This is a genomic window from Amorphoplanes digitatis (assembly GCF_014205335.1).
GTDB classification, from domain to species: Bacteria; Actinomycetota; Actinomycetes; order Mycobacteriales; family Micromonosporaceae; genus Actinoplanes; species Actinoplanes digitatus.
Genome location: NZ_JACHNH010000001.1, coordinates 6,218,687 through 6,276,357, shown reverse-complemented (window position 1 = coordinate 6,276,357; position 57,671 = coordinate 6,218,687). Strand labels below are relative to the sequence as shown.

The following is a 57,671-nucleotide window of genomic DNA, read 5'->3' as shown; positions in this document are numbered from 1 at the left end:
TTCGGCTGCGGGTGTACGACAGGGCCGGCAACGTGACCACCACGTCAACCCGTACCTGGTACCGCCGCTGACTGACGCGTGGATAGCGCACCCTCAGGGGCTGACCCGCCCGCAATACCGGAAGTCCGGCGGCGGGCCGACCGGCTGTCCGTCAGTAACCGGCAAAAGCGCTGAGGGCCCGGGATTACCGGAACGCGTCCGTCAGTAGCTCAGTGGAGCCGGAGTCCGGTTCCTGTCCGGCCGGTCCGTCGCCGTACATCTTTGCCGGAAGCACAGCGGCGGGCCGGTACTTACACAAAGTGCGAAGAGCACTACACATTGTTGTCTATGTATCGTCCGTGTCGGCTTATTGCCCACGCGGGCCTTTTGGTGTTCACTGTCCGCTTGACCGACGTCGCTGTGCTTCCGGCAAAGATGTGCGGGCGACGACCGTTATGGACAGGAATGGCAGGTGATCCGGGGTGCCCAAGCCACCTCGGGGAGAACAAGCGTGTGTCGACATCACCCTTGATTCTTCCCCGGCGACCCCACCCATCGGTGTCGTCATCATCGTGATCGTCTACTGGGCGATCGAGCTTCCCCAGCTCTCCGAGTGGCGGTCCGTACTGGAGTCTTTGCTCCATGCGGCGGTTGCCGCCGTGAGTCTCCAGCTCGTTTTTCAGGTCGTCGTCGCGGCCCGGGGGTCGTTGCGGCGTGTCGGCCGCGCCCTGCGCGGCGTCGGGACCTGGGTGCGCCGCCGAGTGCGTCTGCGTGTTGAAGGAGGGCTTGTTCTCCGGATGGGGGAGAGCTGAACGCGGCACACGGTGCGCGTTCGATGAACGGTTTCCCTTGCGCGGACAAGCCGGGCACGGTGGGGACGTCATCGGACGTCTCCACCGTGCCCGGCCGCAGGTCGGCGGCTCACCTTCATCTGGTTCGGCCCGCAATCCCGGAACTGGTCAGCTCTGGAGATCAGGCGGTTGAGCGATTGCGCGATCTCGCTCGGGAAGGTCGCCTTGCCGCCGTGGTGGGCGAGGCGTCCGGCCGCGAGCGGGCCGCGTTGACCGGCGCCGCCTACTCCGTCGCCTGGCCGGTGGTCTACGAGCGGGTCACTCGTAGCGTCGAGCTTCGGCGCGGGCATTCCCGGTGTGCCGCGAGTGTCCGCTCGCTCGCCGACGAGTGCCTGGACCGCTTCCACGACGACGTGGAGGCGGTTGTCGGGGACCTGCTCTGCAATGCCCGCCAACCGGTGGTGAGCGTCGAGGCCTGGCTCACCAGCCGGATCAAGGCAGCCACAGTCGATGGCCATCGACGACGGCGGGGGGCGCGTGGAGCGCTGCAGCGTCCTCGCTTGCCGCAATGGCTGGCGGCCGAGCTGGGCCATGACTCCTGGCTCACGAGCCTGGCGCTCAAGGTTCTGGATTGGGTCGGTGTGCCGCAGACCGCAGGGGCCGACACGTGGCCGCTGGATTCGTGGGCGCAGAGCCGCAGGTCGACAACCGGCGATTGGCAGCACGGCGACACCGCCGTGGTCGCGCGCGAAGTCGACGTGGTGCTCCGGGCCATGCGCACCCGGCCCAAGTGGTTCGAGTGCTATGTGGAGCGGCCGCTCGGGATGAAGGCGCCTCCGGTGGCGGGGGCTCCGGCCGACGATGTCGGCGAGCTGCGCCCCTTGCGTGCTGCCGACCCGGGCGAGGTTGTCGATGCCCGGCTGCGGGAATTGGCCGCTGCCGCCGTCGAAGCCATCGGCCGCGGACTCGCCGATGGCGGGGATCCAGCCCGAGTCGTCAGCGAGGTGTTGAACGCCGTGTTCGGGCGGGTGACGCCCGCCGACTTGAACGTGGCACCCCATGTGACTGCCGATCCGACCTCCCGGATCAGCGAGCTCCTCGCCGATCGAAAGATCTTGGACCGTATCGTCGCCGACGTCGTCACCATTGTGCGCGGGCCGGAAGCGTCGAACCCACCGCAGGCGCCGGCCGAGGCCGCGGCGGGAACGGAGCCGACTGCCGCGGTCGCCGAAATGGAAACCCGCGATGACCCTCCATCGTGGGGCTCGCCCGAAACGCCTCGCCGTGGCCGGCCGCGGCTGTACTCCGACGACACGCTGGGCTTGATCGTGGACGCAAGGCTCAACGGACGCACGCTCCGGAATATCAGCGAAATGCTTAATGCCGCAGGCATTCCCACTCCAACAGGCCGCGGGCTTTGGTATCCGTCGCATGTGAGCCGGCTGCTCCTGACGCGCGACGCTCAAGCGCTGATCGCGAGCCGCCGGCAAGAGGATCAGTGGGGGCTCACGTCGTAGCCGCCGGCGCCGGTGAACCCGGAACCCGCGCGCAACAGCGGCCTTTGGGCGTACGCGAAAAGGCCGGCACCTTGCGGCACCGGCCCTTTCGTGAGGGGTTGAACTTAGAGGGTCAGGCTCCAGCTGCTGATGTAGCCGGTGTCGCCCGAGTACACGTCCTGCGCCTTCAGCTTCCAGGTGCCGTTCGCGGTCTCGCTCGACAGGTCGCCGCTGTCGGTGAGGATGATGTTGTCGGCGCTGTCCGACGTCGACGTGGCCTTGATGTTGTAGACGGTGCCGTCCGGTGCCACCAGGTCGACCTTCACGTCACCGCGGTAGGTGTGAATGATGTTCACCGACACCGACGAGGTGGTCGACGGTGCCCGGGTGCAGCCGCTGATGGTGATGCTGCTGGTGACCGCGGCGCCGGCGTCGGGGATCGTGACGCGGGTGGCGTTGCTGCCGGTGCAGCCGGCCGGGTTGCTGGTCGGGCTGGTCGTCGGGGTCGGCGACGTGGTCGGGCTGGTCGTCGGAGGCGTCGTGGTGCCGCTGCACGTCGGGTCGGCCGTCTGGGCCGGGACGCTGACCGCGGTCCAGGCAGCCTTGACCGTGTTGAAGTAGGTGCAGTTGCCCGGGGTGAGGTTCTTCGCCGCGGTCAACGTCCAGGTGCGGTACTTCAGGTACGACGAGCTGGAGGTCTTCAGCAGCATCGCGTTGTACATGATCTTCATCGCGTTCTGGATGCCGATACCGGTGATCGTGGTGCTGTTGCAGGTACTGCTGGCGGGCTGGCCGTTGCCGCTGGTGCCCTGCGCGAGCAGGTAGAACCAGTGGTTACCGGGGCCGGCGGCCGCGTGTACCTCGCCGCCGGGGGTGCTGCTCGAGTAGCAGTTCGAGTCGCCGACAGCCGACGGGTTGTACATGTTGCGGATCGCGCCGCTGCCGACCAGGTTGACCTCTTCGCCGACCAGGTAGTCCGGCGGGTCGTTCGGGTTGTTCGCGTACCACTCCGTTGCCGCGCCGATGGTGTCGGCGACGAACTCCTGGGTGCCCTGGCCGGAGATGCCACCGGGGGTGGTGTCGTCGATGCCGTGGCCCAGCTCGTGGCCGAGCACGTCGGCGGAGGAGATCCACTGGCCGGCGGTGTTCTTGCCGATCTGGATCTGGCTGCCGTCGTAGTACGCGTTCTGGTCGTTCAGGCCGACCCGGACCGGCCACGCGCCGCCGCTGCCGTTGGCGCCGTTGCGGCCGAGCCACGCGGACAGCATCGCGGTCTGCTTCTGCGCGACGTAGAGCCCGTCGACGCAGCCGGTCTCCTTGCTGGTGCCGGTGCCGTTGCCCCACACGTTGTCGGTGCCGCTGAACGTGGTGTTGGTGGAGGCGTCCTGGCAGCTCAGGCTCGTGACCGTCGGGTCCTTCAGGCTGTACGTCGACCCGGACAGGGTGGTGTTCAGCGAGACCGAGCCGTTGATCCAGCCGGTGCCGGTGCCCGCCACGTCGATGACGTGCTCGTAGGTGCGCAGCACCTTGCCGGTGAGGGCGTCGACGTCGACGGTGAGCCGGCTCGGGCCATCGGCGCTGGTGCCGCGGATCGTCGACTGCCAGGCCAGCGCCGCCGGCGTGCCCTCGATGGCGGAGACGATCAGATTGGTGGCCTCCACGCCCGACACCGTCTTGAGCTCGCCCTTGGCGATCTTCAGCGCGGCGGCCTCGGTCAGCTTCGGCGTGGTCGCGATCTCACCGATGGGGCTGCTCTGCGCCACCGAGGTCGCCACGGTCTTGCCGGCCGAGTCCGTCGAGACGACGAAGTCGCCGCCCTGCACCGGCAGGCCCTTGTAGGACCGCTGGTAGGGGACGTAGTTGAGACCGCTCGAGGAGATGACCGCGCCCCTGTGGAAGGTCTCGTTCGCGGTTGCCTGCAGGACTGCGGGGTTGCTGGCGACCAGTGCGTCAGCCTTGTCGGCGGCGACCTTGGCGGTCGCGGCCGGGTCGACGGGCTGGGCGCTGGCCTGTCCGGCCACCGCAACCATTGTCGATGCGGCGACGGTCCCGGTCGCCAGCGCCATGATCAGTGCTTTTCGACGGTTCACTCTCGTGCTCCTCTCCTGCCCGGGGGGTTAGGGCAGGCTCAAGGGTTCGGTGGACGGGTGGTCGCACCTGAACTGCTTGATCGAGAACGATAAACATGGATGGCCAGTACAGGTATAGGGAAAACCCTCGACGCCGGTCGAGAGCGTTCTCCTGGCCATACCGACTTAGTCCTACTGCCATCATCAGCTGTGATGAATCCCTGGTGGAGCAGCCGGGGTGCGGGCGGTCCGCACGCAGGCGTTCGGGGTCAGGTCGAGTCCGGTAGGTCCAGGCCCAGCAGCTCTGCCAGCTGCCGCTGGCCCTCCGGGGTCAGCCCCATGCCCATTTCCGCGGGAAACAGGGCGCGGATCGCCTCCGGCGCCGATTCGTCCGGCGGTTCCGTTGTCAGCCAGCCATGCCGCATCGCCTGGGATACGAACTCGGTCAGCGCCGACACCTGATCCGGGCCGGGCGGCGGCAGCGGGCCTGGACCGATCGGCAGGTCGGTCACGCGGCCGGCGCGAGCCTCCGCGGCATCCGCGAAGACGACCCGGGTCAGCCGCGCCGCGGACGTGCGTCGTGGCAGTCCGTCAGGCAGTACGGGCGTGAGAGACCGGAACACCCTCCGGGCCGCGTCCTGGGTCCAGCCGTTGATCGTCTGGGTGGCACGGAGCAGAAGGCCGCCCCCGGCGATCGGGGCGATCTCGGTGAACGCGCCCGCGACCGGGTCGATCCGATCAGCGAGTTCGGCCGGGCATATCGTCGCCCACTCGTAGCCGCGGAGCGCGGCGCGAGCCGCGCCGGCGGAGTCCGCGGCCGAGCGGCCCAGGGCGATGTCGAGTCCGGTGCGCGGCGGGGAGCCACGACCGACGGTCAACTCGCCGTAGCCGGCGTCGACTCCGGCCGCACCGTCGCGGAGGACGTCGAGCACCGCCTCGACGACCTCGTCGAGGCGGCCACGATCGGCGCCGAGACCGGCATAGACCTGTAGAAAGGCCTGCTCACCGTCGGCGAATCGATGGGTCTCACAGCCGAGAGCCGCGATGATGCCCGCGCCGGACGGGTCATCGCGTTCCACGCGTGCCAGCGGCCGCGCGGCGGTCGGCTCCTCCTCGATGTACGGAGCCGGCGCCTCAGGGCCGAACAACGGAACCAACCGCTGATCGACGAGGGCACGCCAGCCGCGCCAGGCGGACTCGATCCGGTCATCCCGCCACGCATGATCCAGATAGACGCGGGCGTACACGGCCGGCGGTTCCGGCTCGTCGTCTCGCACCCAGAACGGGAGCACCGTGTCCTCGAGGTCGTCCGTCACCCGCAATCTCCTCAGCTGCGCCGGCCGGTGCCGGGCCAGTCTAGGAGGAGGGGATCAGTCCGCCGGGCGGCGGCGACGCCAGAAGTACACCGCCGCGGCCGCCAGGATCACGGCCGTCACCCCCGCTGCCGCAGCCGCGGAGTGCCGGCGTGACTGGCCGACCCATTCGCTGAGCTTGGCCGCCGGCGATCCCGCGGCGGCGGACCAGGAGACGACCGAGTCGGCGGCCTCCTCGGGGCCGGGCATATGAGGCATGGGCGGATCCGGCTCGCCGCCGGTCGGCGTTACCGGGGCCGAGGGTGCCGAGGGTGCCGACAGCCCCACCCGGTTCTCCGCGATGACCGTGAAGCGGTAGGTCGTGCCGTTCTTGAGACCGCGGACGACGGCCTCCCGCACACCCGGCCGGGTCACCCGGGCCGACGCGTCGGATCCCTTCGCCACCACCGTGTAGGCGACGATCGGTGCGCCACCGTCGGTGCCCGGCGCGGTCCAGGCGACCTTGGCGAACCCGTCTCCGGCCGCCGCGACCACGGTCCAGGGCGCGCCGGGCGGCCTGGGTGGTGCTGTGGGAACGACCGGCTGGGTCTCGTCGCTCTGCGCGGAGCGGCCGGCCTTGTTGACCGCGAACACGGTGAATCGGTAGGCGGTACCCGCGGCGAGGTCGGAGAAGGTGGCCTGCCGCGTGGTGGGTGCCACCGTCATGCTCCGGCCGGACGGCCGCATGATCACGACGTAGCCGGTGAGCGGGCTGCCCCCGTCGGAGGTCGGCGCCTTCCACGACACCGCGGCGGAGTTCGTGCCGGCGACGGCCACCGGCTTGGCCGGCTGGGTCGGTACGGTGCCCGTGGGGCCCAGGATGGTGACGGCGGCGCTGGGTGCGCTGGCGGGGGAGCTGCCTGCCGCGTTCTTCGCGGTGACCGTGAAGCGGTAGCTCTTGCCGGGAGCCAGGCCGTCCACCCGGGCGGAGGCCAGCGCGCCGTCGACGGTGACGCGGTGCGGGTCGTTCTGCGCGCTGACCGTGTACGACGTGATGGCCGCTCCGCCATCGTTCGACGGCGTCGACCAGGTGACGGTGGCGGACCTGTTCCCCGGTTGGACGTCGACGTCGCTCGGCGCCGTCGGGGCCTTCGCCGTCGACTGGCCGGCATCCTTCGTCGGGGTGGTCACGGGGCTCTCATTGGTGGGTGCCGAGTCGCCGACCTCGTTGATCGCGACCACCTGGAAGGTGTAATCGGCGTCGTTGATCAGGCTGTCGACCTGTACCCGCGTCCGGTCGACGCCGACCGAGGCCACCAGCCCGCCGGGGTTGGCGTACACCGCGTACCCGGTGATCGGCAGGCCGCCGTCCACGTTGGGCGCGGCCCAGGAGACCGTGGCCGAGCCGTTGCCTGGCACGGTCCGCAGGTGCCGGGGCGGGCCGGGCGTCGAGACAGGCGGCAGCTGGTGGTTTGCCGGCAGCGCCGTCCATCCCGCCGGGACGGGGTCATGGGACGTGGAATGCGTGTGGCCGCCGCCCGAGGGTCCGGTGACGGCGTTGGACAGGACGCTCGGGTTGCCCCAGCCGTCCGGGTTCCGCGCCTCGACCGAGACGCGCAGGCTCCAGCCGGGCACGCCGTGCATGTCGAAGTCCACGCTCGTGCTGGTTGCCGCAACGGTGCGCTGTGCGATCGGCATCATCTCGGTGGGGTGCCCGGGCTCGGCACCGAAAACGCTGACCCGGTACAGGTCCACGGCTCCGGCCGTGCCGGGCCGGGCCGGCGGGAGCCAGGCCGTCGTCATCGTCTCGCCGGCCGCGCTCGGGGCCACTCCCGCCGGCGGGAACGGCAGGTTGCTGTGGTTGCCCGGGATGGGCTGCCCGACCGGTACCGGCTTCGCCGCGGTCGTGGGCACCGGTACGGCCGGAGTGCCCGGCGTACGACGGCACGACTCGCGTCCGGTGTCGGTGAACCGTCCGGTGGTGGTGCGGAACTCCCAGGCGTACCCGGACGGGTTCAGCTTCAGGAACAGCACACCGAACTCCTTGTCGGTGCCCGTCTCGAAACCGGCGTGGCGCATCGGGTCCAGCGCGTAGAAGCGGTGGTGGTTGATGCCGCCGCTGCCGACGATGAAGAACCGGTAGCCGTTGTCGGCGTCGACGGTGCTCTCCGGGGTGATCCGCGCCCACCGCTGATAGTTGTGGTCGTGGGCGTTGACGATCACGTCCACCCCGGCGTCATGCAGCAGGTGCGCCATCTTCGGCATGGTGACGTTTTCGCCGAACTGGCCCACCGACTGGATGGGGTGGTGCCAGTAGGCCAGCTGGCACTGCTCAGGTGACTGGCCGGCGAGTTCTTTCTTCAGCCACTCGTAGTTGTCGCCCCCGGGCGAGCATGACGAGCTGCTGCAGGAGGAGCTGAGCGCGTAGATCTTCCAGCCGCCGACCTCGAAGCTGTAGTTGCTCTTGCGCTCGGGGTGTGCGCGCTCGCCCCAGTATCGGAAGTAGTCGGGGGCTCCCGCGATCGAGTACTCATGGCTGCCCGGCACCGGGTGCGTCTTGGCCTTCAGCCGGCCCCAGGTGGGGTCGTACGAGGCCTGGAGGTCGGCCCACTCGCCGTGCTCGTACTGGAGGTCGCCGACCGCCAGCACCGAGTCGACGGCGTCTCCGGCGGCGAGGATGAGGTCCGAGGTCCGCTCCATGGCGCATCCGCCGGCGGAGCCCTTGCGGTGGTTGTAGGCCGGGCTCTGCGGCGAGCATGCGAGGTTACCGGCGACGGCGACGAGGGAGCCCGGCTGGTCCAGCATCGGCACCGGGGGATTCGCGGTCGCCGACGCGGATGCCGCCTCGCCCGGTCGGGAACCACCCATCACCGCCAGCGCTCCGAGCAGAAGCAGAAAGGCGAGGATGCCGAGTCGGGCACGAATGCGGTAATCGTCGTGCGACATCGGTCTCACTCACCTCGTCGTGGCAGCCGTCACCCTGACTGTCGGCAGATGCGAGGCCACCTGAACCACCCGCGCGCGATTGAGATCTACGCGACCCTCAGCAGCGGATCTGATCCCGGTGATCAAGTAGCTATGACCAGGACAGATGAGGTTTCGGCACGCGCCAGGCCAACCGCGACGAGGACGAACGAATCATCACCGCGGCCGGAGCCGCCGCTGCGACCGGCGGCAAGCAGGGCGGGGGAGCGCGCGGTCCCGGCCGCCTGTGGGCACGAGGACCTAGTAAACATATAGGAATGATAGTTAGAGTGTGATCTATGCAGGAGCAGGCGGGTCTCGAACTCTCCGGGGTGGGCAAGGTCTTCACCGCGGACGGCCGGCGCCGGACGGTGCTGACCGGCATCGACCTGACCGTGGCGCCCGGTGAGGTGGTCGCGCTCCTCGGCCCGTCCGGATGTGGCAAATCCACCGTGCTGCGGCTGGCCGGCGGCCTGGATACTCCCACCTCGGGAACCGTCTCGGTCGACGGGCGGCCGGTGCGTGGCATCGAACCCCGCTGTGCGGTCGTCTTCCAGGAACCACGCCTACTGCCCTGGCGCACCCTGCACTGCAATGTCGCCTACGGCCTCCCGCGCGGCGTCACCGGGGTCAAGGCGCGGCAGGAGGTCGAACGCTGGCTCACCGTTGTCGGTCTCAGCGCCTTCGCGCAGCACCGGCCGCGGCAGCTGTCCGGCGGCATGGCGCAGCGGGCCGCGCTCGCCAGAGCGCTCGCACGCCGGCCGGGGGTGCTGCTGCTGGACGAGCCGTTCGCGGCACTCGACGCGCTGACCCGGCTGCGCATGCAGGATCTGCTCGCCGATGTTCAGCGGGCCGCCGGTACCACCGTGCTGCTGGTCACCCACGACGTGGACGAGGCGCTGCACCTCGCCGACCGGATCGTCCTGCTCGGCGCCGGCGATTCGACCCCGGACGGCGCTGCCACGATCCGGCTGGTCCTGCCGATCCCCGGTGTACGACCGCGTGACCGTGGTGACGCGACCCTGGCCGAGTTGCGCGCTGGGCTGCTGGCCGAGCTCGGCGTGGGAACCCCCGCGCACTCCTGAGAACAAACATGGAAGGAATCGGATATGAGAATCGCGCGTACCGTGCTCGTCGCGGCCCTGGCGGCCATCCTGCCTGCCGGATGCGTCTCGGGTGAGGACACGCCGGCCGCCGCTCCCGCCGGCGGTGCGGCGGTGACACTGCGGCTGGACTACGCCTACTACAACCCGGCCAGCCTGGTCCTGCGTCAGCAGAAATGGCTGGAGACCGGGCTGGCATCGCAGGGCGTGACCGTGAGCTGGCAGCTCTCCGCCGGCAGCAACAAGGCCAACGAGGGCCTGCGCGCTGACGCGCTCGACGTCGGCTCCACCGCCGGTGCGGCCGCGCTGGTGGCCCGCGCCAACGGGACGCCGATCAAGACCATCGGCGTGTTCAGCCAGCCGGAGTGGGCGGCGATCGTGGTACCGAAGGGCTCCTCGATCACGACGGTGGCCGGGCTGCGCGGAAAGAAGATCGCGGCGACCAAGGGTACGGACCCGTACTTCTTCCTCCTGCGCGCACTGGACGAGGCCGGGCTGTCGCCGAACGACATCACGGTGGTCAACCTGCAGCACGCCGACGGCAGGACCGCGCTGGAACGCGGCCAGGTCGATGCCTGGGCCGGGCTGGACCCGCTGATGGCGCAGAGCGAAGTCGACGCCGGATCAAAGCTGATCTACCGCAACGTGGCCTTCAACTCCTATGGCGTGCTGAACGCACGCGAGTCGTTCCTGGCCGCCCACCCCGACCTCGCTCAAGCCGTGGTGAACGCCTACGAGCGGGCCCGACAGTGGATCAAGGACAACCAGGATGGCGCGGTGGAACTCTATTCCCGCGAGGCGAAGATCTCGCCGCAGGTGGCGACGCTCGTCCTGACCTCACGCACCAGCCTCGATGTCGACCCGGTGCCGGGCGCCGCGCAGCGCGCCGTCTTCGAGAAGATCCTTCCGGTCCTGATCGCGGACGCCAACGTCAAGAGCGAGAGCGCGGCCCGCGCGGCGCTGGACACGCTGCTGGAACCGAAGTTCGCCAACGCCCGGAGCACCACGTGAGCCTTGCCCCCGCGCGGACCGACGCCGTCGCGTCACCCGGACCGCCGCCGGCCGGCGGTGACCGCAGGCTCGGCGACATCGTGCGCGGGGCTCGGAGCCGTGCCGTCGGCATCGTGCTCCCGCTCATTCTGCTGGGCGGCTGGCAGTTGCTGGCGTCCTCCGGGATCTACTCCGCGGCCCAGTTGCCGCCACCGGGCGAAGTGGCGACGGCCTTCGCCGAGCTGGCCGGCCGCGGCGAGCTCTGGCACCACCTCGCGATCAGCACCCAACGGGTTCTGATCGGCTTCGCCGTCGGTGCCGGGTCGGGCCTGCTGCTCGGCGGCCTGGTCGGGCTTTCCCGTACGGCGAGCGCTGTGCTGTCGCCCACCGTGCAGGCGATCCGGGCGGTGCCGTCGCTGGCTTGGGTGCCCCTGCTGCTGCTCTGGCTCGGCATCGGCGAGACACCCAAGATCGTGCTGGTGGCGATCGGCGCGTTCTTCCCGGTCTACACGACGGTGGCCGCGGCGCTCGCGCACGTCGATCCGCACCTGATCGAGGTAGGTCGGGCGTACGGGCGATCCGGCGTCAGGCTGCTCGTCACCGTCCTGTTTCCCGCCGCGACCCCCGCTATCCTCTCGGGGTTGCGGCTGGGCCTGGCGCAGGGGTGGCTGTTCCTGGTCGCCGCGGAGCTGATCGCGTCCTCGATGGGCCTCGGCTTCCTGCTGATCGACAGTCAGAACACCGGGCGCACCGACGTGATGCTGCTGGCGATCATCCTGCTCGCGCTGCTCGGCAAACTCAGCGACACGTTGCTCGGCCTGGGAGAGCGGCGCCTGCCGGTGGTGCGGCGTTGAGGCTCGCATGCCGGTCACCCGGGCCGGCCCAGGGCTTAATCTTGCGCTCATGGCCATCGACCTGACCGCCCTGAGGGCGCATTTCCCCGCCCTCGACCACGGCCTCGCCTTCTTCGACGGCCCGGGTGGGACGCAGACCCCGCGCCCGGTCGCCGACGCCATCGTCGCGACACTGACCGGCCCCCTGTCCAACCGCGGAGCGGTCAGCACCTCCGAGCTCAACGCGGAACATGCCGTCACGAGGTTCCGGGCCGCCTACGCCGACCTGCTCAACGTGCCCGCCGCCGGCGTCGTACACGGCCGCAGCGCGACCCAGCTGACGTACGACTTCTCCCGCCACCTGGCGAAGAACTGGCAGGCCGGCGACGAGATCGTCCTCAGCCGTCTGGATCACGACTGCAACGTACGCCCCTGGATCCAAGCGGCCGAGCGCACGAGCGTGACCGTGCGCTGGATCGAGATCGACACCAAAACCACGGAGCTGGACCTCGATGCGTACGCGCGGGTGCTCTCCCCCCGGACGCGGCTGGTCGCGGTCACGGCCGCCTCGAACGTGTTGGGCACCAAGCCGCCGGTCCGCCGGATCGCCGACCTGGCGCACGAGTGCGGTGCCCTGGTGTTCGTCGACGGCGTGCACTACGCCGCACACGACCTGGTGGATGTGCCCGCGATGGGCGCGGACCTGTTCGTCTGCTCGCCCTACAAGTTCCTCGGGCCGCATTGCGGTGTGCTCGCGGCGGCGCCGGAGCTCCTGGAGACCATCCAGCCGGACAAGTTGCTCCCCTCCACCAACGCCGTGCCGGAGCGCTTCGAGTACGGCACCCTGCCCTACGAGATGCTGGCGGGCGCCGCCGCCGCCGTGGACTTCCTCGCCGCGATGGACCCGGGCACGCAGCCCGGCCGCCGGGAGCGGCTCGCGCACTCGCTGGGCTCCCTGCATGACCACGAACGGGTGCTGCGCGCGAGGCTTGAGGAGGGCCTGCGAACTCTCGGTGACGCCGTCACCCTGCATTCCAAGGCCGCCGACCGCACCCCGACGCTGCTGATGACCCTCGACGGTCGCGATGCCCGCCAGGCCCAACTCCATCTGGCCGCGCGCGACGTCCTGGCCCCCGCCGGGTCCTTCTACGCTCACGAGCCCTTCACCGCATTGGGGCTGCCCGACGCCGCACTGCGGGTCGGCCTGGCGCCCTACAACACCGTCGAGGAAGTGGACCGGTTCCTCGACGGTCTCACCTCCTTCCTCGGCTGATGAGCCTCGTGGGACGTACGCTGCCTCTGCTGCTCGTCCTCGCGGTCGGCGGCGGCTGGCTGGTCCTCGGAGCCGGTCACGAACTGCGGCGGGAGCACGCCGCCTCCGCCGGGGTACCGCTCGAGGAGGTGCATCCGCCGTCGGGCGCGCCCCACCCGGGCGTCGTCGTCGCGCACGGCTACTCCGGATCCGCGAAGCTGATGGCCTCGTTCGGCGACACCCTGGCGGCCCGCGGCTATGTGGTCGTCCTGCTCGACTTCACCGGCCACGGCGCCAACCCGCGACCGCTACCGGACCAGGCCGCAGGCTCGTCCGGCTCCACCTTGGCGCTCCAGCGTGACCTGGACGTGGCGGTGGCGCACCTGCGCTCGCTGCCGGACGTCGACCCGTCGCGCATCGCCCTGGTCGGGCACTCGATGGGCGCGGGCGCCGTCACCCGCTACGCGGCAGCCCACCCCGAGGTGACCGCCACCGTTGCGATCTCCCTGCCGGACTCGTCCGTCGCCTCCGCCGAGGCCCCCGCCCGGCTGCTCACCATGGTGGGCGCCCTCGAGTTCCCCGCCTTCCACTCGGCCGCCGTCGGCGCCGCCGCCCAGCGCGGCGACCGCGCCGTCCGCGTCGTGGGCGGCACGGAACACATCACCATCCTGTACGCACCCGAGACCCACCGGGAGACGGTCGCGTGGCTCGACCGCGCGTTCGGCGTGCCACGCGACGACAGCGCGATCCCGTACCCCGGACGGCGCCTGATCGGTGCGGCGCTGCTGGCGCTGGCGTTCCTGCTCGCCTTCTCCCCGATCGCGGCCGTGCTCGCCGGCTCGGGCGACAGCCCGTGGCCGCGTCTCGCGAGGCCGAAGGCGCCACCGTGGGCGGCGACGATCCGGATCGCGGCGGTGACGGCAGCGGCGACGGTGGCCGGGGCGATCACGGCCCGGTTCCTGCCCACGACCGCGCTGCCGCTGGCGATCGCCGGCTACGTCATCGGATACGCGGCGGTCACCGGGGCGCTGCTTCTCGCGTACGCATCCCGGCGCCCCGCGCCCGGGCCCACGATCAGCCGTCCCCGTCTCCTGCTGGCCGTACCGTATGCGGTGGTCGCGATCGCCGTACCGGTGCACCTGGGATTGACGCACGCCCGGCCGGTCGGTGATCGCTGGTGGCTCCTGCTCATCGTCTGGGCGGCTTTCGCCCTGCTGGCGTACGCCGCCGAACGCGTCGCCGGTGGCGTCGCGCTGCATCTGCTGCTGATCGCGGCGATCTTCGTGATCGTCCTGGCGGCCGCCGCGGTCACCGGGCTGACCAGCGGCTTCGTGATCCTGGTGCTGTTCCCGCTGATCGGCCTGATGCTCTGGCAGACGGTGTGGAGCGCATTCCTCAACCGGTTCGCCGTGTCCCCGTGGGTGATCGCCCTGACCGGTTCCGTCGTCGTGGCCTGGCCGCTGACGGTCACCCTGCCCCTCGCCGGCCACTGAAGCACGCGGGGTGCTTGTCCCCCGTGCGAGCTACGCGCAAGTGTCCACCGCGCGGTGACGATTCCAGGCCGGCGAATCCATAGCTTTCTCTGTAGCCGCGGCGCCCCTGCCGCGGATCCACAGAGGAGTCATCATGCGACTGATCAAGCAGTTTCTGACCGTTGCGGCGGTCGCCTTCGTCGGCGGTCAGGCCGTCGCCGCGGTCCAGGGCAACGCCTGGCTCAGCCTGGCCCTCGGCCTCCTGACCGCCGCACTCGCGGTCCTCGGCTACGCGTGGGTGGTACGGCGTACCGAACACCGCGCGCCCACGGAGGTGGCCCGCGCCGGAGCAGCCGGCCGGATCGTCCGAGGTGCGCTCCTCGGGGTCGCTATGTTCGCCGCCGTCATCGCGAACATCGCCTTCCTCGGCGACTTCCACGTCGACGGCCTGGGCTCGGTGACGGGCGCGGCCGGGCTGATCGGGGTCATGGCCGCCGCGGCGGCGACCGAGGAGCTGCTCTTCCGCGGCGTGCTGTTCCGCGTCATCGAGGAACGCACCGGTACCTGGATCGCGATGCTGCTGACCGGCGTGCTGTTCGGCCTGATGCACCTGCTCAACCCGGACGCCTCCTGGTGGGGTGCGATCGCGATCGCGATCGAGGCCGGTTTCATGCTCGCCGCCTGTTACGCCGCAACCCGCAACCTGTGGGTGCCGATCGGTCTGCACTTCGGCTGGAACTTCGCCGCCGCCGGCATCTTCAGCGCGGTGGTCTCCGGCAACGGCGAGTCGAAGGGGCTGCTGGAGTCCACGACGTCAGGTTCGGCCCTGGTCACCGGCGGCGACTTCGGACCCGAGGGCAGCCTGTACGCGGTCGGTGCCGGTGTGGCGCTGACCCTGGTGTTCCTGTGGCTGGCCCGCCGCCGCGGTAACCTCGTCCCGCGCCGCCGTCGCACCGACGGCGTGCAGCCGACCGTTACAGTTTCCCGGTGATCGACCTCCGGCGGGCCTCGGATCTGTGGCGGCGGAGCCCCGTCACGGTCCGGGATCTCCCGTTGGCCCTCGTGTTCGTCGTCGCGTCGGTGACGCCGGCGCTGGAGAGCCACGGCACGCAGCTCGGTGAACTGCCGAACCGGCCCTTCGACGCGCTGACCGTCATCGTGGTCGGTCTGGAGTGCCTCCCGCTCGCCGTCCGCCGGCGCTGGCCGGCCGTCTGCCTCGCCCTGGTGTCGCTCGGCTTCGTGATCGACCAGCTTCGCGGCTATCACACCGTCGCGGGCGCCGCGCTGGCCGTCGCGTTGCTGAGCGCCGGCGCCTATGTGGAACGTCACCGTCGGCTGGTCCTGCTGCTGGCCTGCACGGCGTACGTGATGCTCGCCCTCGCCCTCGACCGGCTCGGATCGAGCGAGGGTGTTGCCGGGTTCACGACGTTCTTCCTGGTAATGGCCATTGCCTGGGGCGCCGGGTCCTGGCTGCGCCAAACCCGTGCGGCCGAGGCGGAGCGGCGGCTGCGGCTGGCCGAGAGCACCCGCGACGCGGAACGTTCCCGGATCGCCCGCGAGCTGCACGACGTCGTGACCCACCACGTGACGGCGATGGTGATTCAGGCCGAGGCGGCACGGTACCTGACCGCCGCGCCAGACCGGCTCGACCAGACCCTTACCGCGATCACCGACACCGGCCGGCGGGCCATCGCGGACCTGCGGCAGATGCTCGACCTGCTCAACCCGGACCACAGCACCGAGATCCGTACCCCGTCCGTCGGCGAACTCGGCACCCTCGTCGAACAGACCCGGCGCGCGGGCCAGCCGGTGGAGTTCACCGAGGACGGCCGGCCGCAGGAGTCGGCGGGCAGCGCCGAGGTCACGGCCTACCGGGTCGTGCAGGAGGCACTGACGAACGCCCTCAAGTACGACCACGGCGCCCGCACCCTGGTCCACGTCCAGTACGGCCCGAGGGAGATCAGCGTGGAGGTCAACAGCGCGGGCTCGGGGTCACGCACCGCATCCCCCGGCGGGAGCGGGAGAGGCCTCGCCGGGCTCCGCGAGCGGGTCGGGGTGCTCGGCGGCGAGTTCACCGCGGGACCACGCGCGGGTGGCGACTTCGTCGTGCGGGCGCGCATACCCACCGGGCCCACCTCGTGACCGCGCCGGTACGCGTACTGATCTGCGACGACCAGGCACTGATCCGCACCGGGTTCACGACCATCATCGACGCCCAGCCCGACCTCGAGGTGGTGGGCGAGTGCGGGGACGGCCGCACCGCGGTCGACCTCGCCGCCCGGCTGCACCCGGACGTCGTGGTGATGGACGTCCGGATGCCGGTACTCGACGGCATCGCGGCAACCCGCCTGCTCGCCGGCGTCGGCGTCGCCGATCCCGTCAAGGTGCTCGTGGTGACGACGTTCAACCTCGACGAATACGTGTACGAGGCGCTGCGCGCGGGAGCGAGCGGGTTCCTGCTCAAGGACGCACCGCCGGCGCAGCTGCTGCACGGTATCCGTACGGTCGCGACCGGCGCCGCGCTGCTGGCACCAGAGGTGACCCGGCAGCTCGTGGGCAGGCACGCGGCGCGGATCCGTCCCGCCGAGGAAACACCGGCGAACGTCGCGCTGACCCCACGCGAACTGGAGGTCCTTCGCCTGATCGCGAGCGGCCTGTCCAACGGCGAGATCGCCGTCGCGCTGGTGATCAGCCAGGAGACCGTCAAGACGTACGTGTCCCGCATCCTCACCAAGCTCGACCTGCGCGACCGCGTGCAGGCCGTGATCTACGCCTACCGCAACGGCCTGGTCGCCTGAGCGCATCCGTACGTAGGTCGAATCTACGTGTGTACACGGATGCCGGGGCCGGGCCGATCCTGCACGATTCTGACTCGGTCATCGCGTCAGGCGCACCGGCGAAGGGTAGGACAGTGGGACAGCATGAACCGCGGCACCTGGCGGACCGGGTCCGCGTGGGGGTCGTCGGACTTCTCGTGGCCGGGCTCGCAGCTGGTTGCGGGGTGCTTCCATCGCGGGACCGGAACGACGGCGCGGCGGCGCGCGGGCAGGAACCTGCGGTGAGCGGGCCCGCGGACGAGCAGGCCGACACGGCGATGGGAGCGAAGTCCGGCACCTCGGCGGATCAGCCGGAGGCCGGCGACGATACCGGTGCCGGAACCGCCTCGAGCGGGCCGGCTCCGTCCGCCGCGGATCTACCGTCCGACGGGCTGGGCGCGGGACATGTCGGACGCCAGGGCGTGGTCGAGGTCCCTGCCGAGGACGCCGAAGCGCCTGGCCAGGACCTGCCGGACAACTACTCGTCCGCCAGTAACCCGGTCGGTGGATACGCGGTCGGCGTGCCTGTCGTCTATGAGGCCTACACGGCAGGCCCCACCACGTTCGTCGAGTCGGACGACACCATGATCCAGGCGAACTTCGAGGTGCACAGCTACGAGAGCGTGGACCCCTGGGCTCGGCTGACCCAGGACGAGAAGCTGTTCGCCGAGGAACACGCCGCGGATCAGTACAAGAAGCTGAAGATGAGCAAGCGCTGGACCTATCGCGGCAAGCCCGCCGTCATGTGGGAGTTCACCTGGACACGTAATGGTGATCGCGCACACGGCCGCCAGATAGCCTTCCGGGACGGCCCGAGGACTTACACCGTGCTCTACCGCAGTGCCGACGTCTGGTGGCTGAGCGGAGGCTCGCAATTCTATCCACCCGACTTCGAACAGGCGTTCACTCCCTTGCCCCGGTAGAAGCCGTTCGTGCTGGCAGGTGACCGCGGGCGGTAGTCTCGGCGCGATGCAGCCGCGGACCGTGCTCGCCGTGCTCGCCGAGTTGGCCCCGGCCGCCGCCGAGCGCATTCTCGACGTCACCCGGGGCTCGCAGCCGATGGTGTGGCTGGAGATCGCGGAGAAGGCGCCGCGGGAGAAGACGGTCGAGCGTCTCGCCGCCCTCGACGCCTTGCACCGCGAGGAGCGCATCCTCCACCGGGGCTGGGGCTTCCTGGCCGGCCGCGCCGAGATCGAGGGCAAGCCTCGCAAGATCCGGTTGCCGCTGCTCAGCCAGCCGGTGCGCCTGGAGCGCTCACTGCTCGGCTACCGGGTCGTCCCGGCCGGCGACGTCGAGGTGACCCCGCTGGTCGCCGACCCTGAGCTGGCCGCCGCGTTCGAGGACGCGCCCGGCCTGGCCACACCGGGCTGGCTGGAGGCGATCGGCAGCGGCGCGTGGCTGAGATCGGTCGCCGACGCGACCGGCTTCACCGTCGGCGAGATGATCGGCCCGAAGGGGCGGATCCCGGCGGAGGGCCTGGTCCTGGTCGCGGCTCCGGCGCTCTTCGTGGTCCGGGACGTGTTCGGCGGCGGCCTCGCCGACAGCCTGCGCAGCTGGGCCGGGCGTGACCTCTCGGCGACCGCCCTCGCCGCGGTCTACGGCGAGTCGGGCACCGGCGCCTCTGACACCGGTGCGACCGGAAGCGATCACCTACCGGTCCTGTCGCCGCTGCCGCTGACCGGGCCGCAGGAACGAGTGGTGATCCGGGCCCGATCAGAACCGGTCACGGTGGTCTCCGGACCGCCGGGCAGCGGCAAGAGCCACACGGTGGTCGCGGCCGCGTTGGAGGTGGTCGACCGGGGCGGGTCGGTGCTGGTGGCGACCCAGTCCCCGCACGCCGCCGAGGTCCTCGCGGGCCTGCTGGCCCGCTATCCCGGCTCAACGCCGGTCCTCTTCGGCGACGCGGGCGGCCGGGCCGGGCTGGAGGCCGAACTCGCGGCGGGCGCGGACCAGGGTGTCGAGGCGGGTGTCATCCGTTCCGGTCGGGCGCGGGTCAAGGCCGCACATGCGGCGGTACGGGGGAGAAGTTCCGAGATCGTGTCCGCGCTGGACATCGAGCGGGCCGCCGCCACGCTCCCCGAGCACCAGCCGCGCCTGCCCGAACTCTCCGCCGACGTGCCCGGCGCCTTCACCGACGCTCTCGACCGGATCCGGGCGCTGCTGGCCGTCGAGCCGGGTACGGGGTGGTGGTCCCGGCGCCGTGCCCGTTCGGCCCGGCGCAAAGCGTTCCGGCTGCTCGGCGCGGCTGAGTCCGTACCGGAGGAGATCGTCTCCGAAGCACTCGCCGCGGCCACCGCGCAGCGTGCCGCCGCCCACCTCGCCGCCACCGGCGGCACCGACCTCACCACCCGCTGGGCCGCCCTGCACGACGCCGAGCGTGAGCTGCGGGAATTGGTCGGCCAGGCGATGCGCGACGGCGCGCGCAGCGCGGAGCGCTGGAGCCGCGACGCACGACGCGCGGCCGGCGCCCTGGCCGCGGCGTTGCGGGCCGGCCGTAACCGCCGCCGTGAGCTGCTCGCCCGGATGGAGGCCGCCCCGCTGGTCCGCGCGCTGCCGCTGTGGATCGGCACGGTCGCCGACGTGGAGGATCTGCTCCCGCCCGAGCCCGGCCTCTTCGACCTGGTGGTGATCGACGAGGCATCGCACGTGGACCAGATCCGGGCCGCGCCGGTGCTGGCCCGCGCCCGCCGCGCGCTGATCGTCGGCGACCCGCGGCAGCTGCGGTTCGTCTCGTTCGTCAGCGACGTCGACGTGACCCAGGTGCTCGAGGCGCACGACTGCGACGAGCGTCTCGACGTCCGCCGGGTCAGCACCTACGACCTGGCCACCTCGGCCGCCCCGGTCACCTGGCTGGCCGAGCACCACCGCAGCGTCCCGCATCTGATCGACTTCCCGGCCCGGCGCTTCTACGGCGGCCGGGTCTCGGTGATGACCCGCACCCCGCTCGCCGACGCGACCGACGCCATCGACGTGCTCCACATCCCGGACGCGACCCTGGTCAAGGGCGTCAACAAGGCCGAGGTGGCGGCCGCCCTTGCCACCGTGGAGCGGCTGGCGGCGGCCGGCCACCGGGGGATCGGGGTGATCAGCCCGTTCCGCGCACAGGCCGAGGCCCTGGAGGCGGCCCTGCTCAAGGCGTTGCCCGTGGAGCGCATCGAGGAGCTGCGGCTGCGGGTCGGCACGGTGCACGCGTTCCAGGGCAGCGAGGCGGACGCGGTGGTGGTCTCCCTGGCCCTGCTCGACGGGGACTCACCGAGCCGTCGCCGCTTCGTCACCGACCCGCAGCTGTTCAACGTCATGGTCACCCGGGCCCGCCGCAAGCTGGTCGTGCTCACCTCCCTGACTGGCCCGCCCGGTCTCCTCGGCGACTATCTGCGGCACGCCGAAGTGCCGCGTGAGTTCGGCCCCGGCGCCGAGCCGTCGGGCTGGGCCGCGGACCTGGCCGCCGAGTTGAAGCGGCTCGACGTCGACGTGCGACCGGGATATTCGGTCGGCCCGTGGACCATCGACCTCTGCGTGGGGGACGTCGGTGTCCTCTGCGCCGTGCACCAGGACGGAACCGGCACCCACCTGGAACGCCAGGGCGCCCTGCACCGGGCGGGCTGGCACCTGACCGAAGCCTTCCCGAGCCGCTGGCACGGTGACGTCCGCCGCGCCGCCCTGGAGATCGCGGTTCTGGCCGAAGGGCGGCGCGGTGCCGGACTGGTCAGAAGGGTTCGGTGAACGAGATCGGCTTGCCGGTGGCATTCCTTCTGGTCGAGCGGGAAACCGCGAATACGGGCTCGTCGCCCTCGTACGTTTGGTCAGCAACGACGGGTTGCCTGCTGACAACGCGGTGTTGCGGGTACGGTAGTCGGCGTCACCGTCCACACGGGTTGGCGAGGCGGAGGTTCTGCGTGCCGGTCACAGGCCAACGCGTCGTGCGACGGGCGTTGGGGCGGCGAATGACGCGACTGCGCACCGCGTCCGGTATGAGCCGGCGTGATGTGGCGGAAGCGCGGCTGGGCATCTCGGAGCCGACGCTGCACCGCATCGAGACGGGCAAGGTTCCGGTAACCGGGGCCAACGTGCGCGCGCTCTGCTGGCTCTACGGCGCGGACCAGAGCATCACCGACGCGCTCGCCGAGCTCGCGCTCGGCACGTCGCAGCAGGAGTGGTGGGACGCCAGCCCGGTGATCCCCGAGTGGTTCAAGCTGTACGTCGGGCTGGAGGCGTCCGCGTCCCGCATGTTCGGGTACGACGGCGAGATCATCCCCGGCGAGTTGCAGACCCCGGAGTACGCGCGAGCCGTCTTCGGCGCCGAGCAGCCGGTCGACGCGGAGGCCGCCGAGCGCCACATCAAGCTCCGCATGCAGCGGCAGCAGACGCTGTTCGCCCGCACGCCACCGATCCGCATCGTGACGGTGCTCGGCGAGGGGGCCTTGACCCGGTCGGTCGGCGGCGAACAGGTCTTCAAGGGGCAGATCGATCACCTGCGGCGACTGTCCGGGGAGGACACGGTCGACATCCGGGTGCTGCCGTTCTCGGTCGGGGCGCACGCGGCGATGGCCGGCGCCTTCCGGATCCTGGAGTTCGACGACCCGGAGGACCCCGACGTGGTCTACCTGGAATCCCACGTCGGCGCGCTCTACCTGGAGGAGCAGGCCGAGGTCGATGAGTACCGGCGGATCTTCGACCTCATCAGCAAAGACGCCGTACCGGTCGCGGAGTTCCGGTAGCGATCTCGGCAAGGGCGTGACCGCTCGTCCGGAGGTCTGCCGTGATCAGTCGGTCAGGAGCTGATCGAACTCGCCGCGCTTGGCGCCGAACAGGAACGAGTCCCACTCCTCGATCGTGAACACCACGGCGCCGGCCTCCCGCGCCTTGCTGTTGCGGACCTCGATGAGGCCGTCCTGGCGGCGGGCCTCGACGCAACTGCCGCCGTTGCCTGACGACCTACTGGAAATGATCCAGCCAGTTTCGCGACTCATCAGTGCCCCCTCACGCTGGAGTTGCTTGCTGTAAGTAACCGACTGCCACCGGTCCAGTGGCCAGGTGTGTCACTCAATGTCCGTCTGAAGTGCACGATCAGCAATTCACGTCCATGCGTGACTCTTTCACCACGAAAGTGGCAGGCACCTAGAGTAGCTGAAACGGGCTCCGGATGCATGACGTCATCGTGACAGTTGTCCACGTGAAATCTTGCACGTGTCTCGGGCGACTGTCATGATTCCACTGTGGCGCGAGGCGATCCTTCGTAGTCGACTCGACAGCTCCTGCTGGTCCGCCGCAGTCTTGAGAGGACGGCCGATGCGGATCCTCGATTCTGCCGCCGCCGACATGGGCGGTGTGCCGCCGGATGACGCTCAGCTGCGGACCGAGGCCGAAGCCGCCCGCCTCCAGGCGCGCATCGATCAACTTGCGGCGCACGTCCAGGAGCTGGAGCAGGAGCGCGCCTCACTCCGATGGATGGCCGGCCACGACGAGCTCACCGGACTCGCCAACCGCCGCCTCTTCCACGCGCTCGCCCCGGCGCTGCTGCGCGGCGACGATTCCTCGTCGGCAGTCCTGATCCTCGACCTCAACGGCTTCAAGCCCATCAACGATACGTACGGGCACGATGCCGGCGACGAGGTCCTCTGCGTTGTCGCCCGCCGCATGGCCGCCTGCCTCGGCGACCATCTTGTGGCCCGGTTCGGCGGTGACGAGTTCGCCGCGCTGCCGCGCCTCCCGGGTGCGGACGCCCCGGAAGCGTGGTGGCACGAGGTGGCCGGCTCGCTGAGCGCCGCGATCGCGCCCCCGATGGACGTGCGGGGCAACACCCTGTCCGTGACCGCCTCGATCGGCGTCGTACCGGCCGGGCGCACCGCAGGCCTTCCCGACCTGCTGCGCCGCGCGGACCAGGCGATGTTCAACGCCAAGCGGCACGCGCGCACCACCGACAAGGCCGGTATCACGTGGGTCGTGGCCACCGAGAGCGGCGACCACACCGAGACGTACGAGCCGGCCGCCGCCCCCGCGTCCCCGCCGGACCTGACCGCCTCGGCACCCGCGGTGGCGTGCCGGCCGGGCGATCCGGTATGGGTGCACCGCAACGGCGCCCGCCGTGCGGGAGTGGTCGAGAGCGCCTGCGAATGGGCGGCCCTGGTCCGCTACCGATGCCCGAACGGCGCCGGCACGATGGTCGACACGATGCCCACGAACAGCCTCACGATCCGCGCCGAAGTCGATCCGCACCTGGACCGGGGCTCCTCCACCCATCGGTGATCGCGGCAGGCTGGACCCAGCTGTTCCGGTTCCTGGTGTTGCTCAGCCCACCGTCAGCACGAGCTTTCCGTGCAGGCCGCCGGCCAACACTCGCCGGTGTGCGTCGGCCGCCTCGGTCAACGGCATCGTGGCCGCCACGCGCGTGCGCAGCCGTCCCGCCGCCACCTGCCCCACCAGGTCGGCCAGCAGCTCGCGGTCGAGCCGGATGAGTTGCAGCTCCTGGCGCACGCCACGTGCCGGAACGATGGCCGGCGTGGGCCGGGTGGCGACGACGACCCCCCTGTCCTCGACGGCAGCGGACGCCGCCTCGCCGATGGGTACCGCGTCGAACACCGCTGCGACCGGTCCCACCGAGGCCAGGTCGGTGGAGCGGGAAACCACCTCGTGGGCGCCGAGACCGCGCACCCATTGCTCATCACCGTGGCTTGCCTGTGCCAGGACACGGAAGCCGCCCTGAGCGGCAAGCTGGGCGGCGAAGCCGCCGACACCGCCGCTGGCGCCGGTGACCAGAATGCTGCTGCCGGCCGGAAGCATTGCCAATGACACAAGTGACAGCCCCTGGTGTGCGGTCTGTGCGTTGAGCGGCACCGTGGCCGCGGACACGAAGTCCAGCTCGTCCGGCAGCGGCACCAGCCAGGCCGCGTCGGCGGCAACGAACTCGGCATAGCCGCCGGGTGCACCCCGGGTCAGGTACCACGGAATCATCCCGACGACGCGATCACCCACCCGGAACTCCGCCGTGTCGGGGCCGACCGATGCCACCTCGCCGGCGATGTCCCACCCGGGCAGGAACGGCGGCAACACCGGCCCGCGAGGGATCTCTCCGGTGGTGGCGGCGATGTCAGCCGGGTGCACACAGACCGCGCGGGTGCGGATGACCACCTGCCCGGGCCCCGCCTCGGGCTCGGGCAGTTCGGTCACCTGCAACACCTCAGGACCACCAAGCGCGGCCGCGACTACTCCCAGCATCGGTCCACTATAGACGCCATTCACCGAGCCGCGGCGGGGCCATCGCGTCGACGGTCCCCGCCGCGGGGCTGCTGGATCAGCTCGCGTAGGTCTCGAACTCGGCGACTCTCGGGGTACCGGATGAGCTTGTGATGGTGAAGGTGACCTTCTTCAGCGACGTCGCGGTGAACGAGATGACACCCGCGCCGCTGCCGGTGTTGAGCACGGCGCCGGTGTCGCCGTTGAGGACCTGCCACGACCCGATGGACGAGCCGGATGCCTCACGGATGTTGATCCGGGCCACGGTCGTGGCCGAGCTCCACTTGACCGAGACGGAGCCGGTGGCGCCGTTCGGCGACCAGTAGGTGCTGAGGTTGCCGTCGATGACGTTGCCGTAGCTGGTGCCGCTGGCCTTGCTGGAGCCGTCGGCGCCGGCGCCGATGCTCAGGTTCGTCCCGGACGGCTGGCTCTGGGTGGGCGTCGGGCCGGCGGTGGGGGAGGACGTCGGCGGGCTGGTTGGGGTCGGCCCGGCGGTCGGCGACGTCGGGGTGCAACCGCCGTTGGACACCTGCAGTCCGGTGCCGGCGCCGGCTGTCGCGGTGACCACGCTCGGCACGCAACTGGCGGGGTCGAGGCTGTAGGCGTACGGGATGCTGATGGAGGTGTTGGAGACCGGGTTCGGGCCGGCCGGGTGGTTCTCGGTGCCGGCCGCGGTCCAGGTCACGTTGTCGAAGATGTTGCCGCTGACCTGCCAGGAACCCATCAGGTCGGTGTAGAACGTGCCGAGGACGTCGGCGGAGTTCTTGAAGTAGTTGTTGTCGACCTTGGCTTTGCCGCCGGCCCGGGGGTTGATGCCGGACTTGGCGAGGCCCACGTAGTAGTTGTTGTAGATGTGCGCCGTCGCGCCGCGCAGCAGCGGCGTGCGGGACTCGATGTTCTCGTACAGGTTGTGGTGGAACGTCACCGGGCCGTTGTCGAGATCGCTGTCCGACGACCCGATGAGACCGCCACGGCCAGAGTTGCGCAGCGTGTTGTACGAGACGGTCACGTAGTTCGTGCCGGCCTTCATGTCGACAAGGGCGTCGTAGCCCGCGTCCTCGCCGCCGGAGGCGAACAGCGTGTTGTGGTCGATCCACACGTTGTGGACGCTGGACTCCATGCCGATGGCGTCACCGCCGTTGGACGTGGGCGAGCCGGACTTCTTCACGTTCCTGACGGTCACGTTCTGGATGATGATGTTGCTGGCTTCGCGGATGTGGATGCCCAGCTGGTCGAACACGGCCCCGCCGCCGACCCCGACGATCGTGACATTGCTGATCTGCTTGAGCTCGATCACGCCGTCGGCGGTGTTGCAGCTGCTGCCGGACACCTTTGTCGTGTTGCCGTGGTTGATGGTGCCCTCGACCTGGATGATGATCGGGGTGCTGCTGCTGGCCCGGCCGCACAACGCGGCGTGGATCGCGGTGCCGGTGGTGGCCCGCACCGTCTGCCCGCCGGCGCCACCGGTCGTTCCGCCGTTCTGGGTGGCGTAGCCGGTGACACCACCGGTCGCCGCCGACGCCTGGGTCAACGGCCCCACCACCACGATCGCGGCCCCGACGGCCACCGTGGCCAGTGCCGCCTGGATTCCCCGTGCGACTGGTCGTCTCATAGTCGTCCTACCTCTCGTCGTTCGGATGCCGGTGGGCCGCGCCACGCCGGACTCCGTACGGCATGCGGGCACGCCGCGGCGAGGCCTGCGGGGTGCGCGGCATTGGGGTGGCGGGGCGCATCATTTCGCCGCACCGAGCTGGAGCGGGGCTCCCTGGCCGGGGGTCCGGACTTCGATCGGCATCGACGGATACCACTATAAGGAAAGCGCTTTCCTGGCGGAAGGTAAACGATGTGCAGGTTTGTTGCAGTCCCATGAGCCGGGGCTCCGCTCTGATCGGTGATGATGATGCGACGCGCCGGCGGAGCTGAGACGGTCGTTTGGGAGCTGAGGTATGGATCTTGCGGAGTTTGACGCGCTCGCCGAGGTGCTCCGGCAGAAATCGGCCGCGTCTGAGGCCAGGCACGGCTTCGCCCTCATCGAAGGCCGGACCGCTACCGCCGACGAGATCACCGACATCGAGCGGCGGATGGGAGTGATCCTCCCGTCCAGGTACAAGGCGTTCATGAGGAACTACGGCGGAGGGATGTTCGGGTTCGTTGATCTGCTGCCGGTCATCGCCGAGCCAGGGCACGACGACCTCTTGACCGTGAACGATCGTGAGTTCCCCGATCGCGGCTTCGTCGCCGTCGCTCCGGTCGGCACCGGAGACTACTGGGGTTTCCCGGTGACCGGCGGTCGCTGCCGCGATGAGGTCTGGTTCCGCTTCCACGACGCCGGCGAACCAGAGGTCGTCGCTGACGATTTCCTGGAGTTCGCCGCAAGCCGCGGACTCAGGTCCTGAGTAGAACGGCCGAACCAATGATTCGACCTGAAGTCCGGAACTTCGCCAGCCTTGGAAGGCTCCCTTCCGAGCGTGGCGAACCGACAGCGGCTCTCCAAGAGGCTGTGGAGCGTGCCGAAGCGCTCTAGTGTCGTTTTAATGGTCGTCGATGTTCACCGTTACGCGATGGTCGCTGGATCGCCAGTTCGGGACGCCGGCCACCTCGAACCCGCCGCCTCGCTGGTGGACCGCGATCGACACGACGCCGTGGTGGGCGGGGGTGGCCGGGATGAAGACGTCCATGCCGGTGATGAAGATCTGGCTGAAGAACTCCGGCAGCGGTGCGGTCAGGTCGGTGACGCCGTCGCTGCCGTCGTCGAAGGCGAAGATGCCGATCACCCGCTTGGTGCGGGGCGCGTTCGCCGGGTTCAGGATGTTCCGGCCGTTGATCCACAGGCGGTCTCCGGCGTCGCCCTGATCGCCCCACCACTCCTTCTGGCGGCTGAACACCAGCGCCGTGTGCCGGTCGCTGGTTTCGATGAGCGCTCCGAGTCCCTCGCCCGGACGGCCGGCCAGCAGTCGCACGAAGGAGTCGGACCGTACGAAGGGTGGTAGGTAGAAGTGGTGCGTCGCCGTGCCGGTACGCAGGAGCGCGAATTCGTACCGGACGCTGGGGAACACGGGCAGCGGGCCGAACGATCCGTCGCCGCTCAGCGGGACGACGTGCTGGGGCCGCGGGGACAGGCGCCTGCCGGTGATCCGGCTCACCGGGTAGACCTCGAGCGTCGCGTCGCCGACGCCGGTGTTGGCCGGGAAGATCACGGCGCGGCCCGAGACGCGTGCCGGCCCGCCTCGCTCCGGCACGATTCTCGTCGTGGCCGGGCCGTGGCCGCGAAGGAATCGGAAGATCTCCCGGAAGGACTCTGCCGACGACACCGTCTGCGTGTGCGACTGGTCGGGGAGATACACGTTGGTGCCGCCGGCGATGCTCCGGGCCGGGTCACCCTCACCCCAGATCGCGAGCGTCGGTACGCCGCCCGGGAGCGCGGCCGCGGTCCGGCCGTCCAGGTTGACGTAGTGCGCCACCCGGGCCGCGCGCGCCGGTGAGCTGGTGAGGTAGCCCTGGGCGACGAAGGTACCGAGCGAGTGTCCGACGAGGTCCACCCGGTCGGCCCCGGTCGCCGCTAGCAGGCGGGTGATCCGGGCGTCCAGGCCCGCGTGCACCTGGGTAAGGATCGTCGCGATGTTCGCCGAGTCGTACTCGTGGGCCTCGATGACCTCGATCGGGTATCCGTTGCCGGTGAGACGCTTGGCCTGGGTCTCGAACTGCGCCGCCGAGCCGGCGCTGCCGTGGACGAAGATGACCGGGCGGTAGGACGGTTCGCCGGCGGACGCGACGGCCGGAGCCGGTGCGGCGGCGACGGTGAGGACGGCTGCGGCGGCGAGTGCGAGCAGCCGGCGGCGAGGCGAGGGCATCGGGGACTCCAGATCGACGGAGATGATTGCTGCACGCTAGGTGCAAGTATCACTCATCGGCCGGTGCGGCGCCATGGTGGACCGGGCGCCGGAGCCGCGAACGGTAACGCGGGGCCCGTACAATCGCCGCACCAACTGACGTCCAGAACACCAATTCCCGTCACCCGGGCGCGGTGCACCTGGTGACAGCGCCCACTGTTGAGGTGCCTGTGCGTTTCGACCTCCTCGGCCCGCTCCGCGTGTACCGCGAAGGCCGGCCCGTTCCGCTGGGCTCGGTGAAGCAACGTCTGCTCCTGGCCACCCTGCTGCTGCGCCCGAACGAGGTCGTGAGCACAAAGGAGCTGGCCTCGGTGCTGTGGGGCGACGATCAGCCGGCGTCGGCCGCGGCGAATCTGCGTACCTACGTACGCGGGCTGCGGAAGTCGCTGGGCGGCGGGGCGCCCTGGGAGGGTATCGCCGCCGCGGCCGGCGGCTATCTGCTGCGGGTGGGTACGGGCGAGCGGGATCTGGACCTGTTCGACGCCGCGGCGGCGCGGGGCCGCGACGCTCTCGCCGCCTCGGATATGGAACGGGCCGAGGCCGAGCTCTCCGCGGCGGTGGGCCTGTGGCGTGGGGACCCGCTGTCCGACCTGCCGCTGCGCCCGGCGCTGACCCGGCGGGTGGCGCAGCTGGAGGAGCGCCGGCTGCTCGCCGAGGAGGACTACGCCGAGGCGCTGCTGGCGCTCGGCGTGCCGGCCGATGTGGTGCGGCGGCTGCGTGTCCTGCTCGACCGGCATCCGCTGCGGCAGCGGGCGTGGGGGCAGCTGATGGTGGGCCTGTACCGCATCGGGGACGTGGCCGGTGCCCTCGATGCCTTTCGGCAGGCCCGGCGGGTGCTGGCGGAGGAGACCGGCCTCGATCCCGCGCCGGAACTCGCCGAGTTGTACGACGACATGCTGCATCACCGCCTCGGACCGGTGCCGGCCCCGGCGCCGGGCCCGCTCATCCAGCGCCCCGAGCAGTTGCCGCGCGCCGTGCCGGGGTTCGTCGGCCGCAGCGCCGAACTCGCCGGCCTCGACGCGCTCCTGGACAGCGGGGAGCAGGGTCCGACGATCGTGGCCGTCTCCGCGGTGTCCGGGATGGCCGGGATCGGCAAGACCGCCCTGGTGCTGCACTGGGCGCACCGGGTGGCCGACCGCTTCCCCGACGGCCGGCTCTATGTGAACCTTCGCGGGTACGACGAAGCCGGCGTGGTCTCCCCACCGGACGCCCTGTCCGGCTTCCTCGAAGCGCTCGGCGTACCCCACGCCCGGATACCCTCCGGTCTCGAGGCCCGGACCGGGCTCTACCGCAGCCTGCTGGCCTCCCGGCGGATGCTTGTGGTGCTCGACAACGCTCGCGACTCCGCCCACGTTCGTAGCCTGCTGCCCGGTGCCGGTGGCTGCACGGTCGTGGTCACCAGCCGCGACCGGCTCGACGGCCTGATCGCCGCCGAATCGGCCGCGCCGCTGACCCTGGGCGTCCTCACCGCAGACGAGTCGGCGATCCTGCTGGCCAACCGGCTCGGCGCCGGTCGCATCGCGTCCGAGCCGGCCGCGGTGGCCGACATCGTCGAGGCCACCGGCCGGCTCCCGCTGGCGTTGTCGATAGTGGCGGCACGCGTCGCCACCCATCCCACGTTCTCGCTCGGCGCCATCGCCGCCGAACTCCAGTCGGCCGAGGCGCGGCTGGACGCGCTGGACGACGGCGACGTCCGGCGCGTCTTCTCCTGGTCGTACCTGGCGCTGGGGCAGGACGCGGCCCGGCTGTTCGCCCTGCTGGGGCTGCACCCGGGCCCGGACCTGACCCCGGCCGCGGCCGCGGCGCTCGCCGGCGTGCCGACCGGAACCGTCACGCCGCTGCTGCGGGAGCTGACCCGGCTCCATCTGCTGGCCGAGCACGCACCCGGCCGGTACGCCTTCCACGATCTTCTGCGCGCTTACGCGGCCGAGCTCGCGGAGTCGCCGGAGCGCGCCGGCGAGCGCGCGGCTGCCCTGGGGCGCCTGTACGACCACTACCTGCACGCCGCCTACCCGGCGGCGCTGCTGCTCCAGCCGCAGTGGCCGCGGATCGAGCCGGTGCCACCGCTGCCCGTACCCGCCAGGCGGACGGTGACCGATCACCACGGCGCGCTCGCCTGGTTCACGGCGGAGCACCGGGTGCTGGTCAGGGTGGTCCAGCAGGCCGCCGAGAACGGCTTCGAGGCGTACGCCTGGCAGATCGCCTGGGCTTTGAACACCTTTCTGGCGCCGCGCGGCATGTGGCAGGACCAACTCGCCAGCCAACGGATCGCGCTGACCGCCGCGGAGAAGATCGACGATGTCGTCGGCCAGGCCGCCGCCAACCGTCTGCTCGCCCGCGCGATGACCCGGCTCGGCGACCTCGACGCCGCCGAGTACCGGCTGAAGTGCGCCCTCGAGCTGCACGCACGCCTCGGCGATCACACCGGTCAGGCGCAGACGCTGCACAACTACTGCGAGCTCTGCTATATGGACGGACGGCCCGACGAGGCGCTCGCGCACGGTCGCGAGGCGCTGCGGCTGTACCGGCTGGTCGGTAACCACCCGGGGGAGGCCCGGACGCTCAACGCGATCGGCTGGCTGCTGGCCAGCACCGGCGACTACGCCCGGGCCATCGAGAGCTGCACCGAGGCGCTCGCCAAGCAACGCCTGAGCGACGACCGCAACGGCCAGGCCGCGACGCTGGACAGCCTGGGTTTCGCCTACGATCGCCTCGGCGATCGCCGGCGCGCGGCCGACTGCTACGAGCAGGCGATCCAGCTCTTCCGCGATTCCGTCGACCGGTATCACGAGGCGGAGACCCTCATCCGGCTCGGGGACACCCGCGAAGCGATGGGCGACCGGGCGGCCGCGATCGCCGCCTGGCGCCAGGCCGTGCGGATCTACGAGGACGTGGGCGACCCCGCGGCCGAGGAGGCCCGCCGCCGCCTCGAACGTCGTTGAAGCCTATCCGCTGAGCCCCTGACGTGGTGCGGCGTTCGGGCGCTCGTCCGGGCGCGCTAACTGAGCACTGGTGTCCCACCGCCGCCGCGGGCCACTGTTTGCGGCGGGAGGGGGCTCGATGGATACCGCGACAGTGCGTGACACGCCCACCATCGGTGCGGCGTGGCGTGAGGCGCGATACGCCTTCGAGAACGCGCCGGCGTATCGAAGGCTTCTCGCCGAAGCCGGCGTCGACCCCAGCGGGCCGGCCGGCGAGGCGGCCTTCCGCGAGCTGCCGTTCACGGACAAGGAGTTCTACCGGTCGAACTATCCCGCCGGGGTCGTCGCCCGCGCACAGGTGCCGGCGAACGACAAGCATGTGCTCAAGAGCCACAGCTCGGGCACCGGAGGCGAGCGGCTGACCACTGTCGCCTACACCTTCGATCTCGCCCGGCGGATGTCGGCCACGACCTCGGTGTTCCCCGCCCTGCGGGCGGCCCTGCTCGGGCTGGGCTCACAGCGGATCGCCCGGTACGCGGCACCGAACTGCTCGGACGTCGAGTGCGCCGCGCCGAACTCGACAATGGAGAGTCGCCTGCTGCGCGACGGCACGCTCGTTCTGCCCGTGGGTCACGACCTGCTCGCCACCTCCGAGGCGCAGGTGGCGCAGGCGATGGACGAGATCGGTTCGTACCGGCCCGACTGGTTCTACACCGACGCGACCCACTTCGCCTTCCTGATCCGCCAATACCTGGCCAGGGGGCAGAGCCCGCCGCGGCCGGCGGCCGTCATCCTCACCTACACCCTGGCGACCCAGGTCGCCCGCCGCCAGATCCGTGACGCGCTCGGCGTCGAGGTGCCGATCGCCGAGGTGGTGTCGATGTCGGAACTCGGCTGGGTGGCGATGGACTGCCCGCTCGGCCGCCTGCACCTGAACAACTCCGCCTTCCACATCGAGTTGCTCGACCGGGTCGGGCTGACGCCGGTGAGCCGAGGCCAGATCGGCGAACTCGTCATCACCTCGCTCGGCGACCGGCTGCTGCCGCACGTCCGGTATCGCACGGGCGACCTGTACCGGCTGATGACGCCGTGCCCCTGCGGCCATCCCGCGCCGACCGTCCGGCACGAAGGGAGAGCCGTGCACTTCCTGTACGGCCAGGATTCGCGCACGGTGTCACCGAAGCAGTTCGACGACATCGTCGGCGCCGACCCGCACGTGATCGCCTACCGGATGCAACAGGTGTCGGACCGGCGGTTCCGGTTAAAGTTCATCGCGGCGCCCGCGGCACCGGCCGATGCGGGTGACGCGCTCGCCGCACGGGTGCGGGCCGCGCTGGGCGCGCGGAGTCTCGTCGACGTGCAGCGGGTGGACTACATCCCGTCCGAGCGCAGCGGCAAGTTCCTGTCCTGCGTCGGCTCATGCTGACCCGTACCGGCAGCGGCGCGGCCCTCGCCTCGCCGGCCTCCTTCGACGTGCTGGCCCGCACCGTCGCCGGCCGGCGGCTGATCTATCTCGACAGCGCGGCGACGACCCTGCGGCCGCGGCCGGTGGTCGACGCGGTGTGCCGGTATTACACGACGAACGGCGCGAACATCCACCGCGGGAAGCATCTGCTGTCCGAGGAGGCCTCGGACCAGTACGAGCGGGTACGCATCCAGACGGCGGAGTTCGTCGGAGCCCGGTCCGAGGAGATCGTTTTCGTACGCAACACGACCGAGGCGTTGAACATGGTCGCGGCCGGCCTCGACCTGAACGCCGACGATCTCGTGCTGGGCAGCCTCGACGCGCACCACTCGAATCTGCTGCCCTGGCGGGTACGTTCGAGGCTGCGGCTGATCCCGGTACGCCCGGACGGCGGCCTGGACCTGGCCGAGTTCGAGCGCGCGCTGGCCGAGGGCCCGAGGGTGGTCGCGCTCACCGCGTGCTCCAACGTCACCGGGGTCTATTCACCCCTTGACGGGCTGATCCGGCTCGCCAAGCAGGCCGGCGCGATCGTCGTTGTCGACGCCGCACAGTCCCTGCCGCACCGCCGGGAGATCTTCCGCGCGGCGGGCGCCGACTTCGTGGCGTTCTCCGGACACAAGATGTGCGGCCCGACCGGCGTCGGCGTCCTCTGTGGACGGATGTCGGCGCTGGAGCGGCTCCGCCCGGTCATGCTGGGCGGCGGCACCGTCGACTGGGTCGACACGCAGGGCCACCGGATCCGGAAGGTTCCGCACCGCTTCGAGTACGGCACGCCGGACATCGCCGCCGTCATCGGCTTCGGCGCCGCGCTGTCCTACCTGGACGAGCTGGGAGAGCGGGAGATCCGCGAACACGACACGGTGTTGGCGAACGCGCTCCTGGCCGAGTGCGCGCGGCGCGACACGGTCCGGGTGATCGGCCCGGCGCCGGACGGCGACCACGCCGGTGTGGTCTCCATGGAGCTGCCCGGCTTCGCCCGCCTGGACGAGGTCGCCCGCGCGCTGAGCGACTCGTTCGGCGTCATGTGCCGCAGCGGCCACATGTGCGCGCAGCCCCTCGTCGACGGCCTCGCCGGCGGCCAGGTCCTGCGGATGTCGACCTACATCTACAACTCCGTCACCGACGTCGAGGAGGCCTTCCACTGTCTGGACAAGGTGTTGGAGGCATTGTGACCGGCGCGGACCTCACCGAACCGTTCTTCGCGGCGGCGGCGCGCACACCGCGGGCACCCGCCGTGTACGACGGCGCCGTGTACTCCTACGGCGAACTCGCCGAGTGGGTCCGAGGCGCCGGCGGCCTGTTCGAGGTCGCGCCGAACGGCACCATCGCGGCGATCGAGATCGAACGCGGCGTCCACTGCCTGGTGGCGTTCCTCGCCGCGCTGGACGCCGGCGCCGTACCGGTGCTGGTGGATCCCGGACTGCCCGGCGCGCGGCGCCGGCAGATCCTCGATGACTGCCGTCCCGGCCTGGTCGTCGACGCCGCCGGCGTCGAGCGGGCCCGGCACGCGGCCGGCCCGCGGCGGCAACCCGCACCGCATCCGCAGTCGTTGGCGTACGTCTGTTACACCTCCGGCTCGACCGGCCGGCCCAGAGGGGTGGCGGTACCCCGGGCGGCACTGGCGGCCCGACTCGTCTGGGGCCAGTCCCGCTACCCGCTCGGCGCGGGGGACAGGGTCGCGTGGCTGACCTCGCCCGGCTTCGACTTCGGCGTCTGGGAGATGCTCGCGCCGCTGTGGCACGGTGCCGGCGTGGTGGTGGGCCACGACCAGGCGATGCGGGACATGCGCGCCACCGCCGAGCAGATCGTCGGCGCCGGTGTGACGGCGGCGCACTTCGTGCCGTCGGTGCTGCGCGCCTATCTGCGGACCGTCGAGGTCGACACGCTCGGCGGGCTGCGGTACCTGTTCCTCGGCGGCGAGGCGTGTGACGCGGCGCTGCTGCGGCGGCTGCGACCGCTGCACGGCACGCGGGTGTTCAACCAGTACGGTCCCACCGAGACCTGCATCGACTCGACCTGGTTCGAGTGCACGGGCCTCGACTTCGCCGACGGCGATGCCGTACCGATCGGTCGCGCGATCGACGGCACCCGTGCGGTGGTCCTCGACGACCTGGGCGGAACGGGGGTTCCGCAGGGCGAGTTGGGGATCGCCGGCGCGGGGCTCGCCTGGGGCTATCTGAACGATCCGCGGACCACGGCCGAGCGGTTCGTCCCGGACCCGACCACGCCGCACGGCGATCGGATCTACCGCACCGGCGACCTGGTCCGGGTGGGCGCCGACGGCCTGCTGGAGTTTCTCGGCCGTCGCGACGAGCAGGTCAAGGTCAACGGGGTACGGGTCGAGCCGGCGGAGGTCCGGGCCGCGCTGTCCGCCCGCTGTCCCGGCGCCGAGGTGGCCGTCGGCAGCTGGGCCGGACCGGGCGAGGAGGTCCGGCTCGTCGCGTTCGTGGCCGGCGCCGGCGGCGCGCTGGACGCCGGGCAGCTCGCCCGGCAGATGCACGCGGGCCTGCCCACCGCCATGGTGCCGATGGTGGTCACCGTGCCCGAGCTGACCCGCCTGCCCTCGGGCAAGGTGGACGTGCCGGCCATGATCGCCGCCTACCTGACCGCGGCACCCGGCGAGGGCACGGCCGACGCCGGCGCGGTCGAGGGGCAGATGACGGCGACCGAGTCGCGCCTGGCCGGCATCTGGGCGCAGGTGCTCGGCGTCCCGACGGTGCGGACCGGCGACAACTTCTTCGAACTGGGCGGTCACTCGCTGATGGCGATCGAGGTGGCGGCCCTGATCGAGGAGGAGTTCGACGTGGAGCTGCCGCTGCGCGAGGTGTTCGACTGCGACACGCTCGGCCACCTCGCCAAGTTGGTGGAGGCCTTGCGCCATAAGGAAGGTGGAGGGGAATGACCATCGTGGCCCGTCTCGGCGCCGACCCGCCCGCGCGACTGTTCAACTCCGCGCTGGCGGCGTACGCCGTCGTCACCGCGTGGGAGGTGGGGCTCCTCGACGAGCTGAGGGCGGCGGGCCGGCTGGACATCGCGCGCTTCGCCCGCGAGCACGACCTGCACGAGCCGTCGGTCCGCGCGGTCCTGTCGGCGCTGGAATGGGCCGAGGTCGTGCGGGTGTCCGACGACGCACACGAGGCGAGGACCGCGGACGCGTTCCCGGAGATCTACGCCACCAAGGGCTTCTTCGGCTGGCTCCTCGGCGGCTGCGGTGAGCTGCTGCGTACCGGCGGCGTCGTCGCACAGGGCGGCAGTTGGGGCCGGGGGCTCATCCGCCGGGACGCCGGCCGGATCGGCACCGGCACCGCCGACTTCGGCCGGCAGTTCATCGACCCGGTGCTGGACCGGATGCTCGAGGGCATCGACTACACCTGCATCGCGGACCTGGGCTGCGGCAACGGCGACCGCCTGGTGCGTGCGGTGCTCGCCCGGCCCGGATCGCGCGGCGTGGGCATCGACATCGCGCCGGACGCCATCGAACTGGCGAGGAAGCGGGTCGCCGAGGCCGGCCTGCTCGACCGGGTGGTCCTGGTCGAGGCCGACGTGTGCCGGCTGGAGCCGCGACCGGAGTTCGCGGACGTGGACGTCGCGACCTGCTTCCTGATGGGCCACGACTTCTGGCCCCGGGAGAACTGCCTGGCCGTCCTGGACGGGTTCCGCGCCGTCTTCCCGCGGCTGGGTGGCATCGCGCTCGGCGACACGTACCGCTCCGAACGGTCGCCCGGCGCGGACCTGCCCATCCTGACGCTGGGCTTCGAGTACGTGCACGCGCTGATGGACAAGTACGTGCCGACGCTCGGCGAGTGGCGGGACGTGTTCCCCGACTCGGGGTGGCGGTGCCAGGCGGAGCACGACGTCACCCTGCCGCCGAACACCAAGATCTTCCACCTCGTCCGGGCGAGCTGAGGCGGGGCCATGGAGCTGCCGGCGATCCACGCCCTGATCAGTGCTCAGGCCCGGGACCGGCCCGGTGCGGTGGCGCTGCGGGACGACGCCGGCGTTCTCGACTACGCCGACCTGGAACACCGGTCCGACGACCTGGCGGCCCGCCTCGCGCTGGAACCGGAGACCCGGGTCGGCATCTGGATGCGGCGCGGCCGAGGCGCCGTGGTGGCGTCGCTCGCCGTGCTGAAGGCCGGTGGCACGTACGTGCCGCTGGATCCCGCCTACCCGCCGGACCGGGTCCGCTTCATGATCATCGACGCCGGGTGCACGGTGGTGCTGACGGACGGCACCATGCCGGTTCCCGTACCGGATCAGGTCCCGACCGTCGACCTCTCGCGGCCGGCGGCGGGTCCGTGGCCGGCACCGGCCACGGCCGTGCACCCGGAGCAGGCCGCGGTGGTCCTCTACACCTCGGGCTCCACCGGACGGCCGAAGGGCGCGGTGCTCACCCACGCCAACGTGGTCGCCCTCGCCGGCGGGCATCCGGCGCTGCGGCACTCGCCGGGTGACCTGGTGGCCCACGTGCTCAGTTCCTCGTTCGACGCGGTGCTGCTCGACGTGTGGGGCGCGCTGACCCAGGGCGCCTCGGTCTACCTGTGCACCGACGACGTGCTGCGCTCGGTCGGTCATCTGATCGAGGAGATCGACCGGGTTCCGGTGACCACCCTGCCGTTGACCAGCTCGTTGCTGCATCAACTCGCCGCGGTCGCGCCGGACTGGATCGGGCGGTGCGACCGGGTGTGGTTCGGCGGGGAGGCCGCCGACGCGTCGGTCATCCGCGGGCTGCTGGCCGCCGGTACCCGCCTGATACATCACTACGGCCCGACCGAGTGCACCTCGATCTCCACCGTGTACGTCGTGGAATCGGAACCCACCGGCACGTCCGCGCTGCCCATCGGGCGTGGCCTGTCGACGGTGGAGCTGCGTGTGCTCGACGCCGGCCTGCGTCAGGTCCGGCCCGGTGAGACCGGCGAGCTGTTCATCGGCGGGCCACAGGTCGGTCGCGGCTATCTCGGCCGCGCCCGGCTGACCGCCGAGCGCTTCGTGCCCGACCCGTTCGCAGGCGTACCGGGCCGGCGCCTGTTCCGCACCGGCGACCTGGTTCGCGAGCTGCCCGGCGGTGATCTGCTCTTCGTCGGCCGGACCGACGAACAGGTGAAGATCCGGGGATACCGGGTGGAGCCGGCCGAGGTGAGCGCGACGCTGCGGACCGTGCCGGGCGTGCGGGACGTGGTCACCGTCGCGAGGCCGGACGACTCCGGCGGACGGCAACTGATCGCCTATGTCGCCGGCCCGCCGGGCATCGAGGCGACGCTGCGCGAGACCACCGCCCGGACCCTGCCCGAGTACCTGCGGCCGGCGCGGTACGTGGTGCTCGACGCGCTGCCGCTGCTGCCCAACAAGAAGGTCGACCGGGCCGCGCTTCCTCCCCCGCCTGTACAGGATCCGGGCCTCGATCAGGGCGTCGGTCCGGACGGCGTCCAGGCCCGGCTCGCCCGGTTGTGGTGCGAGCTTCTCGGCGTGCCGGCCGTACGGGCCGGCGACGACTTCTTCGGGCTCGGCGGCTACTCCCTGCTTGCCGCCCGGATGATGAACCGGGTTCAGGAGGACTTCGGCGTCCGGGTGCCGCTGCGCGTGCTGTTCGAGGCGCGGACCCTCGGCGAACTGGCCTCGGTCGTGGCCGAGGCGGTCACGGTCGAGGCGCCACGGCCGGCGGTCGCCGCCGCCCGGCGGCCGTCACCGGAGCAGCGTGAGCTGTGGTTCGTCGACCGGCTCGACCCGGGCGGCAGCGACTACAACAGCCCGATCGCGTTCCGGGTCACGGGACGGCTGGACCTTGCTGCCCTGCGCCGGAGCATCGACGAGATCGTCCGGCGGCATGAGGTCCTGCGGTGGACGTTCCGCTCCACCGGCCGGGACGTCGCGGTCGTGGTCACCCCGCCGCAGCCGGTACCGCTTCCCGTGGACGACCCGCCGGCGACGATCGAGCGCTGGCTCGACGAGCACCGCCGGCAGCCGTTCGACCTCGCCACCGGACCGCTCCTGCGCGTCCGGGCACTCCGGCCGGCCGCGGAGGACGTCGTCGTGCTGGTCACCGTCCATCACATCGTCTTCGACGGATGGTCGTTCGGCGTCCTCGTCGACGAGCTGGGCCGGCTGTACGACGCGTACGCCCGCGGCGAGCCGTCGCCGTTGCCGGCGCTGGCCGGCCAGTACGGCGACCTGGTCGCGGCCGACCACACCCGGATGGACTCCGGTGAACTGGCGGGCCAACTGGACTACTGGCACGGCGCACTGGACGGCGCGCCGTCCGTCATCGAGCTGCCCGGCGGCGTGCCGGGCACGCCCGGTCCCGCCGTGCCGGCCGCCGGCCGCATACCGGCCGGGGTCGCCGCCGCCGTACGGGACCAGGCCGCGCGCCGACGCGGGACGCCGTTCATGGTGCTGCTGGCGGCGCTCGGGCTGGTCCTGCGGGCGACGTCGGATGCGGACGACATGGTGATCGCCTGCCCGAACCTCCGGCGCCCCGGACCGGACGCCGACAAGCTGATCGGAATGTTCGTGCACATGCTGCCGATTCGGCTTCCGGTCGGCGGACGGCAGCGCCTCGCCGAGTTGCTCGCCGCGGTCCAGGAAAACGTCGCCGGCGCGCTGGTGAATCAGGACGTGCCGTTCGAACGGATCATCCAGCGGCTGCGGCCGGCCCGCTCGGGCCGCGCCAGGGCACCGTACTCGCAGGTCGTGTTCAACATGGTCGGCCTACGGATGCCGGTACCCCGGCTGGGCGGGCTGCGGGTCGAACCGCTGCGGGTCGACACGCCGGAGGCACGGGTGCCGCTCGCGGTCATCGTCTCCGAGCCGGCGGACCGGTACGAGTTCACCGTCCTCGCCGACCCGCGCCGGGTCAGCCCCGAGATCGCCGACCAGGTCGCCAGGCGCCTTCCCCTGGCCGCGCGACTGGTCGCCTGCCAGGACGGGCTCACCGTCGACGAGGCCGTACGGATTCTGCGGTCGGCACCAGGAGGTAGCCACACATGATCACCTGTGGGCTCAAGCTCACCCATGACGGCGGGGTCGCCGTGTTCGACGGTACCCGGCTGTTGTTCAGCATCGAGGTCGAGAAGCTGTCGAACAATCACCGGCACGCCGAGGGCGACCGGCTGGAGGTGGTCGAGGACATCCTCTCCGCCGAGGGCCTGGACCCGGCCGACGTGGACGTGTTCGTCGTGGACGGGTGGCACGCGACCGGCGGCGAGTCGCTGGCCCGCCTGGCCGTCCGCAACCGCGACCGCGCGGTCGCGCTGCATGTCGCGCCCTACCAGGAGACCCCGGCCCGGGACGGTGCGCTCACGGCCCATCACGGCGACGGGCTGCCGGTGGGCCGCCGCGACCGCCCCTACGTCAGCTACCACCACGCCACCGGCCACGTCTTCGCGGCCTACAGCACCAGCCCGTTCGCCGCCCGGGGCGAGCCCGCTCACGTGCTGTCGTGGGACGGCGGCATGCTGCCGCTGCTGTACGAGGTACGGCCCGAGCCGTTCACCATCCGCAGCCTCGGCCCGCTGCTTCCGCTGTACGGCAACGCCTTCACCGAGTTCGCCGGACACTTCGCCCCGTACCAGGCGGAGTTCACGGCCGAGCAGGCCGCGTTCGGCCGCACCCGCCCCTCGGGTGTGGCGGGCAAGGCGATGGCGTACGCCGGCCTGGGCCGCGCCGACGCCGGCACGACGGCAACACTCGCGACGTTGCTGGACGAGGCGGACGTCATCTCGATCGAAACCGGCGCGGCGCTCGGCCGCAACGTGCAGCGGCAGCGGGACCTGCTCTTTCCCGGCCGCACGGACGCCGACCTCATCGCGTCGTTCCAGCAGTACCTTGGCCGGCAGTTGGTGGACGCCTTCCGCCGCATACTGGGTGGTCGCGCCGGCGACGGGGTCAACCTGTGCCTCTCGGGCGGCTGCGCGCTGAACATCAAGTGGAACAGCGCGTTGCGCTCCAGCGGCCTGTTCGCCGAGGTGTGGGTGCCGCCCTTTCCCAACGACGCCGGATCGGCCTTCGGCGCCGCGTGCGCACACCTGGCCGGCGCGCAGGGAGAGTTGTCGGTCACCTGGGACGCGTATCAGGGCCCGCGGCCGGTACCGGCGGAGCCGGCGCCGGGCTGGGAACGGGAGCCGTGCGATCCGGCGGGCGTGGCGCGGCTGCTGCACGAACGGGGCCAGCCGGTGGTGGTCCTCGACGGCCGGGCCGAACTGGGGCCCCGGGCACTGGGCAACCGGAGCATCCTGGCGCCGGCCGACGACCCGAAGATGAAGGACCGGCTCAACGAGATGAAGGGCCGCGAGCCGTACCGGCCGGTGGCGCCCATCTGTCTCGAGGCGTCGGCACCGCAGATCTTCGATCCCGGCACCCCCGATCCCTACATGCTGTTCGACCACGTCGTGCGCGACGAGTGGCGTACCCGGATTCCCGCGGTCGTGCATCTCGACGGAACCGCCCGGCTCCAGACCGTCAGCCCCGCGCAGCATCCGGTGGTGGCCGAGATCCTGACCCGCTACGCCGAGCACACCGGCGTACCCGTGCTCTGCAACACCAGCGCCAACCACCAGGGCCGTGGCTTCTTCCCCGACGTCTCCTCGGCGACGCGTTGGGGCGGCGCGGACTACGTCTGGTCGCAATCGTGGCTCTACCGTGCGCCCGGCGCACCCGAGCTGGACGGAGGGACAGTGTCGTGACCATCCACGAGCGCTTCAGGGCACGCGCCGCCGGGTCACCGGCGTCGACCGCCATGGTGCACGGCGAGCGGACCGTCGACTACGAGACGCTGGACGCCGCGTCCGACGCGGTGGCGGTGACCCTGGCACAGGCCGGAGCCGGCGCGGGCGCGTACCTGCCGGTGCTGCTGCCCCGGTCGCCCGAGTTGGCGGCGACCCTGCTGGGCATCCTCAAGATCGGCGGTTGCTACGCCGCGCTCGACCCGGCGTGGCCGCCGGCTCGCATCGCGGCGCTGGCGGCCACGCTAGGCGGGCCACTGGTCCTGCCGCCGAACGCCGCGGCACCGCCCGGCGTGCCGTGCGCCCACCTCCCCGACGGGGACGTGGCGATGTGGGCCAAGCTCGGCCTGCACCCGGACCGGCCGGTCGTCGACGACACCAGCCCGGCGACGGTCTTCTTCACCTCAGGCAGCACGGGTGTGCCGAAGGCCGTCGTCTCGCCGCACCGGGCCACGGTGGACCTGCTGGCCGGCTGCCGGTTCGCGGAGTTCGACGAGCGGACGGTGATGCCGCTGGCCGCGCCCGTGCCCTGGGACGCGTTCAGCCTCGAGCTGTGGGGCCCGCTGCTGTCCGGCGGCACCTCGGTGGTGGTGGACGAGCCGTACCTGGACGCCGCCAGTCTCCGGCGGGTTGTCGGCCGGGCCGGCGTGAACACCGCGTGGCTCGGAGCGGCCCTGTTCAACGTGGTGGTGGAGGAGGACCTGGACGCGTTCGCCGGGCTGCGCCAGGTGATGATCGGCGGCGAGCGGGTCTCGCCCGGTCACGCCGCCCGGTTCCTCCGCCGGTATCCGGACGTCCATCTGGTCAACGGGTACGGGCCGGTGGAGTGCACCATCTTCGCGACCACCCACCGGATCACCGAGGCGGACTGCGCCGATCCGGCCGGCGTCCCGATCGGCAGGCCGGTGGCCGGGACCGACGTCCACGTGCTGACCGCCGACGGGCAGCAGTGCCCGCCGGACGAGAGCGGCGAGATCTACCTCGAGGGTTCCCGGCTGGCGCTCGACTACCTGTCCGAGGCGGACGATGAGGCGCGGTTCGTGGAACGCCGGCTGGCCGGCCGGACCCGGCGGCTGTACCGCACCGGCGACCTCGGGCACCGGTCGCCGGCGGGCGTGCTGCACTACGACGGCCGGGTGGACCGGCAGGTCAAGATACGCGGGCACCGGGTGGCGCCGGAGGAGGTGGAGCGCGAGGTGGCGCGCCGCAGCGGAGTCAGCCGCTGCGTCGTCGTGTCCCCCCGCGACGAGACCGGCCGGCACGTCGGACTGGTGGCCTTCTACACGACCGACGGCGCACGGGTGGACGGCGCCGCCCTGCGCGCCGCGCTCGCCGGCGAACTGCCCACCCACCTCCTGCCGGACCGGCTGGTCTGGCGCAGCGCGTTGCCACTGCAACCCAACGGCAAATTGGACCTGCGGGTCCTGGAACAGGAAGCCGGCGTGATGCTGCGCCAGCCCGTCGGTGCGGCCGGCCCGCTCACCTCCGGTGACGACGTGCTCGTCGCGGTGCGGCAGGCCTACGCCGCGGTGCTCGGGCGCCCGGACATCCCCGACGACGTTGCGTTCTTCGAGCTGGGCGGGACATCGCTGGACGCCGGCCGGGTCTGCATCCGGCTCGCGCGGCACCTCGGCGTCGAGGTTCCGGTGTCCCGGTTCATGCGCCGGCCCACCGCGGGCGGTCTCGCGGAATGGCTCGCGACGGTGACCGCCGAGCCGCACACGGCGCCGACGGCGGCCGGCCATCCGCCGCGCCGCGTACCGCTGCTGCCGATCCAGATCGAGTTCCTCCTGGCCAACGAGGTATCCGCGGACACCGCCGCCAACTGCCCGTTCGGCTGGTGGATCGAGGGACCGCTGGACGAGGCCGCACTGGCCCAGGCGGTACGCGACGCCCACGCGCGGCACGAGTCGCTACGGGCCCGGTACGTGTTGGACGACCCGCCGGTGGCGGTGGTCGAACCCGGCACCGGCCGGGATCCGCTGCGGGTGCTGCCGCAGGCGGACACCGAGGAGCAGGCGACGCCGATCGTCCTGGCCGAGCTGGAACGCCCGCTGGACCTCGCCGGCGGTGAGGTGTGGCGGGTGGTGCTCGTGCGGTGCGCGTCGACGGCCCGGACGCTGCTCGGCGTGGTGGTGCATCACATCGCCTGGGACGGCAACGCCGAGTTGGTCCTCGTCGACGACCTGTCCCGGTGCTACGCCGCCCGGGCGGCCGGGCGGGAACCGGCCTTCCCCGCGCCGGCGCCGTCGCTCACCGAGATGTACCAGGCGTACCAGCAGCCGCTGGGCAACGCCGACCTGGCCGAGCAGCGCGCCTTCTGGCGGGCGGAGCTCGACGGGCTGGCGCCTCTGTGCTTCGCCGACCGGCCCGATCCCGATGCCGCGGAGTCGGACGCGATGGACGTGTGGATCACCCCGGATGACGTCGCACTGTGCGACGCGCAGGCCGCGGCGGCCGGCTCCACGCGGTTCGCCGCCCTGTTCAACGCGTACGCCGAAGGCATCGCGACCGTCACCGGTGCCCGTGACTTCGGGGTCGGCGTACCGGTCACCAAGCGCCGCGACCCGGCCGGCGGCGGCGGCGTGAACTGCCTCATCGACATCGTCTGCGTCCGGGCCCGGCCCACGCCGTACGACGAGCCGGTGACGGCCCTGCGCGGCACGGGCCGGCGGATGCGGGCGGCGCTGGGAGCGCAGGACATCGCCTTCAGCGAGGTCGTGCGCGTCGTCAACCCGGAGCGCACCGGGCGCCCCGCGCTGTACCAGACGATGTTCACGCTGGAACCCAAGAACGACCCGGGGCTGGAGCTGACCGGCTGCACCGCCCGGTTCTTCCGCTCGGACCCGCCGATCGCGATGACCGAGCTGGGCAATGCCCTGTGGCCGCAGACCGACGGTGGCTACCGGGCACACCTCGTCTTCCGCCCGGACCGGGTGACCCGGCAGACGGTGGCCGACATCGGCGACGCCATGCTCGCCGCCATCCGCCGGGGCAGCGCGCACACCGGCAGGACCACCGGCCTCAGCGGATGGAGCGGCCCGGCCGACTACTTCCGCCTCGTCGAGCGCACGTCGTTCGACCCGGCCGACGCGGTACGGGTGCTCCGCGGCGAGGTGGCGGGTGTGGTGTTCCGCCAGGCGTACTCCCCGGCGGAGGTGGCCCGGATCCTCGACCGGTTCCGCGCACACCCGGCCGCCGTCCAGCGCGACGACGACGCGGCCGGCATCTACCTCGGCGCGTACCACTATCAGAAGACGACCGCCGACTACCTCGCCGATGCGCGGTCCACCCGCGAAGCGGTGGAGCAGGTGTTGTGGTTCGAGGGGAGTCCCTGGCGGGCCTTCCGGGAAGGGCTCGCCACCTACCTCCGCGGCTCGGGCGTGACGTTGCGCCCCGCCGGACACGACGGTGGCCAGGCATGCCTGGGTGTCGCGCGGTCCTGGGCCGGCCGGGGCGACTTCGCGCTCGTCCCGCACGAGGACGGCGCACAGTGCGCCCACCCGGCGCAGGCCGGGTTCGAGGTGCAGCTGGTACCCGGCTACCAGGTGGGTGCCGTCAACCTCTGCCTGGCGAACGAGGGCGGCGGCCGGCTGGTCTTCTGGAACATCAAGCCGGACGATCCGGGCCGGCGCCGGTTCCACACGCAGCTCGACGGCGGCCCCTACCCGGTCTCGGCGCTGGCGGGAATCCCGAGCATCAGCCTGGATGTCGGGCCCGGCGACCTGTACGTGTTCAACGCCGGGCACGTGCACGCCGTGACCCCGAGCCGGGGACCGCGGGCCACCGCCTCCATGCTGCTCGGCCACCGCGACGACGACACCGTCATCACATGGACGTAGCCGTGCCGCTCTCCTTCGCGCAGCAGCGGCTGTGGTTGCTGGACCAGCTCGCCCCGCGGGCCGGCTCCTACGCGATGGTCGTCTCCTACCGCCTGGACGGGCCCCTCGACCGCCCGGCGCTGGGCAGGGCGCTGACAGAGATCGTCACCCGCCACGAGGTACTCCGGACGACCTTCCCGGCCCGGGACGGTCAACCCGGGCGGGCCGCCGCACCGCCGGCACCGGTGCCGGTCACGCTCGCGACCTACCCCGGGCGGGGTGACGGGGAGTCGGCGCGGTCGTGGTCGTCGCGGTGGGCGGCCGAATTCGGCGACCGGCCGTACGACCTGTCGCGAGGGCCGTTGCTGCGGGCCGGGCTCGCCCGCCTGGCCGAGCGGGAGCACCTGCTGGTGATCGGCGTGCATCACATCGTCGCGGACGGCTGGTCGATGCACGTGCTGCTGGACGAGCTGGTGGCGCTCTACCCGGCGGCCCGGCGAGGTGAGCCCGGCCCGTTGCCGCCGCTCGCCCTGCAGTACGGCGACTTCGCCCGGCAGCAGCGGGACCGGCTGGCGGGTCCGGTCCGGGCACGGCTGGGCGAGTTCTGGCGTGACCTGCTCGCCGGTGCGCCGGCCCTGCTCGACCTGCCCACCGACCGGGCGCGGCCGCCCACCGCGGCGTCGTACCGTGGCCGCAACCATCGGCTGCGGATCGCACCGGAGCAGGCGGAGCGGTTGCGGTCGCTGGCCCGCGGCGAACGGGCCACGCTGTTCATGGTCCTGCTGGCGGCGTATCAGCTCATGCTGGCCCGCAGCACCGGTCAGGACGACATCGTCGTCGGCGTGCCCTTCGCGGGTCGCGACCGCCGGCATGAGTCCCTCATCGGACTCTTCGTCAACGTGCTTCCCGTGCGGGGCGACTGCCGTGGCGATCCGCGCTTCACCGATCTGGTGACGCGTGCCCGCGCCGCGATCCGGGACGTCTACGGCAACCAGGAGATGCCGTTCGAGCAGATGGTGGAGGAGCTGGGACCGCCGCGCGACATCGGCTACAACCCGATCTTCCAGGCGACCGTGCAGCTCCTGCCCGAACAGCGCCGGTGGAACTTCGACCTGGGTGACGGCCTGAGACTGACGCCGGAGTACACCGACGAGACCCGGTGGACCCGCTTCGATCTCGAACTGCACCTGCACGAGACCGCGGACGGCGGCATCGACGGCGACCTCGTCTACGCCACCGACCTGTTCGAGGAGGTGACGGCGCGGCGGATGGCGGACCGCTTCACCGATCTGCTCGCCGCCGTCGCCGACCGGCCGCAGGCCCGCCTGAGCGAGCTGCCGGCGCTGCCGGACGCCGAATGGCACACGGCCGTCGTGGCTCACAACAACCGCCGGGTGCCCTACCCGGATCGCTGCCTCCACGAGCTCTTCGCCGACCAGGCCCGGGACACGCCGGACGCGGTCGCGCTCGTGTACGGGGACGCGTCGCTGACCTACGGCGAACTGGACCGCCGGACCAACCGGCTGTCCCGGTACCTGCGTGGGCAGGGGATCGGTTCCGGCAGCGTCGTGGGCGTCTGCCTCGAACCCGGTGCCGACGTGGTGATCGCCCTGCTGGCCGTGCTGAAGGCCGGCGCCGCGTACCTGCCGCTCGACGCCGCCGATCCGGTGGCCCGGGCGCGGCTGCTGCTCGCGGACGCGTCCGCACCGACGGTGCTCACCAGTGCCGCACTCGCCGACCGGTTCGGCGACGCGTTTCCGTGCCCCGTGCGCCTGGACCGGGACGCCGGGCGCTGGCGCGACCTGCCGTCGACGCCGCCGCGGTACCCGTGCGGTCCCCGGGATCTCGCGTACGTCATCTACACCTCCGGCTCCACCGGCATCCCGAAGGGGGTAATGGTCGAGCACCGGCAGGCGATCGCGCTCCTGTCCGATACCGGGTACGCGGGCTTCTCGGCGGGGATGCGGACGGCGCAGACGGCGCCGGTGTGTTTCGACGCCGCCACGTTCGAACTCTGGGGGCCGTTGCTGCACGGCGGTTCCTGCGTCCTGCTCGACGGCGGGCGGCCCGATCCGGACACCGTGCACCGCGCGATCGCCCGCAACGGCGCCACCACCCTGTGGCTCACCACGGGGCTGTTCAACGTGTTCGTCGACGAGAAGTCCGCCGTCTTCGGCCACGTCCAGCAGGTCATCACGGGCGGCGAGGCCGCGTCGGTGGCGCATTTCCGCCGGGTACGCGAGCTGTGGCCGCGCCTGCGGATCAGTCATGCCTACGGGCCCACCGAATGCACCACCTTCGCGAGCATGTTCGACGTTCCGGACGAGATACCGCACTGGTGGCGCACCATCCCGGTCGGCCGGCCGATCGCCAACACCTGCCTGTACGTCCTGGACCGAACGGGACGACCGGTACCCGTCGGCGCGCCGGGTGAGCTGTACATCGGAGGTGCCGGTGTCGCCCGCGGCTACCTCAACCGTCCCGGCCTGACCGCCGAACGGTTCGTTCCCGACCCGTTCGGGGCGCCGGGTGCCCGGATGTACCGCACAGGCGACCACGTGCGCCAGCGCTCCGACGGCGACATCGAATTCATCGGGCGGATCGACGACCAGGTGAAGCTGCGCGGATTCCGGCTGGAGTACGGCGAGGTGGAAGCCGCGCTCCGCGGTCACGAGGCGGTGCGGGACGCGGTCGCCGTCGTCCGCGAGGACCGGCCGGGTGACCGGCGGCTCGTGGGGTACGTCGTACCGGAGGCGTCGCCGCTGCCGGCCGCCGCGATCCTCGACCACCTGCGGGAGCGGCTGCCCGGGTACATGGTCCCCAGTGCGCTGGTGCCGCTGGCGGCGAAGCCGCTGACCCGCAACGGCAAGGTCGACCGGGCCGCCCTGCCGGAACCGCCGGCCACCGGCCGACCCGACCCGGCCCCCGTACCCGGTGATGGCCTGTCGCGGCGGGTGGCCCAGGTGTGGGCCGAGGCGCTCGGCGTGGAGTCGATCGGACCGCACGACAACTTCTTCGACCTGGGCGGGCACAGCCTGCTGGCCATGCGGGTCGTCGCGCAGCTCAACGACGGCGGCGTCGACCTGAGCTTCGACATGCTGTTGCGTCACCAGACGGTCTCCGAACTGGTCGCCGCGATGGCACGGCGGAAAGGCTGACCGCCGTGGCGATGGCGAACTACGGCATGGCGGCGTTGCGGGAGAAGAACTTCCGGCGGCTCTTCCTCGCACAGACCGCGTCCGCGCTCGGCAACGCGCTCGTCCCGGTGGCGATCGCGTTCGCGGTCCTGGACCTGACCGACTCACCGACCGCCCTCGGCATCGTGCTGGGCACGCGGGCGGCGACCCAACTGCTGTTCATCCTCGCCGGCGGCGTCATCGCCGACCGGTTCCCGCGCCGGGTCGTGATGATCGCCGCGGACGGGGTCCGGTGCCTGACCGGCGCCGCGGTCGGGATGCTGCTGCTCGTCGCGCATCCGTCCCTGTGGACGCTCGTGGTCCTGTTCGGGATCGACGGCATCGCGGCGGCGGTCTTCACACCCGCGGCGGCGGGCATGACACCGGCCGTGGTCAGCCCGGGCAACCTCCAGCAGGCCAACATGCTCCAGGCGATGACCCAGTCGGCGGCGGCGATCGCCGGCCCGGCCATCGCCGGCGTGCTCGTCGTCACGGCGGGGCCGGGGTGGGCCGTCCTGGCGACCGCCGCGTCGCTCGCCGTCGGCCTGGTGTTCCTCGGCCGGATCCGGGTCGACCGCCCACCACGCCCCGCCGATCCGCACTTCCTGCGCGAGCTGCGGCAGGGCTGGGACGAGCTACGCGGCCGGACCTGGTTCTGGGCGGTGGTGCTGTCATCCACCGCCGTCAACGGCCTGATCGGCGTCTACATGGTGCTCGGCCCGCAGGCCAGCCGCCAGTTCTACGGCGGCGCGGCGGTGTGGGCGGCGGCCGTCACCGCCGGCGGCGTCGGCGCGGCGCTCGGCGGGTTCGTCACGATGCGCCTGCGGCGGCGGCATCCACTGCGGACGGCGGTGCCGCTGGCGGCGCTGTACGGGTTGCTGCCGATCGCCTTCGCGGCGGGCGCGCCCCCGGTGGTGATCATGGCGGTCTCGGTGCTCGGCAGCGTCGGCGCCCTGACGTTCGGCGGCGTCTTCCAGACGCTCGTGCAACAGCACATCCCCGAGCACCTGCTGTCCCGCGTCTCCGCGTACGAGTGGGTCGGCGGCCTGCTGGTCTATCCGATGGGGCTCGCACTGGCCGGCACCCTGGCCGGGCTCGCCGGCGTCCGGACCACGTTGCTCTGGGTCGGCGCCATCCAGGTGGCGGTCGTGCTGGTGTTGCTGCTGGTCAGAGACGTGCGAAACGTTCGCGACCGGACGGTGGACGCACCGGTGACCATCGGAGAGGAACGGCATGGATCTGGGTGACCCGCGGCTGTACGGTTCGCCGGGCCGGTACGCGATGTGGCACGACCACGCCACCGATGACGCGATCGTCTGGAGCGACCCGGGCAGCTCCCCGTCGGGGTTCTGGTCGGTCTTCTCGCATCGGGCCTGCGCCGCGGTCCTCGGCCGCCAGGCGCCGTTCACCTCCCGCTACGGCATGCTCATCGGCTTCGACGCGGAGCACCCGGACCGGGCCGGCGGCGAGATGATCGTCGCCGCCGACGGCGCCCGGCACACCCGGCTACGGGAGATCCTGGGGCGTTTCCTGTCCCGGCCGGCCGTGGCCGCACTGGAACCGTTCGTGCGCAAGGAGGTCGACCACCTGCTGACCGAGATGCGCGAGACGGGGGTGGTCGACGTCGCGCGGCACATCGGGCCGCTGCTGCCCGCCGCCGTCGTCTGCGAGGTGCTGGGCGTGCCGGCGGGTGACCGCGAGTACGTCATGGGGCTGACCGACGCCGCGTTCGCCGGCCCCGGCAGCGAGTCGACGGCGGCCGCCTCGGTGCGGGCACACACGGAGATCTTCTGCTACTTCGGTGAACAGCTCGCCGCGCGCAACCGCTCTCCCGGGGACGACCTGATCAGCGCCCTGCTGGCCGAGGACGACCTGACCCAGGACGAGGTGCTTGTCAACTGCTACAACCTGCTCATCGGCGGCAACCAGACCACGCGCCACGTGATCGCTGGCTGCTTCGACGCGGCGAGCCGGACACCGGGGCTCCTGGCCGCCGTCCGGGCGGATCCCGGCGTGGTACCGGCGGCCGTCGAGGAGGCCATCCGCTGGGTGTCGCCGGGCATGCACGTGTTGCGGGTGACCACCGCGGAGCTGACGCTGTGCGGGCAGGCCATCGGCGCCGGGGAGCCGGTGGTCGCCTGGCTGGCGGCGGCGAACCGCGACCCGCGGGTGTTCGCGCAGCCGGCGGCCTATCGGCCGGACCGCAGCCCCAACCGCCACCTGGGCTTCGGGCACGGACCGCACGTGTGCCTCGGCGCCCGCCTGGCCCGCCTCGAAATCGCCGTCCTGCTCCAGGCGCTGGCCGAGCGGGCCGGGTCGGTCCACCTCGCCGGTGACCCGCTGCCGACCCGCTCCAACCTCATCCAGGGCTACCGGAGCCTGCCGGTCGAGCTCCGATGGCCGGGGTGAGCAGCCGGCGCACCCGCGCCGCGAGCGCGGGGGCGTGCTCCTCGCCCAGCATGCTGTGATGGTCGCCGGCGGCGCCCTCGGCGACGAGCGCCCCGCCCGACCAGCGGCTCCAGCCGAGATCCGGACCCGAGCCGTCGTCCGGGCCGTCCTCGGCGCGCAGCACGGTCAGCCGGCCCTGGTGCCGCCCCGCCGGCCGGTACGCGAGCAACGCGGCCAGGTGCGCCCGGAAGACCGCCTCCAGCCGTTGCGCCCGAACGGCCGGAGGCATCAGGACGGGCGGGGGTTCGGCGGTCCGGTCGGCCAGGAACGGGGCGGCCCGGCTGTCCAGCAGGAGCACCTGTGCCTCGGTGGCGGCGCGCTGATGCATCTGTAGCGCCATCTCGAAGGCCACCACCCCGCCGAAGGACCAGCCGCCCAGCAACACCGGGCCGGCGGGGTCGAGCGTCTTGAGGTACCGGGCGGCCATCTCCTCGATGCTGTGGTCCGGCTCGGTGCCGGAGTCGAGCCCGTCGGGCACGATGCCGGACACCGTGAACGTGTCGCCGAGCGCCCGGGCCAGGGGCGCGTAGCAGTCCAGCCCGCCGCCGGCCGGGTGGACCAGGATCAGCCGCGGCAGCCCGGGCGGGCCGGCCCCGAGCGGTACGAGCGCCGACATCCCGTGCACCGGGGCGGCGGCCAGTCTCGCGGCCAGTTCGCGGACGGTCGGTGCCTGGAAGACGTCCGCCACCCGTACCGGCACCGAGAGGGCCTCCTCGGCCAGCAACGCCAGCCGCAGGGCCGTGATGGAGTGCCCGCCGAGGTCGAAGAAGCCGTCGTCGAGGCCGACCTCGCCGCCGCCGAGCACGGTGCTGAACAACCGGCGCAACGTGCGCCGCGTGGGATCGTCGTCCTCCCGCGGTGCGGCGGAGGTCCGCGGCGGTGGCGGCGGCGGGAGGGCGTCGCGGTCCAGCTTCCCGTTGCGGGTCAGCGGCAGCGCGGCCAGCGGGACGTAGGCACCGGGCAGCATGTGGGCCGGCAACGACCGGGCGAGATACGCCCGCAGGCCCGCCGGCGGATCGCCGCCGTCGACCGGCACCACGTACGCGACGAGTCGCTGCTCGCCGCGTACCGCCACCGCGCAGGCAGCGACCTCGGGATGGGCGCTCAGGGCCGCCTCGATCTCGCCCAGCTCGATCCGGTAGCCCCGGATGCTGACCTGGTCGTCCAGCCGGCCCAGATACTCACACTCGCCGTCGCCGGTGCGGCGCGCCCGGTCGCCGCTGCGGTACATCCGGCCGCCGGGTCGCCCGCTGAACGGATCGGGCAGGAACCGCCGCGCGGTGAGCGCCGGCCGGCCCAGGTACCCGCGGGTCACGCCGGCGCCGCCGACGTACAACTCGCCGGGAATACCCTCGGCCACCGGCGCCAGCTCGCCGTCCAGCACGTACAGCGTGACGTCGTCGAGAGGGCCGCCGATGGGGCTTCCCGCGCGCTCGGCGGCATCCGCCGGCAGGACCGGACGGTACGTGGTGTGCACGGTGGTCTCGGTGATCCCGTACATGTTGACCAGCCGCGGCCCGTCGGCGCCGAACACGGCGAACCAGCCGGCCACGTCGGCCGCGGTCAGCGCCTCGCCGCCGAGGATCACCACGCGCAGGGCGAGCGCCTCGCGGGCCGCCGGCTCGCGCGCCAGCACGGCGGTCAGCCCGCGCAACGCCGACGGTGTCTGGCACAGCACCGTGACCTTCTCGGCGACGAGCAACGCCAGCAGCTCGTGCGGGGACCGGGTGGTCTCCTCGGGGGCCACCGCCAGGCGTCCACCATGGACGAGCGCGCCCCACATCTCCCACACCGAGAAGTCGAACGCGGGGGAGTGCACCATGGTCCAGACATCGTCGGAGCCGAAGCCGAACAGCGGCTCGGTGACCGAGAACAGGCGGGCCACCTGGGCGTGCTCGACCATCACCCCCTTGGGGCGGCCGGTCGACCCCGACGTGAAGATGACGTACGCGAGGTTGCCGGGGTGTGTGCCGCGGGCCGGGCCGGCCTCGGGCACGGTGTCGAGCCGGGCGGCCTCGGCCGGGTCGTCCAGGACCAGCACGCCGCCGCCGTGGTGCGGTACCCGGCCGAGCAGGTGAGCCTGTGTGATGAGTACCCGTGGCCCGACCTCGTCGAGGATCATCTCCAGCCGCGCACGGGGCAGCCCGGGATCGAGCGGCAGGTACCCGCCACCGGACTTCAGCACCGCGAGCGCCGCCACCACCACCTCGGGACCGCGTTCCAGCCAGATGGCGACCGGCTCCTCACCGCGTACACCGAGCGTGCGCAGGCGGTGGGCCAGCCGGTCGGCCCGCGCGTCCAACTCGGCGTAGGACCATCGTCGCCCCTCCCCGCTGATCGCCGTGGCGGCCGGGGTGGCGGCGGCCCACCGTTCGACGCCGGCCGGCAGGAGCACGGCGGCCGGCGCGGCGCCGGCCATCCGGTCACCCTCGTCCGGCGCCGGCAGGTGCAGCCGGCTCACGGGCAGATCCGGTACGGCCATCGCCGACTCCAGCAGGCTGTGCAGTTGCCGCAGCAGCCGGGTCGCCGTCGCCGGGTCGTACAGATCGGCGCTGTATTCGAGGGCGAGCCGCACGCCGCCGTCCGGCCGGCCGCCGACCCCGAGGATCAGGTCGGCCTTGGCGCTGCGGGACTCGATGTCGACGGGCTCGATCCGGAGGCCGGGAATGCCGAGATGCCCCATCCGCCCGCCGAAGCCGGTCTGCATGGCGAAGATGGCCTGGAAGAGCGGGGCGTGCGCGGGCGCCGAGCCGCGCGACAGCAGCTGTGCGAGGTTCTCCAGGGGTGCGTGCAGGTGGGCGTAGGCGTCCAGGGTGACCTCTCGCACCCGTCGTACGAGCTGGCGGAAGGTGGGCCGGCCCGACAGGTCGATCCGCAACGGCAACGTGCTGACGAAGAATCCGATGAGCGGTTGCCACTCGGCGCGGGTCCGGGTCGCGATGGGACAACCGATGCAGATGTCCTCCTGCCCGGTGTAGCGCGCGAGCAGGGCCGCGTACCCGGAGAGAAGCACCATGAACGGCGTGGCGTTGTCGGTCGCCCGGCCGAACGCGGCGATCGAGTCGAGGAGCGCGGCGGGCAGCATCCGGTCGCGGCTGCCCCCGACCGCGGTGGTGACAGCGGGACGCGGCCGGTCGGCCGGCATGTCGAGCAGCCGCGGCGCGTCGGCGAGCAGGTTGGTCCAGTACCCGATGTCGGCGGCCGACTCCGGTGATCCGGCGCGCGCTCGTTGCCAGGCCACGTAGTCCCGGTACCGCGCCTGAAGCGGGGGCAGGGGCGCTCCCGCGTCGTGGTAGAGGGCACCCAGCTCGCTCAGGAAGATTCCGGTCGACCAGCCGTCGAAGACGAGGTGGTGGAACGTCACGACGAGGACGTGCTCGTCGGCTGCCAGGCGGAGCAGGCGGGCGCGCAGCAGCGGTCCGGCGTACAGGTCGAAGGTCCGCGTCAGTTCGCCGTCCAGGATCCGGTCGACGGTCGCGGTGCGGTCGGGCTCGGCCAGCTCGGCGAGGTCGGTCGTCGGCAGATCGACGGGCAGGTGCTCCTCGATCACCTGGTACGGCACGCCGTCTTCCTCGGTGAAGTGGGTGCGCAGCGCCTCGTGCCGGGCGACGACCTGGTTGAGGGCGCGGTGCAGCGCCGCGGTGTCCAGGCTGCCGGACACCCGCCACGCGTACGGAATGTGGTACCAGAGCCGTCCCGGCAGCAGCCGCTCCAGGAACCAGATCTGGTGTTGGATGCCCGATACGTGGTGCCGGTCAGGCGTCATGAGGCCGGTCGGTCGCCGCCGCCTTCAGGTACTCCCGAAGAGATCGAGGACGCATGTCGGTCCACACCCGCTCGATGTGGTCCAGGCAGGCCGCCGTGCCCCCGCTGACACCGACACTGCGCCAGCCCGCGGGCACGTCCTTGCCGTCCGGCCAGATGGAGTACTGCTCTTCGTCGTTGACCACGACAAGGTAGGTGCGGCCGTCGTCATCGTCCGTCACGCGGTCCTCCTCCGTAACGCATTTCCCGTCGTAACGATCGTGCCGCCGTACGTGTGGTCGGCGGGTATGCGTTCGTGCGCCGGTTAGCGCGCGCTACCGATTCCGGGTCACCGGGCCGGTAGCGTCGATGGTCACGACAGGAGGCTCACCGTGCGGCCAGCGGCACCGTCCACCGACCCGGCTCAGGCGCACCGGGCGGAGATGGAGGCGGCGTTCGGTGGCAACGCCTCCACCTATGACCAGGCCCTGCCGTTCTTCGCGACGATCGCCGACCGCCTGGCCGACGCGATCGGCGACCGGCTCACCGGCCCGCCCGGCGTCCTCGTCGACGTCGCGGCCGGGCGGGGTGCGCTGGCGCGGGCGATGTCCGCGCGTTACCCGCGGGCTCTCACGGTGGCCTCCGACCTCTCCCTCGGCATGGTCCGGGCCGCCGCCGGAAACGCCGCCGCGCACGTCCACCATGTCCAGGCGGATGCCGAACTGCTGCCGCTGCGCTCCGGTCTCGCCGACGCGGTCGGCTGCTCGACGAGCCTGCGGCTGTTCGTGTCGCCGGCGGCCGCGGTGCGTCAGCTGCGCCGGGTGACGCGGCCCGGCGGCGTACTCGGCGTCAGCGAGCTGGGTCCGAGCGACGCGAAATGGGGCTTCTTCGGCGACATGTTGCGCCGTGAGCTACGCCGGGCCGGCGTGCGGCCCACGCACGGAGCCGCCCGGCCGCAGGCTCTGCCGCAGCTCGTCGCGGCGGGCGGATTCACGCAGTGCGTGTCCTTCGAGGAGACGTTCACCTTCGAGTTCGTGGACGAGTCGCACTGGTGGGAGTGGGTGCAGTCGCAGTCACAGGGGCACCTGGTGCGCGGGCTGGGCGACGGTGCGGCACCGCTGAGGGAGGCGGCCCTGGCGGTGGTCCGGGACTTCCGGCCGATGGACCTGCGCCAGCGGGTGCGTTTCCTCACCGCACTGGCCGGCCGTCAGTGACGGGCCAGGCGGACCGGAAGCCGCTGGAGACAGCGCAGCTCGACGGAGGGCTTGCGCACGGGTGCGCCGGCGAGCTGGAGGCCGGGGTATCTGCGCAGTAGCCGATCGAGCACCGCCTCGCCCTGCAACCGGGCCAGATGGGCGCCGAGACAGACGTGCCGGCCGGAGCCGAAGGCGACGTTCGGCGTCCGCCCGGTCGGCCGGCAGTCGAAGCGGTCCGGGTGCGCGAACACGCGCGGATCGCGGTTCGCGGCGGCCAGCGACAGGACGAGTACCCGCCCGCCCGTTATGACTCCGCTGTCCACGGTGACCTCGGCGGTCGCCCAGCGGTACGCGACGTTGATCGGGCTCTCGAACCGCAGCGCCTCCTCGATCGCCCGCGGCCGCGCCGCCGGGTCGCGGCGTACCAGGTCCCACTGCTCCGGATCGCCGGCCAGGAGCCAGACGAGGTTGCCGATCAGGCCGGTCACGGTCTCCGCCCCGGCCGGGAACAGACCGATGGCGTTGTCCACGAGTTCGTCCCGGGAGAATCCACTCCCGGTGTGGTCGGTGCCGGCGAGCCGGGCGAGCAGCCCGTCCGGGTCCGGCCGGCGGTGGCCGAGAAAGAAGGGCGTCAGGTAGTCGCGGAGCGCCTCGATCGCGCGGTCGCTGGCCAGCACGGCCTCGGGCGGGGGCGACGGTACGGAGGCATCCTCGATCGCGGTGACCCACGGTGCCAGCGTGCGGTACTCGGCCGTGGGCAACCCGAGGACGACGCAGTTGACCAGGTAGGGCAGCCGGTCCGCGACGTCCCGCATGATGTCGATGACGGCGCCGTGCCGGGCCTCGGCCTCGTCGAACAGCGTGTCCACCAGGGTCTCCACCGTGGCGCGCAGCGCACGCGCCGCGCCCGGCGTGAACGGCGGCGAGAGCAACCCGCGAAGCCGCGTGTGCGCGGGCGGGTCCCTGCTGACGATCGCCCGGGCGAACGACTGCGCGGTGGCGCCGCCGCGGCCCGAGAGCGCGTAGCGGCGCGCCGGGAATTCGCGAACGCAGGCCGACTCGCGCAGGAGTGCGCGCACATCGGAATAGCGGGTGACCACCTGAATGCCGTCCGGCGTCAGGTGCAGCGGGTCTTCCTCGCGTAACCGTGCGAGTAGCGGGTAGGGGTCCTCTTGGAAGCCAGGATCTGTCGGGTCGTACGTCGCCACCAGCACAAGATAACGGTGATCGCATTCACGACAAGTAATGTGTGGTGACGCCTTTGAACAGGTCCGCAAGCCGCTGAGCCGCTTGTAGCATGACCCTCGCCCGGTCGGGCCTCACCTGACCGCACCACGGGCGAAGGAGGGGTGCGACAAATGCGATTCTCGGTGTTGCTCGCCGTGGACAACGTGGTCAAGCGGCATGGCGTCGAAGGCATCTTTCACTCACCGGGCCTGTCGGATTACGCGCCGCTGACGGCAGGATGCCTCGCCAACCTGCCGGCACAGAACGCCGCCGACTTCGTTGTCGTCGCGCTGCGTGAGCTCAATGACCAGATTCTTCCTCTCCTTGACGAGTACCGGCGGCAGGGCGCGAAGATTCTGGTATTGCTCGACACCCTCGATATGGAGAATGGGGCTCGAATGGCCGGCGTCGTGGCCGACGGGTTCCTCAGCGAGGCGGAACTGACGGCGGACCGGCTGGGCACCGCCCTCGCGAGCATCAGAAGCGGCGACCTGCCGATGCCCGCGACGCTCGGCCGGGACATGCTGGACCGGCTGGGCCGGTGCACCTGTCAGGCGCCGGCCGCGGTGGACGGATTGACGCCCCGCGAGCACCAGGTCATGTCGCTGATGGTGGACGGCCTCAGCAACAAGCAGATAGCCCGTCGCCTGGGCATTTCCGAGCACGGCGCCAAGCGTCTCGTCGGCAAGATCCTGGTCAGGCTCGACTGCCCGAGCCGTACGGCCGCCGTCGCACTGGCGATGCGCTCGGGCTACCCGGCCGCGTCGTAAGACGCC

The 57,671-nt window shown here is 71.7% G+C and carries 38 protein-coding genes (1 of these 38 cut by a window edge); 28 read left to right on the top strand and 10 right to left on the bottom strand.

What is annotated here, in order from left to right:
• Both BJ971_RS27445 and BJ971_RS27440 read left to right on the top strand, forming a co-directional pair.
• On the top strand, positions 1-71 hold the end of the coding sequence (locus tag BJ971_RS27445; RefSeq protein ID WP_184996080.1) for an Ig-like domain-containing protein. The gene continues 1,441 nt to the left of window position 1, outside the view; only the last 71 of its 1,512 coding nucleotides appear in the window; the start codon falls outside the window, past its left edge; its stop codon occupies positions 69-71.
• A 743-nt stretch (positions 72-814) separates the two neighbouring features.
• The gene (locus BJ971_RS27440) at positions 815-2,287 is read left to right on the top strand and encodes a recombinase family protein (protein ID WP_184996079.1); all 1,473 of its coding nucleotides are present in this window, start codon (positions 815-817) and stop codon (positions 2,285-2,287) included.
• A 104-nt stretch (positions 2,288-2,391) separates the two neighbouring features.
• Here BJ971_RS27440 and BJ971_RS27435 read toward each other — a convergent pair whose 3' ends face one another.
• The 3 genes from BJ971_RS27435 to BJ971_RS27425 form a co-directional block, all read right to left on the bottom strand.
• A complete protein-coding gene (locus BJ971_RS27435; RefSeq protein ID WP_184999128.1) occupies positions 2,392-4,332 on the bottom strand; it encodes a M4 family metallopeptidase in 1,941 nt (646 codons plus the stop codon).
• Positions 4,333-4,604: 272 nt separating this feature from the next.
• Positions 4,605-5,651, bottom strand: coding sequence for a hypothetical protein (locus tag BJ971_RS27430; RefSeq protein WP_184996078.1), 1,047 nt, complete (start codon positions 5,649-5,651; stop codon positions 4,605-4,607).
• 54 nt (positions 5,652-5,705) lie between these two features.
• On the bottom strand, positions 5,706-8,573 hold the full coding sequence (locus BJ971_RS27425; RefSeq protein ID WP_184996077.1) for a fibronectin type III domain-containing protein: 2,868 nt from the start codon (positions 8,571-8,573) through the stop codon (positions 5,706-5,708).
• Between the two features lie 317 nt (positions 8,574-8,890).
• Between BJ971_RS27425 and BJ971_RS27420 the strand changes: the two genes are divergently transcribed.
• The 11 genes from BJ971_RS27420 (at position 8,891) to BJ971_RS27370 (ending at position 21,775) form a co-directional block, all read left to right on the top strand.
• A complete protein-coding gene (locus BJ971_RS27420) occupies positions 8,891-9,676 on the top strand; it encodes an ABC transporter ATP-binding protein (protein ID WP_184996076.1) in 786 nt (261 codons plus the stop codon).
• Positions 9,677-9,700: 24 nt separating this feature from the next.
• A complete protein-coding gene (locus BJ971_RS27415) occupies positions 9,701-10,705 on the top strand; it encodes an aliphatic sulfonate ABC transporter substrate-binding protein (RefSeq protein WP_184996075.1) in 1,005 nt (334 codons plus the stop codon).
• Positions 10,702-11,538 carry an ABC transporter permease gene (locus BJ971_RS27410; RefSeq protein WP_184996074.1) on the top strand — a complete coding sequence of 279 codons (837 nt, stop codon included), beginning with the start codon at positions 10,702-10,704 and terminating at the stop codon, positions 11,536-11,538. The genes BJ971_RS27415 and BJ971_RS27410 overlap by 4 nt, the downstream gene beginning before the upstream one ends.
• 49 nt (positions 11,539-11,587) lie before the next feature.
• Positions 11,588-12,790, top strand: coding sequence for a cysteine desulfurase-like protein (locus BJ971_RS27405; protein ID WP_184996073.1), 1,203 nt, complete (start codon positions 11,588-11,590; stop codon positions 12,788-12,790).
• Positions 12,790-14,262 carry a dienelactone hydrolase family protein gene (locus BJ971_RS27400; RefSeq protein WP_184996072.1) on the top strand — a complete coding sequence of 491 codons (1,473 nt, stop codon included), beginning with the start codon at positions 12,790-12,792 and terminating at the stop codon, positions 14,260-14,262. Before BJ971_RS27405 ends, BJ971_RS27400 begins: the two co-directional genes overlap by 1 nt.
• A gap of 133 nt (positions 14,263-14,395) precedes the next feature.
• A complete protein-coding gene (locus BJ971_RS27395) occupies positions 14,396-15,232 on the top strand; it encodes a CPBP family intramembrane glutamic endopeptidase (protein WP_184996071.1) in 837 nt (278 codons plus the stop codon).
• Positions 15,229-16,383 (top strand): sensor histidine kinase, encoded by a 1,155-nt coding sequence (locus BJ971_RS27390; protein WP_184996070.1) that lies wholly within the window; start codon positions 15,229-15,231, stop codon positions 16,381-16,383. The genes BJ971_RS27395 and BJ971_RS27390 overlap by 4 nt, the downstream gene beginning before the upstream one ends.
• Entirely contained in the window at positions 16,380-17,039 is a 660-nt protein-coding gene (locus BJ971_RS27385; RefSeq protein WP_184996069.1) for a response regulator, read from the top strand. Before BJ971_RS27390 ends, BJ971_RS27385 begins: the two co-directional genes overlap by 4 nt.
• 260 nt (positions 17,040-17,299) lie before the next feature.
• Positions 17,300-17,980 carry a serine/threonine kinase C-terminal domain-containing protein gene (locus tag BJ971_RS27380; protein ID WP_184996068.1) on the top strand — a complete coding sequence of 227 codons (681 nt, stop codon included), beginning with the start codon at positions 17,300-17,302 and terminating at the stop codon, positions 17,978-17,980.
• Between the two features lie 46 nt (positions 17,981-18,026).
• A complete protein-coding gene (locus BJ971_RS27375; protein WP_184996067.1) occupies positions 18,027-20,780 on the top strand; it encodes an AAA domain-containing protein in 2,754 nt (917 codons plus the stop codon).
• Positions 20,777-21,775 (top strand): helix-turn-helix domain-containing protein, encoded by a 999-nt coding sequence (locus tag BJ971_RS27370; protein WP_311772793.1) that lies wholly within the window; start codon positions 20,777-20,779, stop codon positions 21,773-21,775. Before BJ971_RS27375 ends, BJ971_RS27370 begins: the two co-directional genes overlap by 4 nt.
• 45 nt (positions 21,776-21,820) lie before the next feature.
• On the opposite strand, the gene BJ971_RS27365 is transcribed toward BJ971_RS27370, so the two are convergent.
• Positions 21,821-22,027, bottom strand: coding sequence for a DUF397 domain-containing protein (locus tag BJ971_RS27365; RefSeq protein ID WP_184996065.1), 207 nt, complete (start codon positions 22,025-22,027; stop codon positions 21,821-21,823).
• A 319-nt stretch (positions 22,028-22,346) separates the two neighbouring features.
• Between BJ971_RS27365 and BJ971_RS27360 the strand changes: the two genes are divergently transcribed.
• A complete protein-coding gene (locus tag BJ971_RS27360; RefSeq protein ID WP_184996064.1) occupies positions 22,347-23,303 on the top strand; it encodes a GGDEF domain-containing protein in 957 nt (318 codons plus the stop codon).
• A 42-nt stretch (positions 23,304-23,345) separates the two neighbouring features.
• Here the strand turns inward: BJ971_RS27360 and BJ971_RS27355 are convergent, their stop codons facing one another.
• Together BJ971_RS27355 and BJ971_RS27350 are read right to left on the bottom strand one after the other, a co-directional pair.
• The gene (locus BJ971_RS27355) at positions 23,346-24,224 is read right to left on the bottom strand and encodes an NADP-dependent oxidoreductase (RefSeq protein ID WP_239087434.1); all 879 of its coding nucleotides are present in this window, start codon (positions 24,222-24,224) and stop codon (positions 23,346-23,348) included.
• Positions 24,225-24,348: 124 nt separating this feature from the next.
• Positions 24,349-25,902 carry a pectate lyase family protein gene (locus BJ971_RS27350; protein ID WP_184996062.1) on the bottom strand — a complete coding sequence of 518 codons (1,554 nt, stop codon included), beginning with the start codon at positions 25,900-25,902 and terminating at the stop codon, positions 24,349-24,351.
• A 334-nt stretch (positions 25,903-26,236) separates the two neighbouring features.
• Between BJ971_RS27350 and BJ971_RS27345 the strand changes: the two genes are divergently transcribed.
• Positions 26,237-26,686 carry an SMI1/KNR4 family protein gene (locus BJ971_RS27345; RefSeq protein WP_184996061.1) on the top strand — a complete coding sequence of 150 codons (450 nt, stop codon included), beginning with the start codon at positions 26,237-26,239 and terminating at the stop codon, positions 26,684-26,686.
• A 135-nt stretch (positions 26,687-26,821) separates the two neighbouring features.
• On the opposite strand, the gene BJ971_RS27340 is transcribed toward BJ971_RS27345, so the two are convergent.
• Complete coding sequence (locus BJ971_RS27340) at positions 26,822-28,141, bottom strand: PGAP1-like alpha/beta domain-containing protein (RefSeq protein ID WP_184996060.1); 1,320 nt, start codon at positions 28,139-28,141, stop codon at positions 26,822-26,824.
• Positions 28,142-28,416: 275 nt separating this feature from the next.
• On the opposite strand from BJ971_RS27340, the gene BJ971_RS27335 reads away from it, so the two are divergent.
• From BJ971_RS27335 to BJ971_RS27285, 11 genes are all read left to right on the top strand, one after another.
• Positions 28,417-31,122 (top strand): AfsR/SARP family transcriptional regulator, encoded by a 2,706-nt coding sequence (locus BJ971_RS27335; RefSeq protein WP_239087435.1) that lies wholly within the window; start codon positions 28,417-28,419, stop codon positions 31,120-31,122.
• A 118-nt stretch (positions 31,123-31,240) separates the two neighbouring features.
• The gene (locus tag BJ971_RS27330) at positions 31,241-32,527 is read left to right on the top strand and encodes a phenylacetate--CoA ligase family protein (RefSeq protein ID WP_184996058.1); all 1,287 of its coding nucleotides are present in this window, start codon (positions 31,241-31,243) and stop codon (positions 32,525-32,527) included.
• Positions 32,521-33,738 (top strand): aminotransferase class V-fold PLP-dependent enzyme, encoded by a 1,218-nt coding sequence (locus BJ971_RS27325; RefSeq protein WP_184996057.1) that lies wholly within the window; start codon positions 32,521-32,523, stop codon positions 33,736-33,738. The genes BJ971_RS27330 and BJ971_RS27325 overlap by 7 nt, the downstream gene beginning before the upstream one ends.
• Positions 33,735-35,468, top strand: coding sequence for a non-ribosomal peptide synthetase (locus BJ971_RS27320; RefSeq protein ID WP_184996056.1), 1,734 nt, complete (start codon positions 33,735-33,737; stop codon positions 35,466-35,468). The genes BJ971_RS27325 and BJ971_RS27320 overlap by 4 nt, the downstream gene beginning before the upstream one ends.
• Positions 35,465-36,472, top strand: coding sequence for a class I SAM-dependent methyltransferase (locus BJ971_RS27315; protein WP_184996055.1), 1,008 nt, complete (start codon positions 35,465-35,467; stop codon positions 36,470-36,472). Before BJ971_RS27320 ends, BJ971_RS27315 begins: the two co-directional genes overlap by 4 nt.
• Before the next feature lie 9 nt (positions 36,473-36,481).
• The gene (locus BJ971_RS27310; protein WP_184996054.1) at positions 36,482-39,550 is read left to right on the top strand and encodes a non-ribosomal peptide synthetase; all 3,069 of its coding nucleotides are present in this window, start codon (positions 36,482-36,484) and stop codon (positions 39,548-39,550) included.
• Positions 39,547-41,244 (top strand): carbamoyltransferase N-terminal domain-containing protein, encoded by a 1,698-nt coding sequence (locus BJ971_RS27305; protein WP_184996053.1) that lies wholly within the window; start codon positions 39,547-39,549, stop codon positions 41,242-41,244. The genes BJ971_RS27310 and BJ971_RS27305 overlap by 4 nt, the downstream gene beginning before the upstream one ends.
• Positions 41,241-45,125, top strand: a complete 3,885-nt coding sequence (locus tag BJ971_RS27300; RefSeq protein ID WP_184996052.1) for a 2OG-Fe(II)-dependent halogenase WelO5 family protein — start codon at positions 41,241-41,243, stop codon at positions 45,123-45,125. Before BJ971_RS27305 ends, BJ971_RS27300 begins: the two co-directional genes overlap by 4 nt.
• Positions 45,116-48,262 carry a non-ribosomal peptide synthetase gene (locus BJ971_RS27295; RefSeq protein WP_184996051.1) on the top strand — a complete coding sequence of 1,049 codons (3,147 nt, stop codon included), beginning with the start codon at positions 45,116-45,118 and terminating at the stop codon, positions 48,260-48,262. The genes BJ971_RS27300 and BJ971_RS27295 overlap by 10 nt, the downstream gene beginning before the upstream one ends.
• An 11-nt stretch (positions 48,263-48,273) precedes the next feature.
• On the top strand, positions 48,274-49,527 hold the full coding sequence (locus BJ971_RS27290; protein ID WP_239087439.1) for an MFS transporter: 1,254 nt from the start codon (positions 48,274-48,276) through the stop codon (positions 49,525-49,527).
• A complete protein-coding gene (locus BJ971_RS27285) occupies positions 49,514-50,689 on the top strand; it encodes a cytochrome P450 (RefSeq protein ID WP_184996049.1) in 1,176 nt (391 codons plus the stop codon). The genes BJ971_RS27290 and BJ971_RS27285 overlap by 14 nt, the downstream gene beginning before the upstream one ends.
• Here the strand turns inward: BJ971_RS27285 and BJ971_RS27280 are convergent.
• Positions 50,640-54,494 carry a non-ribosomal peptide synthetase gene (locus BJ971_RS27280; RefSeq protein WP_184996048.1) on the bottom strand — a complete coding sequence of 1,285 codons (3,855 nt, stop codon included), beginning with the start codon at positions 54,492-54,494 and terminating at the stop codon, positions 50,640-50,642. The genes BJ971_RS27285 and BJ971_RS27280 overlap by 50 nt on opposite strands.
• Positions 54,484-54,714 (bottom strand): MbtH family protein, encoded by a 231-nt coding sequence (locus BJ971_RS27275; protein ID WP_184996047.1) that lies wholly within the window; start codon positions 54,712-54,714, stop codon positions 54,484-54,486. Before BJ971_RS27275 ends, BJ971_RS27280 begins: the two co-directional genes overlap by 11 nt.
• 150 nt (positions 54,715-54,864) lie before the next feature.
• On the opposite strand from BJ971_RS27275, the gene BJ971_RS27270 reads away from it, so the two are divergent.
• The gene (locus BJ971_RS27270; RefSeq protein WP_184996046.1) at positions 54,865-55,686 is read left to right on the top strand and encodes a class I SAM-dependent methyltransferase; all 822 of its coding nucleotides are present in this window, start codon (positions 54,865-54,867) and stop codon (positions 55,684-55,686) included.
• Here BJ971_RS27270 and BJ971_RS27265 read toward each other — a convergent pair.
• Positions 55,680-56,876, bottom strand: coding sequence for a cytochrome P450 (locus BJ971_RS27265; protein ID WP_184996045.1), 1,197 nt, complete (start codon positions 56,874-56,876; stop codon positions 55,680-55,682). The two genes, BJ971_RS27270 and BJ971_RS27265, sit on opposite strands and share 7 nt — an antisense overlap.
• Before the next feature lie 150 nt (positions 56,877-57,026).
• Between BJ971_RS27265 and BJ971_RS27260 the strand changes: the two genes are divergently transcribed.
• Entirely contained in the window at positions 57,027-57,665 is a 639-nt protein-coding gene (locus BJ971_RS27260; RefSeq protein ID WP_184996044.1) for a response regulator transcription factor, read from the top strand.
• Positions 57,666-57,671 lie beyond the last annotated feature (6 nt).

Bases quoted from the DNA above. Each gene is read 5' to 3' on its own strand.
- BJ971_RS27440 (WP_184996079.1), top strand. From the start codon at position 815: ATGAACGGTTTCCCTTGCGCGGACAAGCCGGGCACGGTGGGGACGTCA.
- BJ971_RS27435 (WP_184999128.1), bottom strand. From the start codon at position 4,332: ATGGCGCTGGCGACCGGGACCGTCGCCGCATCGACAATGGTTGCGGTG.
- BJ971_RS27425 (WP_184996077.1), bottom strand. From the start codon at position 8,573: ATGTCGCACGACGATTACCGCATTCGTGCCCGACTCGGCATCCTCGCC.
- BJ971_RS27420 (WP_184996076.1), top strand. From the start codon at position 8,891: ATGCAGGAGCAGGCGGGTCTCGAACTCTCCGGGGTGGGCAAGGTCTTC.
- BJ971_RS27415 (WP_184996075.1), top strand. From the start codon at position 9,701: ATGAGAATCGCGCGTACCGTGCTCGTCGCGGCCCTGGCGGCCATCCTG.
- BJ971_RS27405 (WP_184996073.1), top strand. From the start codon at position 11,588: ATGGCCATCGACCTGACCGCCCTGAGGGCGCATTTCCCCGCCCTCGAC.
- BJ971_RS27400 (WP_184996072.1), top strand. From the start codon at position 12,790: ATGAGCCTCGTGGGACGTACGCTGCCTCTGCTGCTCGTCCTCGCGGTC.
- BJ971_RS27395 (WP_184996071.1), top strand. From the start codon at position 14,396: ATGCGACTGATCAAGCAGTTTCTGACCGTTGCGGCGGTCGCCTTCGTC.
- BJ971_RS27375 (WP_184996067.1), top strand. From the start codon at position 18,027: ATGCAGCCGCGGACCGTGCTCGCCGTGCTCGCCGAGTTGGCCCCGGCC.
- BJ971_RS27365 (WP_184996065.1), bottom strand. From the start codon at position 22,027: ATGAGTCGCGAAACTGGCTGGATCATTTCCAGTAGGTCGTCAGGCAAC.
- BJ971_RS27360 (WP_184996064.1), top strand. From the start codon at position 22,347: ATGCGGATCCTCGATTCTGCCGCCGCCGACATGGGCGGTGTGCCGCCG.
- BJ971_RS27350 (WP_184996062.1), bottom strand. From the start codon at position 25,902: ATGAGACGACCAGTCGCACGGGGAATCCAGGCGGCACTGGCCACGGTG.
- BJ971_RS27345 (WP_184996061.1), top strand. From the start codon at position 26,237: ATGGATCTTGCGGAGTTTGACGCGCTCGCCGAGGTGCTCCGGCAGAAA.
- BJ971_RS27340 (WP_184996060.1), bottom strand. From the start codon at position 28,141: ATGCCCTCGCCTCGCCGCCGGCTGCTCGCACTCGCCGCCGCAGCCGTC.
- BJ971_RS27330 (WP_184996058.1), top strand. From the start codon at position 31,241: ATGGATACCGCGACAGTGCGTGACACGCCCACCATCGGTGCGGCGTGG.
- BJ971_RS27325 (WP_184996057.1), top strand. From the start codon at position 32,521: ATGCTGACCCGTACCGGCAGCGGCGCGGCCCTCGCCTCGCCGGCCTCC.
- BJ971_RS27315 (WP_184996055.1), top strand. From the start codon at position 35,465: ATGACCATCGTGGCCCGTCTCGGCGCCGACCCGCCCGCGCGACTGTTC.
- BJ971_RS27310 (WP_184996054.1), top strand. From the start codon at position 36,482: ATGGAGCTGCCGGCGATCCACGCCCTGATCAGTGCTCAGGCCCGGGAC.
- BJ971_RS27305 (WP_184996053.1), top strand. From the start codon at position 39,547: ATGATCACCTGTGGGCTCAAGCTCACCCATGACGGCGGGGTCGCCGTG.
- BJ971_RS27295 (WP_184996051.1), top strand. From the start codon at position 45,116: ATGGACGTAGCCGTGCCGCTCTCCTTCGCGCAGCAGCGGCTGTGGTTG.
- BJ971_RS27290 (WP_239087439.1), top strand. From the start codon at position 48,274: ATGGCGAACTACGGCATGGCGGCGTTGCGGGAGAAGAACTTCCGGCGG.
- BJ971_RS27285 (WP_184996049.1), top strand. From the start codon at position 49,514: ATGGATCTGGGTGACCCGCGGCTGTACGGTTCGCCGGGCCGGTACGCG.
- BJ971_RS27280 (WP_184996048.1), bottom strand. From the start codon at position 54,494: ATGACGCCTGACCGGCACCACGTATCGGGCATCCAACACCAGATCTGG.
- BJ971_RS27260 (WP_184996044.1), top strand. From the start codon at position 57,027: ATGCGATTCTCGGTGTTGCTCGCCGTGGACAACGTGGTCAAGCGGCAT.